Source organism: Sinorhizobium fredii USDA 257, assembly GCF_000265205.3.
GTDB classification, from domain to species: Bacteria; Pseudomonadota; Alphaproteobacteria; order Rhizobiales; family Rhizobiaceae; genus Sinorhizobium; species Sinorhizobium fredii_B.
In genome coordinates, this window is sequence record NC_018000.1 from 6,413,644 (window position 1) to 6,469,793 (window position 56,150).

53 protein-coding genes and 2 pseudogenes (2 of these 55 only partly in view) are annotated in these 56,150 nt (G+C 63.7%); 17 read left to right on the top strand and 38 right to left on the bottom strand.

Going from position 1 to position 56,150, the window contains the following annotated elements:
- The 4 genes from USDA257_RS30055 to USDA257_RS30070 form a co-directional block, all read right to left on the bottom strand.
- Positions 1-1,004 carry the 5' portion of a succinylglutamate desuccinylase/aspartoacylase family protein gene (locus USDA257_RS30055; protein WP_041414858.1) on the bottom strand. It extends 58 nt beyond the left edge of the window, so 1,004 of the gene's 1,062 nt are visible here — the first part of the coding sequence; its start codon is at positions 1,002-1,004; the stop codon falls past the left edge of the window.
- 206 nt (positions 1,005-1,210) lie between these two features.
- A complete protein-coding gene (gene guaA, locus USDA257_RS30060; protein ID WP_014766758.1) occupies positions 1,211-2,773 on the bottom strand; it encodes a glutamine-hydrolyzing GMP synthase in 1,563 nt (520 codons plus the stop codon).
- Positions 2,774-2,879: 106 nt separating this feature from the next.
- Positions 2,880-3,518, bottom strand: a complete 639-nt coding sequence (locus USDA257_RS30065; RefSeq protein ID WP_014766759.1) for a 5'-methylthioadenosine/S-adenosylhomocysteine nucleosidase — start codon at positions 3,516-3,518, stop codon at positions 2,880-2,882.
- Positions 3,515-3,970, bottom strand: a complete 456-nt coding sequence (locus USDA257_RS30070; protein WP_014766760.1) for a PaaI family thioesterase — start codon at positions 3,968-3,970, stop codon at positions 3,515-3,517. The genes USDA257_RS30065 and USDA257_RS30070 overlap by 4 nt, the downstream gene beginning before the upstream one ends.
- Positions 3,971-4,127: 157 nt before the next feature.
- Here USDA257_RS30070 and USDA257_RS30075 point away from each other — a divergent pair, with 157 nt between their 5' ends.
- Positions 4,128-4,679, top strand: coding sequence for a GNAT family N-acetyltransferase (locus tag USDA257_RS30075; RefSeq protein ID WP_014766761.1), 552 nt, complete (start codon positions 4,128-4,130; stop codon positions 4,677-4,679).
- On the opposite strand, the gene USDA257_RS30080 is transcribed toward USDA257_RS30075, so the two are convergent.
- From USDA257_RS30080 to USDA257_RS30125, 10 genes are all read right to left on the bottom strand, one after another.
- Positions 4,676-5,764: a DUF1513 domain-containing protein gene (locus tag USDA257_RS30080; RefSeq protein ID WP_041414860.1), complete on the bottom strand. Its 1,089-nt coding sequence runs from the start codon at positions 5,762-5,764 to the stop codon at positions 4,676-4,678. The two genes, USDA257_RS30075 and USDA257_RS30080, sit on opposite strands and share 4 nt — an antisense overlap.
- A gap of 216 nt (positions 5,765-5,980) precedes the next feature.
- A complete protein-coding gene (locus tag USDA257_RS30085; RefSeq protein WP_014766763.1) occupies positions 5,981-6,970 on the bottom strand; it encodes a magnesium transporter CorA family protein in 990 nt (329 codons plus the stop codon).
- Between the two features lie 214 nt (positions 6,971-7,184).
- The gene (locus USDA257_RS30090) at positions 7,185-8,309 is read right to left on the bottom strand and encodes an imelysin family protein (protein WP_014766764.1); all 1,125 of its coding nucleotides are present in this window, start codon (positions 8,307-8,309) and stop codon (positions 7,185-7,187) included.
- Positions 8,309-9,820: a di-heme oxidoreductase family protein gene (locus USDA257_RS30095; protein WP_014766765.1), complete on the bottom strand. Its 1,512-nt coding sequence runs from the start codon at positions 9,818-9,820 to the stop codon at positions 8,309-8,311. The genes USDA257_RS30090 and USDA257_RS30095 overlap by 1 nt, the downstream gene beginning before the upstream one ends.
- Positions 9,821-10,098: 278 nt before the next feature.
- Positions 10,099-11,379, bottom strand: a complete 1,281-nt coding sequence (locus tag USDA257_RS30100) for an imelysin family protein (protein ID WP_014766766.1) — start codon at positions 11,377-11,379, stop codon at positions 10,099-10,101.
- A gap of 253 nt (positions 11,380-11,632) precedes the next feature.
- Positions 11,633-12,922, bottom strand: coding sequence for an RsmB/NOP family class I SAM-dependent RNA methyltransferase (locus tag USDA257_RS30105; protein ID WP_014766767.1), 1,290 nt, complete (start codon positions 12,920-12,922; stop codon positions 11,633-11,635).
- 133 nt (positions 12,923-13,055) lie between these two features.
- On the bottom strand, positions 13,056-13,430 hold the full coding sequence (locus USDA257_RS30110; RefSeq protein WP_014766768.1) for a septal ring lytic transglycosylase RlpA family protein: 375 nt from the start codon (positions 13,428-13,430) through the stop codon (positions 13,056-13,058).
- 460 nt (positions 13,431-13,890) lie between these two features.
- A complete protein-coding gene (locus USDA257_RS30115) occupies positions 13,891-14,766 on the bottom strand; it encodes an SDR family oxidoreductase (RefSeq protein ID WP_014766769.1) in 876 nt (291 codons plus the stop codon).
- On the bottom strand, positions 14,754-15,926 hold the full coding sequence (gene queG, locus USDA257_RS30120) for a tRNA epoxyqueuosine(34) reductase QueG (protein ID WP_014766770.1): 1,173 nt from the start codon (positions 15,924-15,926) through the stop codon (positions 14,754-14,756). Before queG ends, USDA257_RS30115 begins: the two co-directional genes overlap by 13 nt.
- 10 nt (positions 15,927-15,936) lie before the next feature.
- Positions 15,937-16,629 carry a glutathione S-transferase family protein gene (locus tag USDA257_RS30125; RefSeq protein WP_014766771.1) on the bottom strand — a complete coding sequence of 231 codons (693 nt, stop codon included), beginning with the start codon at positions 16,627-16,629 and terminating at the stop codon, positions 15,937-15,939.
- A gap of 156 nt (positions 16,630-16,785) precedes the next feature.
- Between USDA257_RS30125 and USDA257_RS30130 the strand changes: the two genes are divergently transcribed.
- The gene (locus USDA257_RS30130) at positions 16,786-17,592 is read left to right on the top strand and encodes an undecaprenyl-diphosphate phosphatase (RefSeq protein ID WP_014766772.1); all 807 of its coding nucleotides are present in this window, start codon (positions 16,786-16,788) and stop codon (positions 17,590-17,592) included.
- A 111-nt stretch (positions 17,593-17,703) separates the two neighbouring features.
- Here the strand turns inward: USDA257_RS30130 and USDA257_RS37285 are convergent, their stop codons facing one another.
- The 7 genes from USDA257_RS37285 to dnaN form a co-directional block, all read right to left on the bottom strand.
- Complete coding sequence (locus USDA257_RS37285; protein ID WP_041414863.1) at positions 17,704-17,865, bottom strand: hypothetical protein; 162 nt, start codon at positions 17,863-17,865, stop codon at positions 17,704-17,706.
- 238 nt (positions 17,866-18,103) lie between these two features.
- Positions 18,104-19,084, bottom strand: coding sequence for a complex I NDUFA9 subunit family protein (locus USDA257_RS30140; protein ID WP_014766773.1), 981 nt, complete (start codon positions 19,082-19,084; stop codon positions 18,104-18,106).
- A gap of 303 nt (positions 19,085-19,387) precedes the next feature.
- Complete coding sequence (locus USDA257_RS30145; protein WP_014766775.1) at positions 19,388-19,675, bottom strand: DUF1330 domain-containing protein; 288 nt, start codon at positions 19,673-19,675, stop codon at positions 19,388-19,390.
- Positions 19,676-19,804: 129 nt separating this feature from the next.
- Positions 19,805-20,509: an orotidine-5'-phosphate decarboxylase gene (gene pyrF, locus USDA257_RS30150; protein ID WP_014766776.1), complete on the bottom strand. Its 705-nt coding sequence runs from the start codon at positions 20,507-20,509 to the stop codon at positions 19,805-19,807.
- Positions 20,510-20,516: 7 nt separating this feature from the next.
- Positions 20,517-21,098 carry a histidine phosphatase family protein gene (locus USDA257_RS30155; protein WP_014766777.1) on the bottom strand — a complete coding sequence of 194 codons (582 nt, stop codon included), beginning with the start codon at positions 21,096-21,098 and terminating at the stop codon, positions 20,517-20,519.
- 14 nt (positions 21,099-21,112) lie between these two features.
- Positions 21,113-21,715 (bottom strand): phospholipid N-methyltransferase PmtA, encoded by a 603-nt coding sequence (gene pmtA, locus USDA257_RS30160; protein WP_014766778.1) that lies wholly within the window; start codon positions 21,713-21,715, stop codon positions 21,113-21,115.
- A gap of 308 nt (positions 21,716-22,023) precedes the next feature.
- The gene (gene dnaN / locus USDA257_RS30165; RefSeq protein WP_014766779.1) at positions 22,024-23,142 is read right to left on the bottom strand and encodes a DNA polymerase III subunit beta; all 1,119 of its coding nucleotides are present in this window, start codon (positions 23,140-23,142) and stop codon (positions 22,024-22,026) included.
- Positions 23,143-23,394: 252 nt separating this feature from the next.
- Here dnaN and rsmI point away from each other — a divergent pair, with 252 nt between their 5' ends.
- From rsmI to USDA257_RS30210, 9 genes are all read left to right on the top strand, one after another.
- On the top strand, positions 23,395-24,324 hold the full coding sequence (gene rsmI / locus USDA257_RS30170) for a 16S rRNA (cytidine(1402)-2'-O)-methyltransferase (protein ID WP_014766781.1): 930 nt from the start codon (positions 23,395-23,397) through the stop codon (positions 24,322-24,324).
- Positions 24,314-24,682 (top strand): YraN family protein, encoded by a 369-nt coding sequence (locus USDA257_RS30175; protein WP_014766782.1) that lies wholly within the window; start codon positions 24,314-24,316, stop codon positions 24,680-24,682. The genes rsmI and USDA257_RS30175 overlap by 11 nt, the downstream gene beginning before the upstream one ends.
- 165 nt (positions 24,683-24,847) lie before the next feature.
- Positions 24,848-26,146: an extracellular solute-binding protein gene (locus USDA257_RS30180; RefSeq protein ID WP_014766784.1), complete on the top strand. Its 1,299-nt coding sequence runs from the start codon at positions 24,848-24,850 to the stop codon at positions 26,144-26,146.
- 119 nt (positions 26,147-26,265) lie between these two features.
- Positions 26,266-27,153 (top strand): ABC transporter permease subunit, encoded by an 888-nt coding sequence (locus tag USDA257_RS30185; RefSeq protein ID WP_041414866.1) that lies wholly within the window; start codon positions 26,266-26,268, stop codon positions 27,151-27,153.
- Positions 27,154-27,163: 10 nt separating this feature from the next.
- Positions 27,164-28,006, top strand: a complete 843-nt coding sequence (ugpE, locus tag USDA257_RS30190; RefSeq protein WP_014766786.1) for a sn-glycerol-3-phosphate ABC transporter permease UgpE — start codon at positions 27,164-27,166, stop codon at positions 28,004-28,006.
- Positions 28,007-28,195: 189 nt separating this feature from the next.
- A complete protein-coding gene (locus USDA257_RS30195) occupies positions 28,196-29,305 on the top strand; it encodes a sn-glycerol-3-phosphate import ATP-binding protein UgpC (RefSeq protein ID WP_014766787.1) in 1,110 nt (369 codons plus the stop codon).
- Positions 29,302-30,294 carry an endonuclease gene (locus tag USDA257_RS30200; RefSeq protein WP_014766788.1) on the top strand — a complete coding sequence of 331 codons (993 nt, stop codon included), beginning with the start codon at positions 29,302-29,304 and terminating at the stop codon, positions 30,292-30,294. Before USDA257_RS30195 ends, USDA257_RS30200 begins: the two co-directional genes overlap by 4 nt.
- A gap of 179 nt (positions 30,295-30,473) precedes the next feature.
- Complete coding sequence (gene gshB, locus USDA257_RS30205; RefSeq protein ID WP_014766789.1) at positions 30,474-31,421, top strand: glutathione synthase; 948 nt, start codon at positions 30,474-30,476, stop codon at positions 31,419-31,421.
- A gap of 129 nt (positions 31,422-31,550) precedes the next feature.
- On the top strand, positions 31,551-33,083 hold the full coding sequence (locus tag USDA257_RS30210) for a YifB family Mg chelatase-like AAA ATPase (protein ID WP_014766790.1): 1,533 nt from the start codon (positions 31,551-31,553) through the stop codon (positions 33,081-33,083).
- Positions 33,084-33,106: 23 nt separating this feature from the next.
- On the opposite strand, the gene cysK is transcribed toward USDA257_RS30210, so the two are convergent.
- Entirely contained in the window at positions 33,107-34,075 is a 969-nt protein-coding gene (gene cysK / locus USDA257_RS30215; RefSeq protein ID WP_014766791.1) for a cysteine synthase A, read from the bottom strand.
- Positions 34,076-34,297: 222 nt separating this feature from the next.
- On the opposite strand from cysK, the gene USDA257_RS30220 reads away from it, so the two are divergent.
- Positions 34,298-34,930, top strand: a complete 633-nt coding sequence (locus USDA257_RS30220; protein ID WP_014766792.1) for a LysE family translocator — start codon at positions 34,298-34,300, stop codon at positions 34,928-34,930.
- A 6-nt stretch (positions 34,931-34,936) separates the two neighbouring features.
- Here the strand turns inward: USDA257_RS30220 and USDA257_RS30225 are convergent, their stop codons facing one another.
- Positions 34,937-35,242, bottom strand: a complete 306-nt coding sequence (locus tag USDA257_RS30225) for an NIPSNAP family protein (RefSeq protein WP_014766793.1) — start codon at positions 35,240-35,242, stop codon at positions 34,937-34,939.
- Positions 35,242-36,153, bottom strand: coding sequence for a DMT family transporter (locus USDA257_RS30230; RefSeq protein ID WP_014766794.1), 912 nt, complete (start codon positions 36,151-36,153; stop codon positions 35,242-35,244). The genes USDA257_RS30225 and USDA257_RS30230 overlap by 1 nt, the downstream gene beginning before the upstream one ends.
- A 133-nt stretch (positions 36,154-36,286) precedes the next feature.
- Here USDA257_RS30230 and USDA257_RS30235 point away from each other — a divergent pair, with 133 nt between their 5' ends.
- A complete protein-coding gene (locus USDA257_RS30235; protein ID WP_041415713.1) occupies positions 36,287-36,724 on the top strand; it encodes an Lrp/AsnC family transcriptional regulator in 438 nt (145 codons plus the stop codon).
- Here USDA257_RS30235 and dut read toward each other — a convergent pair.
- A complete protein-coding gene (gene dut, locus USDA257_RS30240) occupies positions 36,717-37,193 on the bottom strand; it encodes a dUTP diphosphatase (protein WP_014766796.1) in 477 nt (158 codons plus the stop codon). The two genes, USDA257_RS30235 and dut, sit on opposite strands and share 8 nt — an antisense overlap.
- Positions 37,194-37,285: 92 nt before the next feature.
- Here dut and USDA257_RS30245 point away from each other — a divergent pair, with 92 nt between their 5' ends.
- Entirely contained in the window at positions 37,286-38,869 is a 1,584-nt protein-coding gene (locus USDA257_RS30245; RefSeq protein WP_014766797.1) for a peptide chain release factor 3, read from the top strand.
- Between the two features lie 196 nt (positions 38,870-39,065).
- On the opposite strand, the pseudogene USDA257_RS30250 reads toward USDA257_RS30245, so the two are convergent.
- The 3 genes and pseudogenes from USDA257_RS30250 to USDA257_RS30260 all read right to left on the bottom strand — a co-directional run bounded on the left by USDA257_RS30250 (position 39,066) and on the right by USDA257_RS30260 (position 41,578).
- A pseudogene (locus USDA257_RS30250) lies at positions 39,066-39,759 on the bottom strand (B3/B4 domain-containing protein).
- 13 nt (positions 39,760-39,772) lie between these two features.
- Complete coding sequence (locus tag USDA257_RS30255; RefSeq protein WP_014766800.1) at positions 39,773-40,684, bottom strand: DMT family transporter; 912 nt, start codon at positions 40,682-40,684, stop codon at positions 39,773-39,775.
- Between the two features lie 81 nt (positions 40,685-40,765).
- Entirely contained in the window at positions 40,766-41,578 is an 813-nt protein-coding gene (locus tag USDA257_RS30260; protein WP_041415715.1) for an AraC family transcriptional regulator, read from the bottom strand.
- Between the two features lie 105 nt (positions 41,579-41,683).
- Between USDA257_RS30260 and USDA257_RS30265 the strand changes: the two genes are divergently transcribed.
- Positions 41,684-42,208: a helix-turn-helix domain-containing protein gene (locus tag USDA257_RS30265; RefSeq protein WP_041414868.1), complete on the top strand. Its 525-nt coding sequence runs from the start codon at positions 41,684-41,686 to the stop codon at positions 42,206-42,208.
- 73 nt (positions 42,209-42,281) lie between these two features.
- Entirely contained in the window at positions 42,282-43,265 is a 984-nt protein-coding gene (locus tag USDA257_RS30270; protein ID WP_041414869.1) for an NAD-dependent epimerase/dehydratase family protein, read from the top strand.
- A 375-nt stretch (positions 43,266-43,640) separates the two neighbouring features.
- Here the strand turns inward: USDA257_RS30270 and USDA257_RS30275 are convergent, their stop codons facing one another.
- From USDA257_RS30275 to USDA257_RS30305, 7 genes are all read right to left on the bottom strand, one after another.
- Positions 43,641-44,045 (bottom strand): GFA family protein, encoded by a 405-nt coding sequence (locus tag USDA257_RS30275; protein ID WP_014766804.1) that lies wholly within the window; start codon positions 44,043-44,045, stop codon positions 43,641-43,643.
- Positions 44,046-44,125: 80 nt separating this feature from the next.
- Positions 44,126-44,926: a 5-deoxy-glucuronate isomerase gene (gene iolB / locus USDA257_RS30280; RefSeq protein WP_014766805.1), complete on the bottom strand. Its 801-nt coding sequence runs from the start codon at positions 44,924-44,926 to the stop codon at positions 44,126-44,128.
- A gap of 142 nt (positions 44,927-45,068) precedes the next feature.
- Positions 45,069-45,971 (bottom strand): myo-inosose-2 dehydratase, encoded by a 903-nt coding sequence (gene iolE / locus USDA257_RS30285; protein ID WP_041414870.1) that lies wholly within the window; start codon positions 45,969-45,971, stop codon positions 45,069-45,071.
- A gap of 232 nt (positions 45,972-46,203) precedes the next feature.
- Positions 46,204-48,057 carry a 3D-(3,5/4)-trihydroxycyclohexane-1,2-dione acylhydrolase (decyclizing) gene (gene iolD, locus USDA257_RS30290; protein ID WP_014766807.1) on the bottom strand — a complete coding sequence of 618 codons (1,854 nt, stop codon included), beginning with the start codon at positions 48,055-48,057 and terminating at the stop codon, positions 46,204-46,206.
- Positions 48,058-48,177: 120 nt separating this feature from the next.
- Positions 48,178-50,130 (bottom strand): bifunctional 5-dehydro-2-deoxygluconokinase/5-dehydro-2-deoxyphosphogluconate aldolase, encoded by a 1,953-nt coding sequence (locus tag USDA257_RS30295; RefSeq protein ID WP_014766808.1) that lies wholly within the window; start codon positions 50,128-50,130, stop codon positions 48,178-48,180.
- Between the two features lie 109 nt (positions 50,131-50,239).
- Positions 50,240-51,100, bottom strand: coding sequence for a MurR/RpiR family transcriptional regulator (locus USDA257_RS30300; RefSeq protein ID WP_014766809.1), 861 nt, complete (start codon positions 51,098-51,100; stop codon positions 50,240-50,242).
- A 116-nt stretch (positions 51,101-51,216) separates the two neighbouring features.
- The gene (locus USDA257_RS30305) at positions 51,217-52,347 is read right to left on the bottom strand and encodes a Gfo/Idh/MocA family protein (protein WP_014766810.1); all 1,131 of its coding nucleotides are present in this window, start codon (positions 52,345-52,347) and stop codon (positions 51,217-51,219) included.
- Between the two features lie 257 nt (positions 52,348-52,604).
- On the opposite strand from USDA257_RS30305, the gene USDA257_RS30310 reads away from it, so the two are divergent.
- Positions 52,605-53,453, top strand: a complete 849-nt coding sequence (locus USDA257_RS30310; RefSeq protein WP_014766811.1) for a class II glutamine amidotransferase — start codon at positions 52,605-52,607, stop codon at positions 53,451-53,453.
- Between the two features lie 14 nt (positions 53,454-53,467).
- On the opposite strand, the gene coaBC is transcribed toward USDA257_RS30310, so the two are convergent.
- From coaBC to USDA257_RS30325, 3 genes and pseudogenes are all read right to left on the bottom strand, one after another.
- A complete protein-coding gene (gene coaBC, locus USDA257_RS30315; protein WP_014766812.1) occupies positions 53,468-54,673 on the bottom strand; it encodes a bifunctional phosphopantothenoylcysteine decarboxylase/phosphopantothenate--cysteine ligase CoaBC in 1,206 nt (401 codons plus the stop codon).
- A gap of 164 nt (positions 54,674-54,837) precedes the next feature.
- The gene (locus USDA257_RS30320; protein ID WP_014766813.1) at positions 54,838-55,380 is read right to left on the bottom strand and encodes a YbhB/YbcL family Raf kinase inhibitor-like protein; all 543 of its coding nucleotides are present in this window, start codon (positions 55,378-55,380) and stop codon (positions 54,838-54,840) included.
- A 140-nt stretch (positions 55,381-55,520) separates the two neighbouring features.
- Positions 55,521-56,150, bottom strand: a pseudogene (locus tag USDA257_RS30325) (helix-turn-helix transcriptional regulator) (it continues 215 nt past the right edge of the window).

A 56,150-nucleotide genomic window follows, 5' to 3' on the forward strand; every position in this document is an offset into this window, starting at 1 on the left:
TTCATGAGATCGGCGCGCCGGCGCCCGAAGCGGGTCGAGACGCGGGTGACGATCAGACCGTCCTGCGGCGCCCGGACCTCCATCGCGCCATCCGTCATGCCGGGCTTCACGAGGATCGTCGCCAGCAGGTCGCCTGCCTTGACGCGCTCGCCGACGTCGCCGTGGAACAGGATCGCGCCTGCTTCCGGCGTGCGGATCATCTCGATATTGTCGAGCGGCGCGACGATGCCGCCGAAGGCCGGAAAGAATTGGCTTTCCGCCACGACGACGCCGCGCCCGGCGAGGAAACGGTAGAGTCCCTCGGCATCCTTGCGCGCCAGTTCCGGAGAGACGTCGCGGGTGCCGCGAAGCTCGACCGTGACCGAGAGCCGCCCCGGCAGGGAAGTATTCCTCTCCCCGGCGCTCGCGTGCTTCCAGGCATGGGCAACGGCCTCTTCGAAGGCGGAGCTTTCGCCGTCGGAGAGGAACACCGCTTGCATGTCGAGTGCGGCGGCGAGATCCGAAGCCTCCGGCCAGAAGGCCTCGTCGATATAGGCATACTGCAGCCCCTCGTCGTCGCAATGGAGATCGAGCACCAGTTCGGCGCCGAGGGCCATGGAGAGGAGATGCCGCTTCAGTCGGTCGACCGCCGAATGCCGGTCGAGATCATCGATGAGACCGCCACGCTCGCCAAGCACAATCAAGGGAAAATCGCGGTTGAAATTGGTGCGGGTGCCGAGATCGAACCGACCCTGCAACTCGCCGAATTGCGACTGCGCCGCGCCGATCGGGTTCGCCTGTGGAACGACGGTAATGTCGCCGAGGATGCCGCCTTCGCTCTCGGCCTGCCGCAGCTTCTCCATAAGGAAATGCAGCAGCGCCGTGCCCGGCAGTTCGTTGGCGTGCAGCGCCGCCTGAAGATAAGTCGCCGGCGCCTCCGGCTTCGTTCCCTTGAATCGGAACACCGGCAACCGCCATTCCAGACCCGGTGTGTCGCCGGCGATGATGATGTCGGAAATTTCCACGTCTATCGTCCTGATGGATGCGGTGGGTTTTTCTTGCGGACGGATAGTACGGCGACAGCCAAACGGCAAGCGCCACGCCTGGGTCACGCCCCTTGGGCGCTCGACAGGTTCAATCGCGGAGCGAAGCATTCCGGCGCCCCGCTCATAATCTGTCGCCGTCGCCCGCGAACACCTTCGCAATGGCGATTGTTAAGAAGCCGCCGCCCTCACTCCCACTCGATCGTGCCCGGCGGCTTCGAGGTGACGTCGTAGACGACGCGGTTGATGCCGCGCACCTCGTTGATGATGCGGGTTGCCGCGCGGCCCAGGAATTCCATGTCGTAGTGGTAGAAGTCGGCGGTCATGCCGTCGACCGAGGTGACGGCGCGGAGTGCGCAGACGAACTCATAGGTGCGCCCGTCGCCCATGACGCCGACCGTCTGCACCGGCAGAAGCACGGCGAAGGCCTGCCAGATGGCGTCGTAGAGGCCCGCCTTGCGGATCTCGTCGAGATAGATCGCATCCGCCTCGCGCAGGATCTCGAGCTTCTCGCGGCTGATGCCGCCAGGGCAGCGGATCGCCAGGCCGGGGCCGGGGAAGGGGTGGCGGCCGATGAAGCTGTCGGGCAGGCCGAGCTCGCGGCCGAGCACGCGCACCTCGTCCTTGAAGAGTTCGCGCAGCGGCTCGACGAGCTGCATGTTCATGCGCTCCGGCAGGCCGCCGACATTGTGGTGCGACTTGATCGTCACCGACGGGCCGCCGGTGAACGAAACGCTTTCGATCACGTCCGGATAGAGCGTGCCCTGGGCGAGGAAATCGGCGCCGCCGAGCTTCTTCGCCTCTTCCTCAAAGACCTCGATGAAGAGGCGGCCGATGATCTTGCGCTTGGTCTCCGGGTCGCTGACGCCCTCGAGCTCGCCGATGAAGCGGTCGGACGCATCGATGTGGAGGAGGTGGAGGTTGTAGTGCTCTTGGAACATGGCGACGACGCTTGCCGCCTCGTCTTTGCGCATCAGGCCATGGTCGACGAGGATGCAGGTGAGCTGATCGCCGACAGCCTCATGGATGAGGAGCGCGGCAACGGAAGAATCGACGCCGCCCGAAAGCGCGCAGATCACCTTCTTGTCGCCGACCTGCTCGCGGATCGCTTCGACCGCCTTGGCACGGTAGGCCGACATCGTCCAATCGCCGCTGATGCCGGCGATATTGTGAACGAAGTTGGAGATGAGCTTGGCGCCGTCCGGCGTATGCACCACTTCCGGATGGAACTGCACGGCGTAATACTTGCGCTTCTCGTCGGCGATGAAGGCAAAGGGGGCGTTGGAAGAGGTCGCGACCACCTCGAAGCCCTCCGGCAGCGCGGTCACCCGATCGCCGTGAGACATCCAGACCTGATGGCGGGAGCCGAGCGACCAGACCCCGTCGAAGAGGGCGCAGTCCTTCTCGACCTCCAGGAAGGCGCGGCCGAATTCGCGGTGATGGCCGCTTTCGACCGTGCCGCCGAGCTGCGCGCACATGGTCTGCTGGCCGTAGCAGATGCCGAAGACCGGCAGGCCGCTTTCGAAGATCACCGACGGTGCGCGCGGCGAGCCGATGTCGAGGGTCGAGGCCGGGCTGCCGGACAGGATCACCGCCTTCGGGTTCAGGCGCTTGAACCCCTCGTCGGCCGACTGGAACGGCACGATCTCGCAGTAGACGCCGGCCTCGCGCACGCGCCGGGCGATGAGCTGCGTTACCTGGCTACCGAAATCGACGATGAGGACGGTGTCGGGATGGGCTGTCTGGGTCATGACGGGCCTTCAAACAAGCTTGATCATGGCGAGCCTTTAATCAAAGCCCGCCGCCGGCGCAACGATAACATTGCACCCCGACAATTTAGGATCTGCTGCCGGACCGTCAGACCCGGATTTCGTCGCTCAAGAGTGCTTCCTCGAGCCGATCCACGGCGTCTGCCAGCTTCTCGTCGATGACGTGCAGATATTCCGTCCAGTCGTCGACATGCTTCAGGTCCGCCTTGCCATCCGATATGCCGCGAAGCCCGATGAGCGGCACGCCGAAGGCCTGGCAGGCGCGCAGGATGGCATAGGTCTCCATCTCGACCATATCGGCGTCGATCCTGTCATAAGCCTGACCGGAGACGATATTGGCGCCGGTCGAAAGCCGCGCCTCCTTCACGCCCGGAATGCGCAGCGGCAGGTCGACGATGGCGGGCAGGTCGAGGAAGGGTGTTGCGCCCTTCTCGAAGCCGAGCGGCGAGGCATCCATGTCGCGATAGCCGATCGAGATCGCCTGGTAGATTTCCGTCTGTTCGAGGCTGGCTGAGCCCGCCGAGCCGAGCGAGACGACGAGATCCGGCAGCCCACCTGAGGCCTTGAGCTCGCAAAGCGCCTTGGTCAGGCCGACGGCCGCCTCGACCGGGCCGACGCCGGTCATCAGCGGCGCGATCCGCTTACGCAGGCAGGGGCCGTATTCCGGATCGACGGCCATCACGTAGAGGACCTTCCTGCCGGCGACCGGCTTCAACTCGTAACTCATCCCTCGATCCCTTCGCGGCCGCGCACCACCATCATCGTTCCGGTCATCGAGGCGATCAGCTTCGCCGGCCCGTCGGACCTCACCGCATAGGCTTTGCCGTCCGAAACGATGATCGTCGTGCCGGGCTTCGTCACCTCGCCGCGGAAAAGGAACCGCTCGCCGCGACCAGGCGACAGAAGGTTCACCTTGAACTCGATCGTCAGCAGCGATGCGTCGGGGTCGATGAGCGAATAGGCGGCATAAGTCCCCGCGGCATCGAGCGCCGCCGAAATCACGCCGGCATGCAGAAGGCCATGCTGCTGCGTCAGCTTGGGATCGAACGGCAGTTCGATCTCCACCGTGCCTTGCTCGACACGGGTGAGTTCCGCGCCGATCGTGCGCATGGCGGCCTGGCGGCCGAAGCTCTCCCGGATGCGGGCACGAAAATCGTGCGGCTCGCTGTCGTCTCTCAATGTAAAAGCCCCTTGCCAAAACAGACCTGAATGCCCCGCCGCGCCGACAGTTGCATGCGTCGCGAGAGAGGACAAGCGCAATCATCGGCGCGCCACAGGCCGCGAATCCAGTCAGTAGGACTTTCGGCAGCCGGGCCGCATCCATATATCATTCTCGATGAGAAACTTCAGACGCATCGAGATCCGCCAGGCCGTACCGGATGACCTGATGATGATCGCCTCGGTCCTGGTCACGACCTGGCGCGCCACCTTTCGCGGCATCATTTCCGATGCCTATCTCGATGCGATGAAGGTCGAAGACCAGGCGATCGGGCATGCGCGGCGGATGCGCATTCCAGGCGCCTTCCTTCTGGTCGCCGTCGACCTGTCGGAAGAGCGGGTGATCGGCTTCGCCAATTACGGCCGGGCGAGGGCGATGCCGCCGGCCTTCGATCGGGAACTCTACGAGCTCTATCTTCTGCCGGAGTTTCACGGCGCCGGCGTCGGTTCGGCACTGGTGCGCACGGTCGCTCACCATTGCCGGGAAATGCAGGCCTCGTCGCTTTTCGCCTGGGTGCTGGCGGGCAATCCAAACCGGGCGTTCTATGAGCGGCTCGGGGCGCGGGCGGTGGGACAGGGGCGCGTCAGCGTCGGCCGCGAGAGCCTGGAGCAGATCGCCTATCGCTGGGATGATCTCGCAACGCTTTCCGGCGCGGGAAATATCACCTAATCCTTGTCGAGCCGGACGATGTGCTGGTCCCAGGCGACCGGGCTTTGGCGTTTCATGAACAGCCCGTCATAGGAAGAGACGGCGAGACCGGGCTTCGCGGCGGCAACGCCCGCCGCTTCCGCTACCCGTTCCTCCTTGACGACCGCGCCCGTCTTCGCATCGAGCGTGACGGCGACATTGCCTTTCGGAGAAGTCAGGCCGACGAGCCCCTCGCGGCGGTTGACGGCGATGGCGCCGACGTAGTTGGCGAGTGCGGCCGTTATGCGTTCGGGCAGAGGCACAAATGTCAGCGTCTCCCCCTTGGCGAAATGCCCGACAAGCGGCGGCCGGTCGTCGCGCGCGCCCTCGTACTGGCAGGCGAACCAAATCCTCCCATCGGCGCCGATGTCGACGTGCCGGGTGGAAAGCTGCTTGAGGTCCGGCTGCAGGCTATGTTTCTCGATGAGCGCTCCGGTCGCCGTGTCGACGAGGGCGAGGCTCGGTTCCATGTGATCGAGATTGAGTTTGGTGCGGCCGAAATCCGGATGGGTCTCGATGCCGCCATTGGCGATCGCCAGCGTCCGGCCGTCGGCGCTAAGCGTCATGTCGTGCGGGCCGATGCCATAGGTCGGGAATTCGCCGATGTGGGCAAAGCCGCGTGTCCCGTCATAGATGCCGATAATGCCGCGATTGGCGGAAAAGTCATTCTCCGTGGCGTAGAGCAGCCTGCCGTCGGCCGAGAAGCAGCCGTGGCCGAAGAAGTGGCGACCTTCGGCGGCGGTGATCACGATAGGCTCGGCAGTACCGTCCGTCGAAAGGACCATCGCATAGGTCCCCGGCCGGCGCGCAAAGGCGACGGCTCGGCGGGTCGCAGGCGAGTAGGCCATGCCGTGCGCCCGCGCCGGCAGCGGCGTGCGCTCAATGATCCTTCCCTCTTCCGTCAGCGTCGCGACGCCATGGCTGCCGTCCGGCGCCATGAAGGCCGAGGCGAAGACGGCGTCGGTCCGTTCGAGTGCGAAGGCGCGGCCGGGGGCGAGCGTCGCCATCCAGGCGGCACCCGCCATCTTGACGAAGCTGCGTCGATCGATGAGGTTCCTGGCGCTCATGCGATTTTCCGCGATGGGCATGGGCGCAGACCGTCCTTTGGGCAAGACCCCTCCCCACAAGGGGGAGGGACTTGCAATGCCGCGACGCGTCCGTTCAGCCTCACCGGTTCCGCAGGCGCGGATGTCGGAGATGGCGTCGAGCGTGCCGCGGAGGGCAAGCCCATCCCCCTTGTGGGGAGGGGTTGGGGAGGGGAAATTTCTCACGGTTCTACGTCCCTACAGCCAGCCCCGGCGTTTGAAATAGAGATACGGCAGCAGCGCGGAAATCGCCATCGCAACCAGCGCATAGGGATAGCCGAGCCGCCAGTGGAGCTCCGGTATGACATCGAAGTTCATGCCGTAGATCGAAGCGACGAGCGTCGGCGGCAGGAACACGACGGCTGCGACCGAGAAGATCTTGATGATCTGGTTCTGCTCGAGATTGATCAGGCCGAGCGTCGCGTCGAGCAGGAAGTTGATCGTGTTCGACAGGAACAGCGCGTGGTCGCCGAGCGAGACGGCGTCGCGCTGAATCAGCTTGATCCGCTGCCGGCTCTCCTTGGCGGCCTTGCGCGCCGTGCTCCTTTCAAGGGCGACGTGGTAGGCGACGAGCCTGCCGATGCTGACCAGGCTTTCCCGGATAGTCGTCAGAAGGTCGCCCTTCTGGCCGATCTGTTCGATCAGCGACTGCAGGTCGCGGGTCTTCTTGGTGGCGCTCGCATGCGACTTGCGGAACACCTCGCGCGAGATCCCGTCGACCTCGTTGCCGGAACGCTCCAGGGCGTCGGCAATCCGGTCGATCATCGCCTCGAGCAGACCCAGCATGACCAGCTCGCCCGTTTCGCAGACGGCGCCGTTCGGCTTCTGGATGCGGGTTGCGTAGATCTGGAACGGCTTCGGGTCGGCGTGGCGCACCGTGACCAGCGTCGCGCCCTTCAGGACGAAGGTCACCGGCACCTTCACCGGATAGTCACTGTCGAGCTTCGCGGTCGCGGTCATGGTCATGAACTCCGCGCCGTCCTCCTGGTAGAGGCGGTCTGAAAGCTCGATCTCCTGCATCTCGTCGCGGGTCGGGATGGCGATGCCGAGATGGTCCTCGACAAACCGCGTCTCATCGGCGGAGGGGTTGAAAAGGTCGAACCAGGTCACCGGCTCCTGGATGGCGAGACCGGCGGCACGATCGACGAGCACGAGATGGCCGTCCTGGCTTTTGTAGATACGCAGCATTTTGGGCTCCATAGGCGAGGTCATCCGACCGCTTGGAGCCCTGATCGATCAGGTCCGCATGGCCGCAATGAAGGCTCGACTTCGACTGTCGGGGTTCATCTTGGGTTGATCCTTCGTGGGTGAAGCATGCCCGCGGAGCGGACATGAATGCGCTTTGCTCCGAAATCCGCCGCTTGTCAACGATAGGCCGCTGCAGGCTTTTCACGTTCGCGTGTCAATCGCCGTCCGCGAAGGAAAACCCGGCCCCGAGCCCGATCGCGCCGCCGAAGTCGCGGTTCAGCCGGTCGAGGAGGTCGGCGGTGTTGAGGGCGATGAAGTCGAGCCTGGAGCGCTGTTTCTCATCGGCAAGCACCGCATCGATCGGGCCCTCGACGCGCTCGGTCATGCTGATCAAGGCCTTGAGAAGGAAATTCACCGAACCGGCGATCGAGCGGCTGTCGCCCGGAAGCAGGCTCTCCATGCCCGCGCTGTTGAAGAGCGTCTGCAGCCCGCGGAGGTTCGCGGCAATCGCCGCCATCGTATTGCCCGATCGCCAGTAGATGGCGAGCTTCGGGCGACCCTTGTCAAGCTTGCCGTTGACCGCCCCGCTGTAGAAGGGGCGCAGCCGCTGGTCTTTGATCATCTCGACGCTGTGCACGAGAACCCCGAGCAGTTCTGTCGCCGCTTCCTTGTTGTCGCGGAAGAGCGGATTGTCAGGGCCCGGCGTCTTCCAGGCAGACTGGATGCCGTCGGGCTTCTCCCAGGCGGCAAGAAGCTCGCCGGCAATCGCCGTCAGGTTCTGCGCGATCGCCATTCCGTAGCGGCAGCGAAAGCGGCTATCGTCCCCGCTGAGCGTCTCTGCTCCGGTGCCGTAAAGAACATATTCAAGCGCGCCGAGGCCCTGCACGGCGACGCTCTTCGTCTTCAGGCTCTCCGCCTGCGTCGCGCTCTCGTCGCGCTTTGTGAGGATGGCTTGCACCTGCTTCAGGCCGGTGCCCCTGCGGTCGGGATAGAAGAGGAAGCGCTCGAAGCGGTTCTGTTCGAGGGCCGGTCCAAGGCGGACGATCTCGATCGTCGACCAGTTGCGCACGACCTCCGAGAAGGACGATCGCGTCTCTTCGAGGGCCGCGGCGGACGGTTTATCGCAGAGGACGACGCTATCTTCGGCAAGGTCGGCCGTTGCCTGCGACAGGTCGCGATAGCCGGGAACGATGAAATCATCCACCGCCTTCGCCATCACGCCCGGCAGGGCAGCCTCGTCGAGGACGCGCGGCGAGAGGATAGCGCCCTCCTGCGCCGCCGCAGGCGCGACGACTGCAAGAAGCAGCAAGCCGAGGGTCAGGGGAAGGCTCAGGCGCATCAGAGCGACTCCAGAAAGGAAAGCAGGGCGTTTCGATCGTCCCTCGACATCGCGGCGAAGGCATTGCGGGCTTTTTCCGCTTCGCCGCCGTGCCAGAGGATGGCCTCGGTGAAATTGCGGGCACGTCCATCGTGAAGCAGGAACGTGTGACCGCTGACGGTCTTCGTTAAGCCCAACCCCCAGAGCGGCGGCGTGCGCCATTCGCGTCCGCTGGCGACACCGACGTCTTGGCGGTCGGCCAGTCCCTCCCCCATGTCGTGCAGCAGGAAGTCGGAGTAGGGCCAGATCAACTGGAACGCCAGCTCCTTGTGCGGCGCATCGCGCCGGGTCACGTATTTCGGCACGTGGCAGGCCGGACAGCCCGCTTCGTAGAACAGCTGCTTGCCGTTCAACGTTTCCGGAAAGCTTGCCTTGCGGCGCGCCGGAACGGCGAGATTGGCGGAATAAAAGGTGACGAGGCCGAGCACCGGGTCGGGCGCCTCGACCGGCCCGAGCCGCGCCTGCACCCCGGTCGGGAGCCTGCGACAAGCGCCCTGTGCCTCGGTACAATCGCCATGACCGTTGTCGAAGGCAGGGGTGGAAATGCCGATATCGGCGGCGAAGGCGTCTGCGGCCTGTTGGCGAATCGTCGGGTTCTGGGCCTTCCAGCCGAAGCGGCCGAGGGCGAGCGCGCCACGATCTCGATCCCGCACGAGCGCTGCCCGTCCGCTGATGCCGTCTCCGTCCCGGTCGTTCGGGTCGGCCTTCGCGAGGATGTCGGACTCGTGGATCATCTCGATGAGGCCGAGTCCGATCATCGGCGGGGCGACCCGCGGCGACAGAATGGTCGTCGGGTCCATCGGGCCATAGCCAAGGTCGGTGACGCCATAGTGCGGCTTGCGAAGATAGACCGTTTCGCCTCCGTAAAGCGGCACCGACTCATCCTGATAAGTGACCTCGAGGCGGCCCTCGGCGGCAAGTCCGGGCACGGCGCTATCCTGCAGCTGCGCGCCATAGACGGGATCCGGCAAATTCGCCACCTGGTGGGCGGCGATCATGCGGCGTTCGGCTTCGACGCGCGCCGGACGGGCGAGACGGAAGATCGTCGATGTCGCGTCCGCTCCCGCCGGCGGACGGCCGCGGCCGTCGCGCGGATGGCAGCTCTCGCAGGCGCGGGCATTGTAGAGCGGACCGAGCCCATCTGAAGCCTGCGTCGAGGAGGGGGCGGAGACCCAAAGCTTTTCGAACAGTGCCTTGCCGAGCTTGAAATTCTGCTCGTCCTCAAAAGGCAGGTTGGCCGAGAATTGCGCGAAGACCCTCTCGTTGATGGGCGCGATCGTCGTCGTCGCGCCGCCGGGCATCGCCTCGAACTGTTCGGCCTTGGAGAAGTCGGTCGCCGCCCGGGTGACGGTCTCGACGCGCTGTAGGTCCAGTTCGGAGAGATCGTCGCGTGCAGCCAGGCACCCCCCTCTGCCCTGCCGGGCACCTCTCCCACAAGGAGAGAGATCGGCAAGCGGCGAGGTCCCGCTCAACGAACTGGGCCGCGCGCGTATCTTTGAATTCGGCGTTTGCGAGCTGATTGTCGGGCAGGGCTTTGCTTGTATCGAATCTCCCCCCTTGTGGGGGAGATGCCCGGCAGGGCAGAGGGGGTGCTGGAACCACCACCGACTCCGATGTCGCCCGACATCGCCAACGCCGTGGCGGCAAGGCCGATGAGCGCGGCAATCGGCAGCGCAAGGAAGCGGGCGGTCAGGACTTTCATCGTGCGAGGGCCGGGCCGTGCTTGTCGGAGCGGCCCGCCTTTCTCGGCTTATTGGAAAACTGCGTTAGGATTATCCAGGCTGTCCGAACCTTCAAGCTCGATCGTGCCGAGGTCGAGCGCCGCGATGACGCGTTCGACGGTCTTGGCCTGGGCGATCAGCCCGTCGATGGCGGCCTGAACGGTTGCGTTGCCTTCCGCATTGCCTTCCGCGATCATCTGGTCGTAGGCTTCGCCGGTTTCGGCGCGCTTGGCCATCGCCTGCATCTTCTCGACCGTTGTCGCGAGATTGGCCGTCAACTCCTTGTCGAGGGCGGCGTCCTTGGCGGCAACGAGTTCGGAAAGCGAAGGGCCGGTGAGCTTCGTGCCGTCGACCCGGGTGTATTCCCCGGTATAGGCCGACTGGACGCCGATCGCGTCATGCAGATGCGAGTTGTGTGTGTTGTCCGAGAAGCAATCGTGCTCCTCTTCCGGATCGTGCAGCAACAGGCCGAGCTTCATGCGCTCGCCGGCAAGTTCACCATAGGAGAGCGAGCCCATGCCTGTGAGGATCGCCGCGAGGCCGGCCTTGGGGTCTCCCTCCACCGCCTTGGCCGCGGCACCTTCCGGTGCCCAGTTGCCGACCATTTCCTTGAGGTCGGAGACGAGCAGGCTCGTCGCCGCCTTGAGATAGGCGGCGCGGCGGTCGCAATTGCCGTTCGTGCAGGCCTTCGTGTCGAAATCGGTATAGGCACGCTTGCCGGCGCCCGGGCCGGTGCCGTTCAGATCCTGGCCCCAAAGGAGGAATTCGATGGCATGGTAGCCTGTCGCGACATTCGCCTCGATGCCGCCGGCTTCCTGGAGCGTGCCGCCCAGGAATTCCGGCGTGATATTCGTCGCGTCGACGTCCTTGCCGTCGATCTTGATCGTCTTGTTGGCGATGACGTTGGCGGTGAAGAGAGCGTTCTCGTCGCTCTCCGTGCCGTAGCTCGCATCGACATAGTCGATCAGGCCTTCGTCCAGCGGCCAAGCGTTCACCTTGCCTTCCCAGTCGTCGACGATCGAATTGCCGAAGCGGTAGACCTCCGTCTCCTGATAGGGGTTGCGGGCCCTGAGCCAAGCCTCGCGCGCCGCCTTCAACGTCGCCTCGCTGGGGCTTGCGATCAGCGCATCGACCGCCTTGTCGAGCGCCTCGGCCGTTGTCAGCGCGTCCTCATATTTGGCGTGCGCCACGGCGGCATAATGCTTGACGACGGCGGCAGCGTCAGTCGCCGCATTCGCCGGCTGCAACGCCAATGCCGACGTTGCCGTCATGAGCGCCAGTGCGGCCGCGCGGATGAAATTCTTGGTCATGACCCTCTCCTTTGGCGTCTCGCAGGCCGGCCGAGCGAAGCGGCTCGAGGCCGGTAAAGCGCCATTTCTCATGAACCAAAAGCAAACTGGTGTCAAAGCGTATAGTTTAGAACACTTTCAAATTTGCGACTTCCCCTTGCAGGAGCTAAAGCGTGGCATTCATGGTATCCATACAATGCGCATTAGGTATTTGTTTGTGCATGCCGTTGTCGCAAAACCGCTGCACACCTTTGGGCGACATGCACCCGGCCTGCTACCCTTTCCTGCCCATCAGGCAGAAGAAGAACCCGTCGGTTCCGGTCGAGCCAGGCGTCAGGGTGACGGTCTTCATATCGGCGGACCAGGGCTGCGGCTTGTCGGTGCCGAACAGTGTCGCCCATGTGTCGGCTGCCGAGAGGATCTCGAACTCCGGATTGTCCTCGCAGAAACCGTAGACCTGCGCTTCGTTCTCCTCCGGCAGCACGGAACAGGTCACGTAGATCAAGTAGCCGCCGGGGCGGACGAATTGGGCGGCACCGGCAAGCGCCTCCTCCTGCTGCGCCAGCCGCTCCTCGAGGTTCTTCTGGGTCAGGCGCCACTTCGTGTCGGGCCGGCGCCGCCACGTTCCCGTACCGGTGCAGGGGGCATCGACAAGCACTCGATCGCAGCGGCCGACCAGCGGTGCGAGCGAATCCGCCGACTCGTGCACCTGCACATTGCGGGTGCCGGCGCGCTTCAGTCGCTCGATGATCGGTGCCAGCCGCTTGCGGTCGGTGTCGTAGGCATGCACCTGGCCCTTGTTGTTCATGGCGGCGGAGATGGCGAGCGTCTTGCCGCCGCCGCCGGCGCAATAGTCGAGCACCTGCTCGCCCTCTCGCGGGAAGACCAAGTCGGCGACGATCTGCGAACCTTCGTCCTGAACCTCGAACCAGCCCTTCTGGAACGAGACCTCGGCGGTCACGTTCGGCAGGCGCGAGGCGCCTTCGCCGGCGGGAATGCGCACGCCATAGCGGGCGATCGCCGCAGGCTCGGCACCGCTGCGATCCAAGGATTTCAGCACCTTGTCGCGGCTTGCCTTCAGCGTGTTGACGCGCAGGTCGAGGGTCGGGCGGCCAGCCAGTGCCCTGGCTTCATCGAGCCAGTCGTCGGAGAAGTTTTCCTGGAAGGACGCCTGCGTCCATTCGGGGATGTCGCCCTGCACATGCAGCGGCGCGTCGTCGATGCGGCGCTCGCCGAACGCCTTCATCATTTCCGTCGAAGGCGCTTCCGGGGCAAACTTGTCGTCGGCGAGTTCCGCCGTGAGCCAATCGACCCCGAAGCCCCATTGGCGGTACATGACCGCATGGGCAAGGGCGGTGGCGCTGTCGCTGTCCATCAGATAGGCGTGGGAAAGCTTCATCCGGAGCGCATCGTAGACGATGTTGCCGATGGCGGCGCGATCGCCCGATCCGGCGAAACGATGCGAGAGGCCCCAGTCCTTGAGCGCGTCGGCGACGGGGCGCTTCCGCTTTTCGATATCGTCAAGAACGTCAATGGCTCCCGAGAGCCGTCCGCCCAATCGCATCTTCGATCAACTCCTTTTTCGCCGTGGTAGCGGCGATGGCATCGAAGAGCAAGTGAGCGGTCGCATTATATGCGGGGGGCGAAGTCTGACGGAGCAGATCCGTCCAGCCCGGAGTCGGGGGACGGATGGCCGATCAGGAATTGACGACTTGATAGCAGATGCTGGCGGTGCCGGAGCGGATCATGCCGATCTGCGAGGCAGCCGCTTTGGAGAGATCGATGACCCGACCGCGAATGAAAGGACCGCGGTCGTTGATCCGGACGACGACGGTCTTGCCGTTTCGCTTGTTGGTGACCTGGACCTTGGTGCCGAATTTCAGGCTCCGGTGCGCGGCCGTCAGGCGCGCGGCATTCATGCGCTCGCCGGAGGCGGTTTTCGAGGTGAGGGCATACCAGGAGGCGCCACCGCAACCCGTCCCTTTTGCCTGAGTGTCGGATGCTGAGACCAAACCCATCCCGACGGTGAATAGCGCTGCGGCGGCAGCAGTCTTGATTTTCGCGGGTTTCAAGCGAGGATCCCTTCGGATTGAATGTTCGACTAGTTCCCTTTGCAGTTCGAGCTAATTAGGGCGAAAAGTGGCAAAAGCGTGCTTCAACCTTTAACCTTTGATTAGGATTTATTAAAAAGCGCCCCTAATTTAAAATTGAATGCCGGTTTAATTGTTTTAAAATGCTCAAAGAAATTCTTTAAAAACAGCGCCTAAACGCGTTTTGCGAGCTTTGGTTCCACGCAGCTGCCAAGCCGACGTAAAAAAACATTTAAATTTTCGATTCGCGTGAATTTCCACGAACTTTCATCATTAGAATTCCGAACTATCGCTAAGGTTGTGCGGAACGGCGAAGTATAGGTTGAAATGTGGCGGTATGAGGTAGTCAAGATGAGTGGCCCGAATCTATTACTTTCGGATGATCTCACCACATGCTTTCGGTGGTGAGCAGATATTCTGATCAAAGTATTGCCGAAGTAAACTATTCGCCGCGCCAGATGCCGCTCGTCCATAGCTGTGCAAGCGAAGCGCGATAATTCGGAAAGGCGAAATCGAAGCCGGCCTGGCGCAGCCGCTGATTGGAGACGCGCTTGTTCTCGCCGTAGAAGGAGCGCGCCATCGGCGACATGTCGGCGGCTTCGAACGGAATCTCCGGCGGCGTCTCGACGCCCATCAGCCGGGCGGCCTCGGCCACCACGTCCTGCGGCGGTCCTGGCTCGTCGTCGGTAACGTTGAAAACCCCGCCCATGCCGCGGCTGGCGAGGAAAGCGGCGGCCGAGCCGATATCCTCGACGCGGATGCGATTGAAGACCTGGTTCGTCTTCACGACGCGCCGCGCCGTGCCTTCGGCGAGATTGCGGAAGGCATTGCGGCCCGGCCCGTAGATGCCGGCAAGGCGAAGCACTGCAACCGGAATTCCCTGCCTGGCGCCATGGTCCAGCCAGGCGTTTTCCGCCTCGACCCGTTCCTTCGAGCGTTGCGACACCGGCTTGATCGGCGTCTCTTCAGTAACCCAGCCGCCGCCATGATCGCCATAGACGCCGACCGTCGAAAGATAGCCCACCCATTCAAGCTTCGGCAGCAGGTCTGTAAGCGGCGGCGTGCCGGCGCGAAACATCGGGTCGCCTTCGTGGCCGGGCGCAATGGATTGGATGAGGTGGGTCGCCTTGCCCATCGCGGCGGCGAGTTCCGCGGAAATCGTCGTTCCGTCGAACAGCAGAGGCTCGATTCCGGCCGCCTCGAGCGCCGGCAGCTTGTCCGGCGAACGGGTGGTTCCCGTCACCGATTGCGCGGCGGGCGCAAGCGCCTTGGCGATGGCCGTGCCGGAATAGCCGGCGCCAAGTATCAGGACATGCATCGGCTCACTCCTGCCATTTCCCATTCCGAAAGCACCTCATCGTCGGTTTCCCGCCCGCACTCCCGTGCAAAGGCGGCGAGGTCGTCCGCTGCCAGCAGCCGCGAAAGTGCCCAGACGGCCATCGCCCTGACGGTCGGCGAGGCGTCACGCGCCAGCGCCTTGCAGGCGTGTACGAACCTCTCTTCGCCGGAATTGCCGGCGGCGATCAAGACATTTCTGACAAAGCGGTCGCGTCCGATGCGTTTCACCGGAGAGCCGGAAAACAAGCTGCGGAAGGCGATGTCGTCGAGCGTCAGCAGGTCGGCGAGTTCCGGTTCCTGGAGGTCTTCCCGCGCTTTAAGCTTCATCTCTGAGGCCGAGCGCGCAAACTTGTTCCAAGGGCAGACGGCAAGGCAATCGTCGCAGCCATAGATGCGGTTGCCGATCAGCGGGCGCAATTCAGGGTCGATCGGCCCCTTGTGCTCGATCGTCAGATAGGAGATGCAGCGTCGCGCATCGATGCGATAGGGCGCCGGAAAGGCGCCGGTCGGACAGACGTCGAGGCAGGCCCGGCAGGAGCCGCAATGGTCGCGTTCCGGCGCGTCAGGGTCGAGATCGGCGGTGGTGAACAGGCTGCCGAGAAAGAGCCACGAGCCGAAGTCGCGGCTGACGAGATTGGTGTGCTTGCCCTGCCAGCCGATGCCGGCTTTTTCCGCGAGCGGCTTCTCCATGACGGGTGCGGTGTCGACGAAGACCTTCACATCCTCGCCGGCTCGAGCAGCAAAGCGCGTGGCGATCTCCTTCAGCCGCCCCTTGACGACGTCGTGATAGTCGCGGTTCTGAGCGTAGACCGAAATTGCGCCCCGGTCCTGCTTGGCGAGGATCGCGAGCGGATCGGTGTCGGGGCCGTAATTCATCCCGAACAGGACGATCGAGCGGACTTCGCTCCACAGCACGCGAGGATCGGAGCGCCGTTCCGCCGTCTCCGACATCCATTCCATCGTCCCGTGACAGCCCTCGTCAAGGAACTGCCGGAGCCGGTCCGGCGCATCGGGAATCGCGTCCGGCCGCGTGATGCGACAGAGATCGAAGCCCTTGGCCGCGGCTTCCTCCTTCAGGAAAGCGGTGAGCGTCCGTCGTTTCCTGTCCTGGTTCTCCGCCTTTGCAGCGTCGCCAGGCATCGTCGCGTCCTTAGAAATCGAGATCCGCATAATGGGAGACGGGGGTTACGCCGCGCACCCGCTCGGCAAGCAGCGGACGGAAGGACGGCCGGGATTTCAGCCGCTGGTACCATTCCTTGGCGGATGGCGCGTCGGACCAGTCTATTTCGCCGAGATAGTCGAGCACCGAGGTCGCCGCGGCCGCCGCGAGATCGGCATAGGAGATTCGGTCGCCGGCAAGCCAGGGGCGCGAGCCGGCGAGCCAGGAGAGATACTTCATGTGCTGACGGATATTGTTGCGCGAGGTTCGGAGAACCTTCGAATCCGGCGCGCCGCCGCCTTGGTCGGGTGTCATCTGCAGCTTGAAGATGCGCTCGCGCACCAGCGGCCGCGTCACGTCGGCTTCCATCTTCTGCAGGAACCATTCGGTGAGCCGGCGGATCTCGGCCCTCTGGAACGGATCCTCCGCCAGCAGCCGGCGATCGCGCTTCATGATGCCGCTGGTCTCGTCGAGATATTCCGAGATGATCGTCGCGCCGCAAAGCGCCCGCATGCTGTCATCCACATAGACCGGCAGGGTGCCGGCCGGGTTGAGCGCCAGGAAGTCGCGCCGGTTCTCCCAGGGCTGTTCCTCGCTCAATTCCGTCTGATAGCCATATTCTGAGAGAATAAGGCGTACGAACCGCGAGGCAGAGGACATGGGGTGATGATACAGTGTCGGCATCGATGATCAGATTGCAGCTGTTTTCGAGGATCTCGGCGTCGCGGCGTATGCAACTGGCCACGGCTTGCGACAACGAGCTATAGGTAGTTGTGGTGGCAAACACAAGAGAATCGACTTTCTCCTCCCAAATCCCAGAATATCAGGAAACGTTCATATATGGCCGATCAATCGATCATCAGCGCGCTCGTGCTTGGGCTCATCGAAGGGCTGACGGAGTTCATTCCCGTCTCGTCGACGGCGCATGTACTCCTCGCCGGGCACTTCCTCGGCTTCAAGTCGCCGGGAAACACTTTTGCCGTGCTCATCCAGCTCGGTGCCATCCTTGCCATCCTGCTCGTCTATTTCCAGAAGCTCCTATCGATCGCCTTGGCCCTGCCGACGAGCGTTAAGGCACGGCGCTTCGTCTTGTCGGTGTTGCTCGCCTTCCTGCCGGCTGCGCTGATCGGGGCCGCGGCACATGGCTTCATCAAGGCGGTCCTGTTCGAGACACCGATGCTGATCTGCGTCGTACTGATCGTCGGCGGTGTCATTCTCTACATGATCGACCGCCTGCCCTTGAAGCCGCGCTATACCGACGTGTTCGACTACCCGCCGTCGCTCGCCCTGAAGATCGGGCTCTTCCAGTGCCTCGCGATGATTCCGGGGACGTCACGCTCCGGCGCGACAATCGCCGGCGCTCTGCTGATGGGAACCGACAAGCGTTCGGCCGCCGAGTTCTCCTTCTTCCTCGCCATGCCGACCATGGTCGGCGCCTTCACCCTCGACCTCTACAAGAACCGTGACGCGCTCTCCTTCGACGACATCAGCGTCATCGCCGTCGGTTTCATCGCCGCCTTCGTCGCGGGGATCTTCGTCGTGCGCTCGCTGCTCGATTTCGTCTCGCACCGCGGCTTCACGCCCTTCGCGATCTGGCGCATCGTGGTCGGCACTGCGGGTCTGATCGGTCTGTGGCTGCTCGGCTAAGCTTAGCCCGCAAAACATAAAGCCGCATGCGTCTCTTGCGAAACGCATGCGGCCCCTGGCCCCCGCCAATAACTCAAGATGCCTGCCTCAAAGCCGAGGCAGTAGACCGGCTTACCAGCCGGATGCCCCGATCGACGCCGTCGTGCACGGATCGACGCCATAGCCAGGCGTGCAGCCCTTGCTGCTGCTCGCCACAGTGCCCGGTGCGATGAATGAGCCAGCCAGAATGATCAGTGCCGCAGACGCAAAAAAGATTGCGATCGACTTGCCCATGGGAAGTTATGCCTTTCAGCTATGATGTTGTCACCGCCTGCGCTCGCCGCGCCGTGGGTGCGAGCGGTGTTTATTCGCCGGGCGTGTCATGATCAATATCAGGACATGCTGAATCTGCGGTAAACACCATTCCCGTTTTCGACTGCGGCAGAACTGCAACGCTGTTGCAACATGGCCACAAGCAAAAGCCGCCGGCGGGACCGGCGGCTGAAATCAAACCACATCGCTGGTAGCGCAATCAGGCCGCGCGGCCGCCGCGCGTATACTGCCCCTGCGGGCGGAAACGCACCAGATAGGTTGGCAGAATCGATTCGAGCAAGGTCGGCTCGATGCCGATTCCGGGGAGCGTCCGGCCTTCCGCCTCGGCCGCCGCGGACACCACATTGTCGGATTTGAGCAACACCACCTGGTCGGCGGTAATCGGCGGCGCGATGAACGGCACGAGTGATGCGACGCTGCCGAGAAGCGATGCGATGCCGAAGGGGATCGAAACGAAGGAACGCTTGCGATCGATCGTGTTCAGCGTGATCTCGAGACATTCGCGGAACGACAGGACCTGCGCGCCGCCGAGTTCATAGATCGTCCCGCCCGTGAGTTTCCCGTCGACGGCGCGGGCGACCGCTTCGGCGACATCCGTCACATAGACCGGCTGGAACTTCGTCCGGCCGCCGCCGATCAGCGGCAGCGCGGGTGCGAAGCGCGCCATGCTGGCGAACTTGTTGAAGAAGTCGTCCTCGGGCCCGAAGATGATCGACGGGCGCAGGATGACCGCCTCGGGGACCGTTTCGAGGACGGCGATCTCGGCCCGGCCCTTGGTGCGGGCGTAGCTCGACTCGGATTGCGTGTTGGCGCCGATTGCCGAAATATGCGTCAGCGTCGCACCGGCCGCGCGGGCGGCTTCCGCGACGGCCCGGGCGCCGAAGTCCTGTACCGCGTCAAACGTGTTGCGGCCGCTCTCGAAGAGCACGCCGACGCAGTTGATCACGTGGTCGGCACCCTCGACGGCGCGATCGACCGACTTGCGATAGCGCAGATTGGCCTGGACGAAGGAAATCTGGCCCATGCTGCCGAGCGGCTGGAGATGACCTGCAAGATCCGGCCGGCGCACCGCGACGCGAATGCGATAGCCTCGCTTTGCAAGCGCGCGCACCACATGACGGCCGACAAATCCGGATCCGCCGAAAATCGTCACCAGCGGCGGAAGGTTGGACAAGGTCATGGGAAGCGCACTCCTGAAGTCGTTTGGAAGAATTGCTTGCTACATAGCCGAAGCGGCGGGCAAGGTGAAGGCCATTCCGCGCATGCTCGCGGCAGGTTCACCCCTCCCCAACCCCTCGCCACGAGGGGGAGGGGCCACGATGCCGCGCCTTGGGCACGTCACCTAAACCGCTTCCGCGTGTGGAAGCGTTGGAGGGGGCGGAGGCGGTGCCACGGCTAGTCCCTCCCCCTTGTGGGGAGGCGTTGGGGAGGGGGTCTTGCCCGGAGGACGGCGCCGTGTCTCCGCTCGAAGCAGACGGGGAGGTCAGACGCCCTCCACTACGACCATCTCGGCATCGGCAACCTCCTGGCGGATTGCAGCGGCGATCTGATATTCCGGGGAATTGTAGCAGTCGATCGCCGCCTGCAGGGAGGGGAATTCGATCACCACATTGCGGGCGCGGACGGCGCCTTCCAACCGGTGGAATTCTCCGCCGCGCGCCAGGAAAGTCGCGCCATATTTCTCGAAGGCCGGCTTTGCGGCCGCCACGTAGTGTTTGTAGCGTTCCGGGTCTCTGATATCGACCCGAGCAATCCAATATCCCTTTGCCATAACGAACTCCTCGTCGTTCTCGAAAAGCACAGACGGGATCGTTACTTCCGGCAATTCTGGGTCGAGGTCAAGCGCACCGGTTGACAGGAAGTGACAAAGCCAAGGCTGGTCGCGCCGCCTCAGGGCGGATCAACCGGAGAGGGTGCTCTCCATCTCGGCGAGGATTGCGCGGCTGGCGGCCAGCGGATCGACCGCCTTGATGATCGGTCGGGCGACGACGAGGTGGCTCGATCCCGCACTGAGCGCCTCGGCCGGCGTCATCACCCGCTTCTGGTCGCCTTTCTCCGCACCGGCGGGGCGGATGCCGGGCGTCACCACCGCCATCTCCGCGCCGATGATGTTGCGGACGGCGGCGGCTTCCTCCGCCGAGCAGACGATGCCGCCCATGCCGGCGGTGCGCGCCTGTTCGGCACGGCGCAGCACCAGTGTGTGTGGATCGGTTCCGTAACCCGCATCGATGACGTCCCGCGCGTCCATCGAGGTCAGCACCGTCACTCCGAGCAGGCAGAGGTCCGATCCCTTCGCCGCTTCGACGGCCGCCTTCATCGCCTTCGGATAGGCATGCAGCGTCAGCATCGACATGCCCATCCTGACGATGTTCTCGACGCCCTTCGCCACCGTGTTGTCGATGTCGAGCAGTTTCATGTCGAGAAAGACCTTCTTGCCGCTCATGGCGAGATCGCGGGCGAATTCGAGGCCGCCGGCGAAGGCGAGCTGGTAGCCGATCTTGTAGAAGACGACCTCCTCGCCCAGCGTCGAGACGATCTTTTCGGCCTCGGCGATCGTAGGAATGTCGAGGCCGACGATCAGCCGGTCGCGCGCGCTTGTGCTCATGTCGAGATCACCCCTGCCAAATCTCCATCGGCGTCCAGTCGCATGTGACGGCCCGATCCGCAAGACGAAAGGCAAAGAGATTGCCGCCGCCCGGCAACTGGTCGGCGCTGCGGGAGATCGCCGCGCCCGTCATCCGGCATTTCAGCAGCGTGCCGACGCCGCCATGCCCCACAAAAGCGATCGGGATCGCCGGATCATGACGGTCGAGGATGGAGAACACCGCCTTCGAGATGCGCGCCTGCGCATCGATGGCGCGCTCCCAGCCCAAATGGCTCTCCTCGGGGTGGGCGAAGAACCGGTCCGCTGCTTTCTCGAAGTCGTCGGGCGGCAGGAAGCCCGTCGAGGAGCGGTCGTTCTCGCCCATCTCCTCGTCGGTCTCGACCGGAACGCCTGCGGCCTCCGCGAGAATTGCCGCCGTTTCGATCGCCTTCTTTTCCGCGCTGGAGATGACGCGGCCGAGCAATCGGACCCACGGCTGTTCGGAGGTCATGCGTACCCGTTCCCGCCCGAGATCGGACAGGCCCCATTCCGGCACGGGGACGGCGGGATCGATCTTGACTTGCGGGTGGGTGATATAGACGCCGAACACGGCAGGTCCGGGGTCTAATGGGCCTTGCTATAGACCCAGAGCTGAGCCGGCGGGATGTTGCGCACGACGAAATCGTAATGCTGGATGCGATAGCGATCCGGCATGGCAACCACTGGCGACATCGGCCCGTAGGAGATCTGAACGACGGGACGGCCGAAGGGGACGCGCGAGAGCAGGTCGTCGATCAGTTCGACGCGGCGGTGCATCGGGAAGTTCAGGAGCGGTACGGCGGAGACGACGCTGTCGAACTGTTGACCGTTCAGCGCGCCGAGCGTGCGCGAAAGGTCGAAGGCATCGCCGTTGATGAAGTGCACGCCAGCGAAATCCTCCTTCAGCTGATTGAAGAATTCGGTCGAGTATTCGACCGATATCAGCCTTTCAGGCGAAATGCCGCGCTCCAGGATCGCCTTGGTGATCACGCCTGTGCCCGGGCCGAGCTCGAGGACCGGCAGACCGGAACGCGGGTTGACGACGCTCGCCATGCGTCGCGCCGTCACTGCGGATGTCGGCAGGATCGCGCCGACGGCCCGGGTGTTGCTCATCCAGCCCTTGAAGAAGCGAATCTCTTCGTCGAACTTCTGACCGAACTTTTCCTTCACCTTCAGGCGCAGACTCATCGAATCCCCTCGACTTCATTGTTCCATGGCAACACGCGCGTCGCCGCAAATCGGCGGCCCGCGTGAGCGTCTGTGCATAATGTGCTCGCATCTGCGGCGAAAACAAGTCGGCCTGCGTCTGAAAGCGACACTTTATCAACAGAGGGCGACGTCGGATCTATGAAAAAACCACCACGCGGGCGTGGCGGGTTTCAGTCCGATATCGCTCCGCTGCATGCTTCCCGAGATCGCAGCCGATCTAAGGATAGAACGGCACCAATTCAAAGTGCGACAGCGACCTTTGTGCGTCTGATCAAGACGCTGACGTCTTACACGCGCATCGGCATCAGCACGTAGAGCGCGTCGTCCGCCGCGAGGTCCCGCACCAGCGTCGGCGAACCCGGGTCCGCCAGCATGAAGACCGCTTCATTGCCGGTAAGTTGGGCGGTGATGTCGAGCAGGTACTTGGCGTTGAAACCGATCTCGAGCGGGTCGCTCTCATAACCGACCGGCAATTCTTCCGTTGCGCTGCCGGAATCCGGGTTGTTGACGGTCAGCGTCATCTGGCCTTCGTTCAAGGCGAGCTTGACGGCTCGGCCGCGTTCGGAGGAGATCGTCGAGACGCGGTCGACGGCTTGCGCGAAGGACTGGCAGTCGACGCGCAGCTCCTTGTCGTTGCCGGCAGGAATCACCCGCTGATAGTCCGGGAAGGTGCCGTCGATCAGCTTCGAGGTCATGACGATCGAGCCGATCGTCAGGCGGATTTTCGCGTCCGAGACCTCGACCGTCACGACCACGTCCGGATTGTCGAGCAGCTTCTGCAATTCGCTGACGGTCTTGCGCGGAACGATGATGCCGGGCATGCCCTCCGAACCGGACGGCGCCTCGATGTCGGCACGGGCGAGGCGATGGCCGTCGGTCGCAACGGCGCGCAGCTTCAACTGCCCCTTGTCCTCCACCGTGTGAACGAAGATGCCATTGAGGTAGTAGCGCGTTTCCTCCGTCGAAATCGCGAACTGCGTCCTGTCGATCAGCATCTTCAAGTCCGGCGCCTTGACGCGGAAGGAATGCGAGAAGCTGCCGGCCGTGAGGTCCGGAAAGTCCGATTGCGGCAGGCATTGCAGCGAGAACTTGGAGCGGCCCGAGGCAACCGTCATTGCCGTACCCTCGGCATTGGTGGCGAGCCGCACCTCGGAACCGTCCGGCAGCTTGCGGACGATGTCATAGAGCAGGTGGGCCGGAACGGTCGTGGCGCCGGCCTGTTCCACCTGGGCCGGCGTTGCCTCGGTGATCTCCAGGTCGAGGTCGGTCGCCTTCATTTCGAGGCTGGCGCCATCGGAGCGCAGGAGCACGTTCGAGAGGATGGGGATGGTGTTGCGCCGTTCGACCACGCGATGGACATGGTTCAGCGATTTCAAAAGATTGGACCGCTCAAGAGTAATGCGCATGGGATGCTACCGCTTTCAACCATTGCCGGACGGGCGGTGCGCCCGCCGCAGCGTCAAACTGCGTGTGTCCCGGCCGGCCGGCCGGAGTGATGTGGACGGGCAAAATGGCAGAAAAATCGCCGCGAACGCAAGCGGTTTTGCGGGCTTTTCCCAAATGCAGGCGCCCGCCGGGGCCGGCGGCCTTGCCCTGCGCGTGCGGCTCACTCATAAAGGGCGCGAACCGGCAAGCCGGGCATAAGCGGGAACAGGGCGTTGGACAAGCAGCAATCGACCGAAGCGGCGGGGAAGGAAAGGCACCGCAGCTTTCGCCTGCACAATGCAAGCATTCCGGCGCGCCCGCTGGAGCCGGCTCTCTATCTGGTGGCGACGCCGATCGGCAATCTCGCCGACATCACCTTGAGGGCGCTGGAGACGATCGCCGGCGCCGACCTGCTTGCCTGCGAGGACACGCGGGTGACGCGGGTGCTGCTCGACCGCTACGGCATCGTCAATCGGCCGGTTGCCTATCATGAACACAACGCGGCCGAGGCCGGGCCGCGGCTGCTTTCGGCGCTTGCCGCGGGGAAATCCGTGGCGCTCGTCTCCGATGCCGGCACGCCGCTCGTCTCAGACCCGGGCTATCGCCTGGCGCAGCTCGCGATCGACGCCGGTCATCGGGTCGTGCCCATTCCCGGTGCGTCGGCGCCGCTCGCGGCTCTCGTCGGATCCGGTCTCCCGAGCGATGCCTTCCTCTTTGCCGGTTTTCTGCCCACCAAGGACAAGGCGAAGCGCGATCGGTTGGCGGAATTCGCCCACGTGCCAGCGACGCTTCTCTTCTTCGAGTCGCCGCACCGCATCGCCGCGACCGTCGCTGCGGCCGCCGAGATTTTCGGCGAAGGGAGGAAGGCGGCGGTCTGCCGCGAACTAACCAAAACCTTTGAGGAATTTCGCCGCGGCACGCTCGGCGAACTGAAGGCGTTTTACGACGAAGGCGCAAGTGTGAAGGGCGAGATCGTTCTGGTGATCGGACCGCCCGATGCAAAGCCAGCCCCCGGGGCCGCGGATGTGGACGCGCTCCTGAAAACACTTTCCCGCGACATGCCGACGGGCAAGGCCGCGACGGAAGCCGCCCGGCAAACCGGATTGCCACGCAAGGAGCTCTACGACAGGCTGCTGGGTCTCAAGGACAGCAATGAAGGTTGAGCGTCCGGATGCCCGCAAGCTGAAGGCGCTGAAGCGCGGCCATCTTGCCGAATACCGCGCCGCGCTCTGCCTGATCGTCAAGGGCTACCGCATCGTCGCCATGCGCTACCGCACCAAGCTGGGCGAGATCGACATCATCGCTCGGCGCGGCGACCTCATCGCCTGCGTCGAAGTGAAGGCCCGCGGCACTTTCGACGGGGCGGTCTTCGCCGTCTCCGATACGGCGCAACGGCGGATCAGGGCCGCCAGCGACGTCTGGCTCTCGCGTCAGGCGGATTTCCACCGCCTCTCTGTCCGCTACGACATCGTCGCCGTTATGCCCTGGCGCTGGCCGCGGCACCTGCCGAATGCTTTTTGATCGACGAGCGGAACGAGGCAAAGTGCGCGCGGTTTTCGGCCCGCATCCCGCGACCAAGCGATCGCGGCAAATTTGTAATCGTTCCGACACAAAAGCATTACCGGCCTGTCATTGAAGATCACTAGTCCACTGCCAACCGGAACCACGGTGGAGAGGGACCCAGACATGCTCAAAACAATTTCGCTCGCAGCCCTTGCTCTTGCATTTTCGACGACCGCGTCGTTCGCCGCGACCAACATCACCTGGTGGCACGGCATGGCCGGCCGCAACGGCGAGGTGATCAACGAAGTCGCCCAGAAATTCAACGCATCCCAGAGCGCTTGCGCGCTGACGCCCGTCAGCAAAGGCACCTATGAGGAAGCGCTCGCTTCCGGCATCGCCGCCTTCCGCTCCGGCGAACAGCCGAACATCCTGCAGGTCTTCGACGCCGGCGCCGCAACCATCATCAACGCCAAGGGCGCTGTCATTCCGGCCGAAGACCTGATCAACAAGGCGGGCTACAACTTCGATCGCAACGCCTTCATCGACGGCGTGCGCTACTTCTACGCCGACGCCGAAGGCAAGTTCGTCGGCATGCCGTTCAATTCCTCGGCGCCGATCATGTACATCAATGACGAGGCCCTGAAGAAGGCCGGCGTCGAGGCGCCGAAGACCTGGGAAGAGTTCGAGGCGATCGCGCCGAAGCTGAAAGGGGCCGGCTTCATCCCGCTCGTCCAGTCGCAGCTCACCTGGCAGTTCACCGAGAATTTCTTCTCGCGCAACAACGTCCAGTTCGCCACCAACAACAATGGCTACGACAGCGTCGTCGATACGAAGCTCAACGTCACCGACCCGAATCTCGAAATGATGTTCGAGAAGCTGAAGGCCTGGAAGGACCAGGGCCATTTCGCCTTCTACGGTGCCGGCTGGAACGACAACCAGAAGGTCTTCGAAGAAGGCAAGGCAGCGCTTTGGATCGGCTCCTCCGGTTCCTTCGGCGGCCTGCAGAAGACCGCGCAGATGCCGTTCTCCGCGACGTTCCTCCCCTATTGGGGCTCGATCAAGGGCGCCGGTACCAACTCCTTCATCGGCGGCGCCGCACTCTTTGCCATGTCCGGCAAGTCGGACGAGGAAAACAAGTGTGTGGCCCGCTTCTTCCAGTTCCTGACCTCGCCGGAAATCCAGTACTTCTACCACAAGTCCACCGGCTACGTCGCCATCACCAAGGCAGCCTACGAGCTCGCCGAGAAGGACGGCTACTACAAGGAAAAGCCGGTCGCCGAAGTCGGCATCAAGCAGCTCCTGCTGCCGGCCGGCGAATGGTCCAAGGGTTACCGTCTCGGCTTTTACCCGCAAATCCGCGAGATCATGGAGCGTGAATACGGTCGCATCTTCTCCGGCGAAACGACCGTGAAGGATGCCCTCGAAACGATCGAGAACGAAGGCAACGAACTGCTGGCCCGTTTCGCCAAGACGGCCGGCTGATCTCGATGGTGATTGGAACAGATCTCCTCCCCGCGACGCGGGGAGGAACAGGAACGAAGGCTGGAGGACGTCGTCTCGGCGCTTTCCGGCTCTTTGGCGGCAAGTCGGACAGGGGCGAAATGGCTGCCAAGCGCGTGCAGTTCTCGTCGCCTTTCCTGCCCTATCTCTTTCTCGCGCCGCAGCTGGCGATCATCTTCGTCTTCTTCTACTGGCCGTCGATCCAGGCGATCCAGTCGTCCTTCTACTTGGAGGATCCGTTCGGCTTCGGCGCGACCTTCGTCGGCATGAGCAATTACACCGACGTCCTGAAGTCCTCGGAATATCTCGGCATCGCGCGTTTCACCGCGATCTTCACCGCCCTAGTCACCTTCTTCGCACTGTCGATCGGCCTTTTGCTTGCCGTCAAGGCGGACGGCGTCATTCGCGGCAATTCGGCCTATAAGACGCTGCTCATCTGGGTCTATGCGATCGCCCCGCCCGTTGCCGGCCTGATCGGCATGATGTTCTTCGACCAGCACATCGGCCCGATCGTCGAACTCGCCCGGTGGTTCGGCTGGGACATCAAGGTCGGGCTCGATTATTTCGATACAGCCTTCGCCATGATCGTCGTCTCGGTCTGGAAGCAGATCCCCTACAACTTCATCTTCTTCCTCTCAGGACTTCAGGGCATCCCGGTGTCGGTCCGCGAGGCGGCGGCGATCGACTGCCGCTCGGGTCTGCGCCGCTTCTGGACGGTCATCCTGCCGCTGCTGGCCCCGACTGCCTTCTTCCTGCTGATCATCAACGTCACCTACGCGCTTTTCGACACCTTCGGCATCATCGATGTGATGGTGAAGGACAAGGCCGCCAACAATCCGATCACGCTTGTCTACAAGGTCTACATGGACGGCTTCCGCGGCAACGATCTCGGCGGCTCCTCGGCGCAGTCGGTCATCCTGATGATCATCGTGTTCGTGCTCACCGTCTTCCAGTTCCGCCTCATCGAGCGGCGCGTGCACTATAATTGAGGTGACGCCGATGCATCGCACCCGGTTCTTCGACCACGTCATCCTGCTTTTCGGCGTCTTCATCATGTTGGCGCCGGTCGTGGTCGCCTTCATGACCTCGACGCACGAGGCGGCCGACATCCACCGCAACGGCCTCAGCCTGACCTGGGGCGGCCATTTTGCCGAGACCTATGAGACCGTACTGACCCGCGAGGGTGGGTTCACCGGCAAGGTCACCGGGTTCAACATGATGATGAATTCGATGGTTCTCGGCCTCGGTTTCGCTGTCGGCAAGATCGTCCTTTCCATGCTGGCGGCCTACGCGATCGTCTATTTCCGCTTTCCGCTGGCGGCCTTCTTCTTCTGGATCATCTTCACGACCCTGCTCCTGCCGCTCGAAGTGCGCATCCTGCCCTCCTATGAGGTGATGAACACGCTGCGGCTGACGAATACCTATACCGGACTCATCGTGCCGCTGCTCGCCTCCGCGACCGGTACCTTCTATTTCCGCCAGTTCTTCAAGTCGGTGCCGGACGAATTGCTCGAGGCGGCGCGCATCGACGGCGCCGGACCCTTCAAGTTCTTCATCGACGTGCTGGTGCCGCTGTCGCGCACCATGATGGCGGCGATCTTCATCATCATGTTCGTCTATGGCTGGAACCAGTATCTCTGGCCGACGCTGATGACGACCGACGAAGGCTTCTTCACGCTGGTGCGCGGCATCAAGCAGATCCTGCTCGTCTGGGTCGGCTCTAACATTCCCGACTACAACGAAGCCCTTGCCTTGGCGATCCTCGCCATGCTGCCGCCGGTGATGATCGTCGTCATCTTCCAGCGCTGGTTCATCAAGGGGCTCACCGAAAGCGACAAATAAAGCATTCCAGGCGAAGTGTGCAGCGGTTCGCCGTCCGGAAATACTCAGAGCAAAAAAGCATTCCAGGCGAAGTGTGCAGCGGTTCGCCGTCTGGGAATGTGCAGAACGAAGATTGCGAACGGAACGAAGAGAGGGCGGCGCGGTTTAGAGGCCGCGCCTGACTCCCAATCCCGCAAACGGAGGCAGCCAATGGCCGCGATCGATATCGTCGAGGTTTCGAAATTCTACTCGGGCAATGTCGAGGCCGTGAAATCGGTCTCGATCGATATCGAGGACGGCGAATTCATCGTGCTCGTCGGACCATCCGGCTGCGGCAAGTCGACCTTGCTGCGCATGGTCGCCGGGCTGGAGACGATATCGAAAGGCAACGTGACGATCGGAACGCGGCTGATCAACGATGTCGATCCGGCCGAGCGCGACATCGCGATGGTGTTCCAGAATTATGCGCTCTACCCGCATATGACCGTCTACGACAACCTCGCCTACAGCCTGAAGAACCGCAAGACGGCGAAGGCCGAAATCGAAGCGCGCGTCGCCGAGGCGGCGCGCATGCTTGAAATCGAGCCCTATCTGGACCGCAAGCCGAGGGCGCTTTCGGGCGGCCAGCGGCAGCGCGTCGCCATGGGCCGGGCGATCGTCCGCAAGCCGGCCGCCTTCCTCTTCGACGAGCCGCTCTCGAACCTCGATGCGAAACTGCGTGTCTCGATGCGCGGCGAGATCAAGCGGCTGCAGAGGCGGCTCGGCACCACGTCGCTCTATGTCACCCACGACCAGCTCGAGGCGATGACGCTTGCCGATCGGCTGGTGGTGCTAAATGGCGGCAAAATCGAGCAGATCGGCCGACCGCTCGAGGTCTATCACGCGCCCGCCTCGACCTTCGTCGCCAGCTTCATCGGCTCGCCGGCGATGAACCTCGTCAACGGCACGCTCGAGGGTGGCCGGCTGCATATCGGCACGCATGTGATCGAGCTCGGCTATCCGGCGCCGTCCGAAGGCCCAGTGACGGTTGGGGTCCGGGCGGAAGATCTGCGTCCGGCAGCCTTCGGCGAACAGGCACTGGCCTTCCGGGTCGACTATGTCGAGGAACTCGGGGCGCAGCGCCTGGTGCACGGCACGGTCGAGGACCAGGCGCTGACAGCCGCGTTGCCGCCGGAAACGCCGCTCGCCGATCAGCTTGCCATCGCCATACCGACGGAGCGGCTGCATTTCTTCTCCGCGGAGAATGGCACTCGGCTCCATCGCCCCACAGCTGCCGCGCCGGCCCGCCAGCAAACCGTGAATCTGGAGCCTGTATCGTGATTGAAGGGACCGTATCGACGCTCGCTATACCCTCGCAGGAGGATCGCGACGGCTTTGCCCGGATGGAACGCAGCATCGCCGGCCATGACGCCGTCATGGCGGGGCTCGAGGCGATGAACACGATCGAGATCGGTGGCGGCGCCTACACCAGCGGACCGCTTGCCTTTCCCTTCACCGTTGCGGCCTGGAACCTCGAGCGCTGCCTCTTTCCCGCAGAAAGCGCCGAGCATCTCCGCACGACCGGGGCGGCGCTGGTGCTGCTTTCCGAAATGGACAACGGCATGGCCCGTACCGGTCAGCGTCACACGACGACCGAGGTCGCGGCGGCGCTCTCGATGCAATACGCCTATGGCGTCGAGTACATTGAAGTGGGCCTCGGATCGGATACTGAACGCGAATTCTGCAAGGACGACTTCAACGAGAAGGGCTTCCACGGAAACGCGCTGATGGCGTCCGTTCAAATTCAGCGCCCCTTCCTGCTGAGGCTCTGGGGCGAGCGCCTTTGGTTCATGGATGGCAGCGATCAGCCGCGCCTCGGCGAGCGCATCGCTCTCGGCGCGATGATCGACACGGAGGCGGGCCCTTTTGTCGCCGTTTCGACCCATCTCGAAAGTCAGACGACCGCCGCCCATCGCGAGCGGCAGGTCAAGGAACTGATTGATAGGCTCGACGCTGCCTTTCCGGGCCTTCCCATCCTTATCGGCGGCGATCTCAATACGGGCAACCATGCGGGCGGCGATTTCGAGGCCGAAGGGCTTTTTACGGTCAGCGCCGCGCGCGGTTTCACCCGACATGGCGGCCCGAACGACCAGATGACGACACGCCCGAGCCTCATCACCCGTTGGCCGAAGCGGGCGATGAAGCTCGACTGGTTCCTGACGCGAGGCCTGACGATCGGCGAAAGCCGCATCATTCCTTCGCTCGATGCGTCAGGCCGCCCGCTCTCCGACCACGATCTCATCACCAGTGTCGTCCAGGGTTTTGAATAGGCTTCGGTCTCCTTGCCTAAGCGCGTCACGCATTCTACATGTTGCGGGCGCCGTGGCGGACTCGCTCGTCGCTTCGGAGCCGATCAAGGCCGCCGCAGCGCTTTGAATCGCTGTATAATTCGCCGCGAAGCGATGTTCACACGGGTTTATGCGGCAAAGGTTCAACCAGGAACGGTAGAATGGCAAGAATCGTCAATGTCGGGGTCCAGATGGACCATGTGTCGGGCATCACCATTGCAGGCGATTCGACCTTTGCCATGAGTCTCGAGGCGCAGGCGCGCGGCTACCGCCTGTTCCATTATACCCCCGACAGACTTTCGCTGCGCGACGGCAAAGTCTTTGCGACCGCACAGCAGATGACGCTGCGCGACGTCAAGGGCGACCACTTCACCCTCGGCGAGCCGGAACGGATCGATCTTTCCACCATGGACGTTATCCTGCTCCGCCAGGATCCGCCCTTCGACATGGCCTATATCACCTCGACGCATCTGCTCGAGCGGCTGCATCCGAAGACGCTCGTCGTCAACGACCCGGCCTGGGTCAGGAATTCGCCGGAGAAAATCTTCGTCACCGAATTTCCCGACCTGATGCCGCGGACGCTGATCACCCGCGATGCGAGCGAGATCGCCCGCTTCCGCGAGGAGATGGGCGACATCATCCTGAAACCGCTCTACGGCAATGGCGGCGCCGGCGTCTTCCATTCGGCGCGCGACGACCGCAATCTCTCTTCGCTGCTCGAAATGTTCGGCCAGATGTTCCGCGAGCCCTTCATCGCTCAGGAATATCTGCCGGCGGTGAGAAAAGGCGACAAGCGTATCCTGCTCGTCGACGGCGAGCCGGTCGGTGCGATCAACCGGGTTCCCGCAGAGCACGACGCGCGATCAAACATGCATGTCGGCGGACGGGCCGAGGCGACCGAGCTCACCGCCCGCGAACGGGAAATCTGCGCCCGCATCGGGCCGGCGCTCAAAGCCCGCGGCTTCCTCTTCGTCGGCATCGACGTGATCGGCGATTATATGACCGAGATCAACGTGACCTCGCCGACCGGGATTCGCGAGGTCAGGAAGTTTGGCGGCGCCGACGTTGCGAGCCTGCTCTGGGACGCGATCGAGAAAAAGCGCGGCTGATCAAGCCGGTTCAACACCGGCCAGCGGCATTTGTTCTATTATTGTTCTTGTTTTTAAGCGTGTACCGTGCAAGATTTGACGTGCTACCGGCGGCGGTTGTGCGGTGCGCGCTGGAGCAATGGGGGCATCATGGTCGCGCGCGTCAGTACGGTTGCGTTTCAAGGTATCGAGGGCGTTCCGGTCGACGTCCAGGTGATGGTGGCGCCTGGAAAAGTCGGCATGCAGATCGTCGGTCTTCCGGACAAGGCGGTTGCCGAAAGCCGCGAGCGCGTCCAGGCGGCGCTCCACGCCTCAGGCTTGGCGCTGCCGGCGAAACGGGTGACCGTCAATCTCGCACCCGCGGATCTGCCGAAGGAAGGCAGCCACTTCGATCTTGCCATCGCACTTGGCCTGATGGCGTCGCTGGGCGCAATCCCCGCGGACGCCCTTTCCGGCTATGTCGTCATCGGCGAGCTCAATCTCGACGGCACGATTGCGCCGGTCGCCGGCGCTCTGCCGGCGGCAATCGGCGCCAATGCGCTCGGCAAGGGGCTGATCTGCCCGGCCGAAAGCGGAGCGGAAGCCGCCTGGGCCGGGTCGGACATCAACATCCTCGCGCCGCGCAGCCTGATCGCCATCGCCAATCATTTCCGCGGCACGCAAGTGCTCTCGCGACCCGAACCGGCGATCCGGGCCGCGGCCGCCAACCTTCCGGATCTCGCCGACATCAAAGGCCAGGAGAGCGCCAAGCGGGCGCTCGAAGTGGCGGCCGCCGGCAACCACAATCTCTTGATGGTGGGCCCGCCAGGGTCCGGCAAGTCGATGCTCGCGGCGCGGCTGCCTTCCATCCTGCCGCCGCTCTCTCCGTCCGAATTGCTCGAGGTCTCGATGATCCATTCGATCGCCGGGCAATTGCCGGGCGGCAAGCTTTCCGACCGCCGGCCGTTCCGCGCGCCCCACCATTCCGCCACCATGGCGGCGCTGATCGGCGGCGGCCTCAGGGCAAAGCCGGGCGAGGCGTCGCTTGCCCATCACGGCGTGCTGTTTCTCGACGAGTTTCCGGAGTTTCCGCCGCAGGTGCTCGATGCGCTGCGCCAACCGCTCGAAACTGCAGAGTGTGTCATCGCCCGTGCCAACCACCGCGTCAGCTATCCGGCGGCGATCCAGCTCGTCGCCGCCATGAACCCGTGCCGCTGCGGCATGGCCGGCGAGCCGGGCCGCAGCTGCGCCCGTGGTCCACGCTGCATGGCCGATTACCAGGCGCGGATTTCGGGCCCCTTGATGGACCGGTTGGATATCCGCATCGACGTGCCGGCCGTCAGCGCCGCCGATCTGATCCGGCCCGGCGCGGCCGAGCCGAGCGCCGCAGTCGCCAGTCGCGTCGCCTGCGCTCGGGCTCTTCAGGTGGACCGCTTCGCCGCCCTCGGCCACCCAGGGCTGACCAGCAATGCCCGCTGCGCGACCGCGATGATCGAGAAGATTGCCGAGCCGGACGCCGCGGGGCTACAGTTGTTGAGGGACGCCGCGGAAAAGATGAAGTTCTCCGCACGCGGCTACCACCGCGTCTTGAAGGTGGCCCGCACGCTTGCCGATCTCGACGAGGCGCCGACGGTCGGCCGCATCCATCTTGCCGAAGCGATCTCCTACCGCGTCGCCGGCGAGCGGCTGCCGGCGGCGGCATAGCGATGCAGGCGGCCGCCGCGCCTCTACGCGCCAAGCCCCTCGAACAGCACCGTCGAAAGATAGCGCTCGGCAAAGGACGGTATGATCACGACAATGGTCTTGCCGGCGTTTTCCTCGCGCTGGCCGACTTCGATCGCCGCCTGGAGCGCCGCACCGGAGGAAATGCCGACCGGCACGCCTTCGAGCCTGGCAACGAGGCGCGCCGCCTCGACCGCTTCGCTCGCGTTGACGGTAATCACCTCGTCATAGACGCTCGTGTCGAGGATCGCCGGCGCGAAACCGGCACCGATGCCCTGTATCTTGTGCGGACCGGGCGCCCCACCTGAGAGAATCGGAGACTCCTCGGGCTCGACGGCGATTACCTTGACCGAAGGCTTGCGGGCCTTCAGCACCTGGCCAGCGCCGGTGATCGTGCCGCCCGTACCGATGCCGGAGACGAGGATGTCGACTTTACCTTCGGTGTCGTTCCAGATCTCTTCGGCCGTCGTCCTGCGGTGGATCTCCGGATTGGCAGGATTTTCGAACTGCTGCGGAGTGATCGCGTCGGGCAGCGTCTCGACCAGTTCCTGCGCCTTGGCGATGGCGCCCTTCATGCCCTTCGCCCCTTCCGTCAGCACCAGTTCGGCGCCAAGCAGCGCCAGCATCTTGCGCCGCTCGACCGACATCGTCTCGGGCATTGTGAGGATCAGCTTGTAGCCCTTGGCGGCGGCGACGAAGGCAAGCGCAATGCCGGTATTGCCCGACGTCGGCTCGATCAGCGTGGTGCGGCCGGGCGCGATCTTCCCCTGCGCTTCGAGCGCTTCGACCATGGCGACGCCGATGCGGTCCTTGACCGAGGCGATCGGATTGAAGAATTCCAGCTTGGCGAGCAGGTTCGCCTTGACGCCCTTTTCCCCGGCGAGCTTGTCGAGCCGCACGATCGGAGTGTCGCCGATCGTTTCGGTGATCGATGAAAAGACGCGGCCGCGGCCGGGCTTGCGCGCTTCAGGCATGGATTTCTCCCTTCATTAAGTGCTGTGGCGAGAATAGGGACAAAGGGACGGCCGTGCCAGAGCGTGACAGCCGCGGAACGACGCGACGGAGAGAAAAAGCAGCTGCAAAACCGCCGGTTGGGAAATCATTATTTCGCAAGAAAATTGACCGGGTGACAAGAACGCCGTTGTCGGCACCAAGGAGAAAGGACACCTTCCGGAAAATTGCGGAAGGGGCGCATCATGCCGGCCATTCAGAACCTCATAGGCTTTGCCCTAATCGCGCTCGGCATGGTGCTGACGCCGGGGCCGAACATGATCTACCTGATCTCGCGTTCGATCTGCCAGGGCCCGGCCGCCGGCCTCGTCTCGCTCGGCGGCGTGGCGCTCGGCTTCGTCTTCTATATGGTCTTTGCCGCGCTCGGCATCACTGCGTTGCTGCTGGCGGTCCCGTTCGCCCACAACGCGCTGTGCTTCGCGGGTGCCCTCTATCTCCTTTACCTTGCCTGGCAGGCCGTGAAGCCCGGGGGCCGCTCGCTGTTCCAGGTCCGAGACCTGCCGAAGGATGGACCGCGCAAGCTCTTCGTGATGGGGCTTGTCACCAGCCTGCTCAATCCGAAAGTGGCGGCGCTCTACCTTTCGCTGCTGCCGCAGTTCATCCGACCGGAGACCGGAAGCGTGCTCCTGCAGTCGCTCGTCTTCGGCAGCCTGCAGATCATGATTAGCGTCACCGTCAATGCGCTGATCGCGGTGACCGCCGGATCGATCGCCGCCTTCCTGGCTGGGCGTCCGCTTTTCATGCTGGTGCAGCGCTGGATGATGAGCACGGTGCTTGCAAGCCTCGCCGTCAGCCTGGCTGTCGAGGCTCGCAAGTAACAGGCGTTACTCGAAGACCGGGCGCATGAAGCTGCGCTCGTAACTCAGAATGCAGCGCGTCTCTTCGGCAAAGGCGAAGGCCGCTTGGCATTCGGGATCCGCAGCCATCTTCTCGCGATAGGTTTCGTAAGTCGCGAGCGAGGGAAAGCTGAAGAGCGCGAGCGCGATGTTGCTGGCGCCCTCATGTGGCATGAAATAGCCGTGATGCGTGCCGCCGAGCCTGTTCACCAGCGGAATCCACAGGTTCGCGTAGTGCTCGAATTCCGCAAGCTTGTAGGGGTCGATGACATATTTCAGATAGCAGGTAATCATCAAGCGCTCCGTTCGACTTTCCTCTTGATAAGCGGGACCGAACGAAGCGTCCAGCCGAGATTGGTGCCGGCCGCTGCGAGCAAAATCGCGGCTGATCCGGCAATCTGCACCGGCTGCAATTCATGCCCGAAGGCAATCCGGTCGACCAGGATCGCCCCGATCGGGTAGATAAAGGAAAGCGCGCCCGTCACATGGGTCGGCAGCCGCTGGATCGCGCCGTAGAGCAGAATGTACATGATGCCGGTGTGGACGACGCCGATGGTGACCATCAATGCCCACTGGAACGCCGATTGCGGCAGTGGCGCAGTGATGGCGAAGGGGGCGAGCATTGCCGCGCCGGTGACCACCTGGATCAGCGCGATGAGCTGCGGCGGCGTGCCTTTCAGAAGCTTGGTGACGATCGCCGCAATGGCGTAGAAGAAGGCGGCGCCGAGTGAGAGGGCGATGCCCGCGAGATAGTGGCCGGTTCCGGCGCCGCCCGCCGGCTTGGCGGCGACGATCGCCATCATGCCGACAAAGGAGACCGAGAGCCAGATGAGCTTGGTAGGGGTGATCTTCTCGCCGAGGAAAAGTGCCCCGAGACCGAGCAGCATGAAGGGCTGTGTATTGTAGACCATCGTTGCGATCGAGATCGAGGCGTGCGAATAGGCTTTGAAGAGCAGCAGCCAGTTGACGACGATCGCCACACCGCCAAGCACGGCGAGGGCGACGATCCTGGGCCGCAAATGCCTGAGATCGATGAGGCGGAGCGCCGCGGCGAGGATGGCGAGCGTGACGGCCCCGAAGACGCAGCGCCAGAAAACGACGCCGGCCACCGGCTGGCCCGACATCAGCACGAACCAGCCGATCGTTCCTGAAATCAGCATTGCCGCCGTCATCTCCGCGCTTCCGCGCCGTAAATCGCCGTTCATCGCATGGCTCCTTGTGACAGCGAAGAGGATAATGAGTCATGCGGCGATTTTATATGGAAAACAAAAGGGCGTTGTGCCAGTATGCCTAATAGTGAAAGGCAAATTTGCCGATCTGGCTTTAAGAAGGCTGCCGATGTTGGACGAGCTTGACCGTCGCATTCTTGAAATTCTCGCGGCGAATGCCCGCGTTTCGCTGAAGGAGCTCGCGCTGGAAGCGGGGCTTTCCTCGCCGAGCGTGGCCGAAAGGCTGCGCAAGCTCGAGGAGCGCGGAGTGATCAACGGCTTCACCGTCTCGGTCAACCCGGCGCGGCTCGGCTATCCGCTGCAGGCGGTGGTCCGCGTCAGGCCGATGCCGGGCATGCTGCACATCGTCGAAAGGCTGATCCAGGAGACACCGGAGATCGTCGAATGCGACAAGATTACCGGCGATGACTGCTTTATCGCCAAGATGCTCGTGCGTGACATGGGAGAGCTCGACACGATCCTCGACCGCATCGCCGAAAAGGCCCAGACCAACACCTCGATCGTCAAGTCGACCCCGGTCAAACGACGCCTGCCGCCGCTTATTTAGCGCCCGTCGAGCCGAAGCCGCCGGCGCCGCGAGCGGTCGTCGTCGCGCCGTCTGCCTCGCGGATCGCTACCTGGGTCACCGGCGCGATCACCATCTGGGCGATGCGCATGCCGCGCTCGACGATGAAATCCTCGTCGCCGAGATTTGCGAGCAGCACCTTCACCTCGCCGCGATAGTCGCTGTCGATCGTGCCCGGCGAGTTGAGGCAGGTGATGCCATGCTTGAAGGCAAGCCCGGAGCGCGGCCGCACCTGGCCTTCGTAGCCACCCGGGATTTCGAAGATGAAGCCCGTCGGCACCAGCTCCCGTGCGCCAGGTCGTATCGTTATCGGCTGGTCGGCGGGAAGGGCGGCGCGCAAGTCCATGCCCGCAGCCCCCGCCGTCTCATAGGCCGGCAGGTCGAGATCCTGCGCGTGCGGCAGGCGGATCAGGGTGAGAGCGGGGCGGTCTTCGGAATTGTGCATGGCCATTCCGCCATAAGCAGGGTCTGCCTCCCAGCAGTCAATTGCATATTGCCTCCCGAGCCTGTAAAGGACGCCGCAACTCACAGGATACTCAGATCATGGCCGAAAGCATTGCCGAGGCGGTCTCCCGCCGCCGCACATTTGCGATCATTTCGCACCCGGACGCTGGTAAGACGACGCTCACCGAAAAGCTGCTGCTCTTCGGCGGCGCGATCCAGCTCGCCGGCGAGGTCAAGGCCAAGAAGGATCGTATCCAGACCCGCTCCGACTGGATGAAGATCGAGCGCGAGCGCGGCATCTCGGTCGTCACCTCAGTGATGACCTTCGAATACAACGACACCGTCTTCAACCTGCTCGACACGCCCGGCCACGAGGACTTCGCCGACGACACCTATCGCACGCTGACGGCGGTGGACGCCGCCGTCATGGTGATCGACGCCGCCAAGGGTATCGAGCCGCGAACCTTGAAGCTCTTCGAGGTCTGCCGCCTGCGCGACATTCCGATCATCACCTTCGTCAACAAGATGGACCGCGAGAGCCGCGATCCCTTCGAGATATTGGACGAGGTCGAGCAAAAGCTGGCGCTCGACTGCGCGCCGGTCACCTGGCCGATCGGCCGCGCGAAAACCTTCTGCGGCACCTATCATCTCGCCACCAACGAGGTGCGCGGCGCCGACACGCAGGAGCGGCTGACCAAGGTCAACGATCCGGAAACGGCCTCGCATCGCCTGCCAGAAAACGAGCGCGACGCCTTCATCGAGGAGACGATGCTGGCAATCGAGGCCTGCAAGCCCTTCGACCGGAAGGCTTTCCTCGAAGGCCATCTGACGCCGGTCTTCTTCGGCTCGGCACTCCGCAATTTCGGCGTCCGCGACCTGATCAATGCCCTCGGCGACTTCGCGCCGCCGCCGCGCGCCCAGGTCGCCGACATCCGCACCGTCGAGGCGACCGACGACCGGATGACAGCCTTCGTCTTCAAGATCCAGGCCAACATGGACCCGAACCACCGCGACCGCATCGCCTTCGTCCGGGTCTGCTCGGGCAAGCTCGAGCGTGGCATGAAGGCGCGGTTGTCGCGCACCGGCAAACAGATGGGGTTGACCGCACCGCAATTCTTCTTCGCCTCGCAGCGCCAGCTTGCCGACACCGCCTTTGCCGGCGACGTGGTCGGCATTCCGAACCACGGAACGCTGCGGATCGGCGATACGCTGACCGAGGGCGAGCCGCTTGTCTTCCAAGGCGTCCCGAACTTCGCGCCGGAAATTCTCCGCCGTGTCCGGCTCGAGGACGCGATGAAGGCAAAGAAGCTGAAAGAGGCGCTGCAGCAGATGGCGGAAGAGGGCGTCGTGCAGCTCTTTTCGCCGGAGGATGGCGCGCCTGCAATCGTCGGCGTCGTCGGCGCTCTGCAGCTCGACGTCTTGAAAGAGCGCCTGCAGGCGGAATACGGCCTGCCCGTCTCCTTCGAAATGTCGCGCTTCTCCGTCTGCCGCTGGGTCTCCGCCGACAATCCGTTCGAACTCGACAAGTTCCTCACGGCGCGCCGCGGCGACATCGCCCGCGACCTCGACGGCGATCCGGTCTTCTTGGCACAGGACGGCTTCTCGCTGCGCTACGAGGCGGAACGCTATCCGGCGATCAAGATGGTGGCGATCAAGGAATATCACGTCGCCAAGGCGGCCTGACGAGATCCGTCGAATTCCATCTCAACGGCCGCGGGAGTTCGGGCGGAATTGCCCCTCACCCCAGCCCTCTCCCCGCATGCGGGGAGAGGGGATTCGGAGGCCGCGGCATATCCCTTCGCCCCGCTTGCGGGGAGGAGGTGCCGGCAGGCGGATGAGGCGCCACTGCGCGACAGCCGATAGGCGTCGTGCGCGGCGGTCAAAAATCGAAACGCGGTGCCGAGCGTTCTAACATCGCGGTTCCCGGATCAACGGACCAAATAGCGCGGATGGCCATCTGCAGGTCGTCCACGAGCCGCCTGACATCGGCTTCGTCGCCGGCGTGCAGCGCCTCGGCAACGATCAACACGCTCGCAGTGTCGTCCCGGACGGCCGAATAGCCGCTCTGACGATTGGTCCAGCGGCGCGCATGGGCGCGGCCTTCCACGTCGGCATAGATGACCTCCTGCGGCTCGTGGGTGCTCGATCTCGCCGGCGAACGTCACGTAGATCTCGTCTCCGGTAGCGTGCCGTACCTCGAGATGGCCCGCCACTTTGGCGAGATCGAAGACGGCGACGGGAACGGCAAAGGCGAGCGAAGCCGCATTGCAAAGATCGATCAGCGGATGGATTTTTGGCAGCGTTCCCTCCTTCCTGAACCGCCGGAGCAGCGCCTCGGAGGCCGAGCGATATTGCGTCGGCTTCAGCCCCATGCGCGAGAAGGCGCGGCGCCAAGCCTGGATTTCGGGTAGCTCACCCTCCGCAGCATCTGCAAGTCGGGCTTTCGCCACGGCCTCGAACTGCGCGGCACAGGCTGCGACGGATGCGTCACGATGGATGCCCTTTACATGAAGGACACCCGCCGCAAGCTCGAGAAACTCGCTCCAGATATCGCTCGAGTGACGGAAATACATAGGGTCCTCTTTCTCACTGTGCCTTGGATTGCGGGCTAAGAGCGCTCGGAGTCCTCGATGCAGGCAGGCCAATGCCGACGACTGCGGCGAGAACGCAGCCGATGCCGAGCAACTGGTTGAGCGCCAAGGGCTCGCCGAGCACCGCGAAGGCAAGAAGCACGGCGGAAACCGGCGCCAGCGCGGTGAAGACCGAAGCCTCCGAACCGCTCACTTTCGCCAGCCCCGCATACCAGAGCACGAAGCCGCCGACGGTCGGCACGAGCGCATAATAGACCACTGCCGCGATGGCCGACACGGTCATCTGGCCGGTCCAGGGAAGCTCCGTAAGCGCAATCGGTGCGGCGATCGCGCCACCGAGACCCGCCATCAGGCTCGACAGGGCGAGCGGCGGGATTTCCGTTTTCAGACGCTTGTTGAGGAGGATGAAAAGGCCCTCGCAGACGACCGCGCCGAAAATCAGAGCGCTGCCCGCGAGTGAATGCGGATGGTCGGCATCGGGTCGGAAAACGATCGCCAAGACCCCCGCGGCGGCAAGGGCGACCGCCAGGAGAACCGAGCGCTGCGGCCGTTCACCGAGGACGACGATGGCGATCGCGGCCGAGACGACGGGAAGCGTACCGATGATCACGCCGGCGTCCGTTGCGGGTGTGAACTTCAGACCGGAAATCAGCAAGGTCGTATAGCCGACGCTGCCGGCGCCGGCCTGCAGGAGCAGGATGACCCAGTCGCGTCTTGTGGCGCGCGGCGACGGCGTTGCGGTCAGCCGAATGAGGACGAGGAAAAGCGGCAAGGCAATGGCGAAACGCAGCGCCGTCGCCGTGAAAGGCGGCAAGCCGGAGGCGATGATCTTGCTCGCGACGACCGTGCTGCCCACCAGCAGCATCGCGAGCGACAGATAGAGATATCCTTGAAATTGCTTCGACATGCTGCCGCCACTCTCATGATTGTGGCGGCAGAAAACCGGATCAGGGACTGGCGGTCTTGAACGGAATTGCAGGGTCCGAATTCAATTCACAGCCCGCGCATAGGCGCCGGGCGAAAATCCGTATTTGCGGACGAAGACTCGCGTCATGTGGCTCTGGTCGGCAAAGCCGCCGGCAATCGCCGCCTCCGCAAGCGGTGTGCCCTCGCCAAGCAGCCGGCGGACGATGTCGATCCGCCGCTGCATGAGATAGGCATGCGGCGTCAGGCCGGTTGCCCTGTCAATGCCGCGCACGACCTGAAACCGGCTCAATCCGCTGGCGGCGGCGAGGTCGGTGAGGGTGAGGGGCGCCAGCGGATCGTCGTCGATCAGGGCGACAGCCGCCGCGATTGAAGCGGGCACTTTATGCCTGTCGGGGGACCGGGGCACGAGATGCATCGCATCGGCGAGCAGCGTCACGGCCAGTTCCTCCCACTGAAGCGTCGCCTCGGCGGAGCCTCCGGTCGCCGCGACCGCGAAGATCGAGCGAAAACGGGCGGCAAGAGCGGCGCTGCGGATGACAGGATCCGCGAACTCTCGGGTTTTTGTTCGGCCTTCGCTGATGTCGCTTACAGCGGCCTCGACCAGCGACGGTTCGAGATAGAGCATCCGCCAGGAACGGCCGGCGTCGCCGATAGGCGCTCCGTCATGGACCTCACCCGGATTGACGGTGATCATGTCGCCGGCTTCCGCTTCGACGGTGCCGCGCCCGCTCAGCGACGTCTGCGCGCCTTGATGAATGAGCCCGATGCCGAACTGCTCGTGGGTGTGGCGCGCAAAGGAATGGCGCGTCGCGGCTTCGACCACGTCGACGCCGGCAATGCGGCGCGGCATCACCCTGAATTGGCCTTTCGTCACGCTTCGATCGCCATTGCTTTTCTTCGTTGAGCTGGAATGCTTGTATAGCCTTTCCATTGTCCGGCGGCAAAGCGGGCGCGCGGTTCGGCTTCGAAGGAGGTGGCAATGCTTTACACAGGGCGAGCGTTGAAGCGCCTGCGGCTCTTGCGCGGCTTCAAGCAGAGTCATGTGGCGGAACTCCTGGACGTCACGCAGGCAACCGTATCGCGCTGGGAGACCGGCGTTCTCATACCTGCCGAGGATCAGCAGGCCACCCTTGAACGCCTCTTCGCACGTCCGGCATCGACCGCCGATGCCGCCGTCAAGCGACTGGTCGAAACCTCGACGGCTCGCACCCACCTCATCTGCGACCACTCGCATCGGCTGCTGGCGGCATCACCTGTCCGACGGAGCGAATGGCGGCGAGACCTGCTCGGGACGCCGATGTTCCGTTACGCATCTGACGCTATCCAGCAGGCCGAGGGCACGCTTCCGGACCTTGGCTGGTACGACGGTCGAACGACGTCGCTTGTCGTCGAAACCGGACCGAACGGTTGCGACGACGTGCCGATCGTCGCGGGCCGGGTGCTCTGGGAACGCATTCCGCTCGCCGATGGGGCGACGGGGCGCCTGGTGACGACGTTGATGTGATCGCAACGCATAATTTATGCGTTGTTGCTCTCGTCCGACCGCGGTTAGCCTCAAGAAAAACGAGGAGAGACGCATGACTATACTGGTGACGGGAAGCGCCGGCCATCTGGGCGAGGCGCTGATGCGGGTGCTGCGCGGGGCAGGGCGTCCGGTGCGCGGCATCGACATCAAGGCTTCGGATTTCACCGACCAAGTCGGCTCGGTCGCCGATCCCGCCTTCGTCCGCCAAGCCACCAAGGGCGTGCGTGCCGTCATCCATGCGGCGACGCTGCACAAGCCGCATGTGGCGACGCACGGCTATTCCGAATTCGTTGAAACTAATATCGCCGGCACGCTCAATCTGCTCGAAGCGGCATCGGACGCGAATATCGGCGCCTTCGTCTTCACCAGCACGACCAGCGCCTTCGGTTCGGCGCTGACCCCGCGGCCCGATGCCCCGGCAGCCTGGATCACCGAGGACGTGACGCCGATCCCGCGCAATATTTACGGCGTCAGCAAGGTTGCGGCGGAAGGGCTTTGCGAACTCTTCGCGCGGCGCCACGGTCTGCCCGTCCTCATCCTGCGCACCTCGCGCTTCTTTCCCGAGGCGGACGACGACGCGGAAGTCCGTGGTCGCTATGAAACGGAGAACGCCCAGGCGAACGAGTTGCTCTACCGGCGGGCGGACATAGAGGACGTCGTAAGCGCGCATCTCTCGGCGCTGGACAGGGCGAAGGAGATCGGCTTCGGCCGCTATATCGTCTCGGCGCCGACGCCTTTTACGCCGGACGATCTGGCCGCGTTGCGCGTGGATGCGCCATCCGTCGTCCTGCGTCACTTTCCCGAATGCGAGGCGCTCTACGCCGAGCGCGGGTGGCGGCTCTTCCCGACGATCGACCGGGTTTATGTCAGCGCCCGGGCGACGGCCTGGCTCGGCTGGCGGCCGAAATACGATTTTACCCACTTGCTGAGAAGCCTGCGGCGCAGCGAGGACTTCCGCAGCCCGCTCGCCCAGGAAATCGGCTCGAAGGGCTATCACGACACGGTCTTTGCCGAAGGGCCCTATCCGGTCGCGTAACCATGCTGTGGCGGGCATAGCACGGAGCCGCATCTGCAAGAGCTACCCAGGTTGATACCCCCTCTGCCCTGCCGGGCAGAGGGGGTATCAACACTTTCCGCCCCGCTTTAGAGCCTCTCCTGCTTAAATGGAAACATTCTGCCGGAGCAGGTTTTCGACAGGGCAGAGGCGATTGCCGAGTGTCGTACCCCGGACGTACGTCCGAGGCGATCGCCTCTGATCCTGGCGGAAAGATGCCCGACCCTTCGGGTTGGCTGAAGCGGGCCTGTTTGCTCGGCTGGCTTCGCCGTAGCGTTGGCTACGCCGCGCGCCAGCCGAGCAAACATTCCGCTCCGCTTGAGCCAACAGAATGGTTCAATTTAACCAGGAAAGGCTCTAGCCCCGAGGCTGCCCCGGCAGTTCGCCGATGTCGCCGACCCAGGGCAGGGCGGGGGAACACCAGATTTGCGCCCGCGGCGTGAGCTCGCCCCGCTGGTTGATCGTGCCGACGCGGATGCCGATCTCCTCCGCATCCTCGTCGGTGCCGGTCGTAGAGATGGGCGAGCCGCACTGCGGGCAGAAGAATTGCAGGCGTTTGCGGCCGTTCTCGCCGATCTTGACGTAGAGCTTCGGCTCGCCGCCCGTCAGGCGGAACGATGTGGACGGCGTGCTCGCCGTCACGCGATAGGCGGAGCCGGTCAGTCGCTGGCAGTCGGTGCAGTGGCAGATCGTGACGTCCTCGGGGTCTATCTCCGCCTCATAGGTCACGAAGCCGCAATGGCATTGGCCGTCAATGTGCATGGGAGAGCTCCTCGTCGCTTTGCCTCAGCAGGATACGATAGGGCGCCCACTCCTGTCGCCGAGTGAATGGCCGTAGCGGCTCAGATGCCGGTGAACAGCCACTCATGCTCCTTGGCATTGTGGAACTTCCAGATCCGCTTCGGCCCGGCCATGACGTTGAGATAGTAGGAATCATAGCCGTGGATCGCGGCGACCGGATGGTAGCCCTTCGGAACGAGCGTCACGTCGCCGTCTTCCACCGCCATGGTCTCGTCGAGCGAACGATCGTCCGTATAGACGCGCTGCATGGCGAAGCCCTGCGGCGGGTTGAGGCGGTGGTAATAGGTTTCTTCCAGATAACTTTCGGCCGGCAGGTTGTCCTGGTCGTGCTTGTGCGGCGGGTAGGAAGAAGTATGGCCGCCCGGCGTGATCACCTCGACGACCAGCAGCGACTGCGCCGAGCCGTCGTCCTCCGGCATGATGTTGGTGACATAGCGGGTATTGGTACCCTTGCCACGCGTCATCTGCGGATGCGCGCCGGGGCGGATCACCTTGGCCTTGAAGCCCTCGCCGCCGGGTGCGGAGCAGATGGCGAGGTCCAGGTCCGTCGCCGCCTCCGCCTGCCACTTGCTGCCCTTCGGCACATAGACCGCATAGGGCTGTCCCTCGAAGGGCGTCATGCGCTCGCCGAGTTCGCCGAAGTCCTCGCCGTCGACGGAGATCTTCGCCTTGCCGTTGACGAGCACCAGGCAGAGTTCCTTGTCTCCCGCCTCGCCACCGGCCCTCTCGCCGGGCTTCAGGCGGTTGAGCGCGAAACCGACATAGGTCCAGCCGGCGCTCTCGGGCGTGACGTCCTGCATCATGCCGGATTGTGCTTTCGGTTTAACGAGCAGTTTGGACATATGACGGTCTCCTGATCTTGGTGTCTGTGGTCCGCCCTTACCCTAGCCCTCTCCGCGCGTGGGGAGAGGGGACTTGGACGGTGCGGCATACCCCTTCTCCCCGCCAGCGGGGAGAAGGTGGCGGCAGCCGGATGAGGGGCAGCTATGCCCGGTCGAGCCCCGCTTCTTTCGCAAAGGCCTTCAGCGATTTCAGTCCGAGCGACTGGTATTCGAAGGGGTTGCGCACGGCCGAATCCTGCTCGGCCTCGATCACCAGCCAGCCATCATAGCCGTGTTCGGCGGCGATTTTCAGCACAGGCAGAAAATCGACGCCGCCCTCCGAGTCGCCAGGGACCGTGAAGACGCCGCGGCGCACGCCTTCGAGGAAGGAGAGGCCTTCGCCCTCGACCAGCTTGCGGACCGCGGGACGAACGTTCTTGCAATGGATGTGGCGGACGCGGTGCATGTATTTCTCCGCGACTTCGGCCGGATCAGAGCCGCCGAACCAGGCGTGACCAGTATCGAGCAGCAGCTTTGTCGCCGGGCCGGTGTTCTGCATCAAGAGGTCGATTTCCTCGCCGGTCTGGACGATCGTCCCCATGTGGTGGTGATAGACGAGGTCGATGCCTTGGTCGGCGCAATACGCAGCTATTGCCTCGAGATCGGCGCCGAATTTCTTCCACTGATCCGCCGGCAGGACCGGCTTGTCCTTGACGAGCGACTTGGAATCGTCGCCGTGGATGGCGTTCGAGGTCTCGCAGACGATCGCCACCTTGCAGCCATTGTGCTTCAGCAGATCGAGATGCGGCTGGATCGCCTTCTTCTCGGCTTCGACATCGTGAGTCAGCAGGTTGGTCGAGTGCCAGCCGGAGACGAAGACGAGATCATAGGAGCCAAGCTTCTGCTTCAGCGCCTCCGGATCGGACGGCATCTTGTGGCCCTTCTCGATGCCGTCGAAGCCGATCTTCTGGCAATCGGACAGGCAGTCTTCGAGGGTCAGATGCGCGCCGATCGAGTGGTCGTCGTCATTGCTCCAGGCGATCGGGTTGGTTCCGTAGCGGATCATGTCTTTTGCTTTCCATTGCATTATCCGCGGAGGCGGACGGTTCGTTGTCTTGTGTACGGGGGGCGACAAGGCCCCTCATCCGGCTGCCGCCACCTTCTCCCCGCAGACGGGGAGAAGGGATGTGCCGCGCCCTCCATATCCCCTCTCCCGCTTTACGGGGAGAGGGTTAGGGTGAGGGGCAATTACATGCAGAACGGCGCCCGCGCGAGAACACGCGGGCGCCGAGTTCTGATCAGCCGAAGCGCTGCGATTGGAGCGCTTTCTCATAACCCTCGCGCGCCGTCTTCACTTGCTCGCGGTCCGAAATCTCCGGAACCGCGACGTCCCACCAATGGCCGCCGGCCTCTGTGGTGATCAGCGGATGGGTGTCGATGACGATCACGGTCGTGCGCTGCTCGCTTGCGGTTTCCGCAAGCGCGGCTTCGAGTTCCGTGATCGAGCGGACCTTGCGGGTGACCGCGCCCATCGCGGCGGCGTGCGCGGCAAAGTCGATCTCAGGAAGCTCGACGTGGTGGGTGTCCTGCAAGAGATTGTTGAAGTTGGCGCCGCCGGTTTCCATCTGCAGCCGGTTGATGCAGCCATAGCCGGCATTGTCCAGAAGCACGATCGTGACCTTGGCGCCGAGCATGATCGAGGAGGCGATTTCCGAGTTCAGCATCATGTAGCTGCCGTCGCCGACCATGACGATCACGTCACGTTCGGGTCTGGCGAGCTTCACGCCGAGGCCGCCGGCCACCTCATAGCCCATCGTCGAGAAGCCGTATTCCATATGATAGCCGCCGGGCTTTTCGGCCTGCCAGAGCTTGTGCAACTCGCCGGGCAGACCGCCGGCCGCGCAGACGAGCGTCGTCTTCTGGCCGCCGCGGGCGCGCTGGACGGCACCGATCACCTGGGCGTCGGAGGGAAGCGCCGCATTGGTCGTGGCCGTCGCCTTGTCGGCCTCGGCAAGCCACTCGGCCTTGCCGGCCCTTGCCTTCTCGGTCCAGCTTGGGTCAGCCCTGTAGCCGCCGAGCCCGCCGGAGATCCGGTTTAGGCCGGCCCGTGCGTCGGAAATCAGCGGCAGGCCGTTATGCTTGCCGGCATCGAAGGGCTGCACATTCAGGCCAATGATCTTCAGTTCGTCGTTCTTGAAGAGCGCCCAGGAGCCGGTGGTGAAATCCTGCAGCCGCGAGCCGACGGCGAGCACCACGTCGGTCTCCTCGGCGAGTGCATTGGAAGCGGAGGTCCCGGTGACGCCGACGGAGCCCATATTGAGCGGATGCGAGTGCGGCAGTGCTGACTTGCCAGCCTGCGTCTCCATGACGGGAATGCCGTGCTTCTCGGCGAAATCCTTAAGCTCGACGGTTGCTTCCGAGTAGAGCACGCCGCCGCCGGCGATGATGATCGGCTTCTTGGCTTCCTTCAGCGTTGCGATCGCCAAGGCCAGCTCGTCGAGATCAGGCTCGATGCGGCGCGGCATCCAGACCTTCTCGTCGAAGAAGGATTCCGGATAGTCGTAGGCTTCCGCCTGGACGTCCTGGCAGAGCGACAGTGTCACCGGGCCGCAATCGGCCGGGTCGGTCAGGACCTGCATGGCGCGGCGAAGCGCCGGAATGATCTGCTCGGGCCGGGTGATGCGGTCGAAATAGCGCGACACAGGGCGGAAGCAGTCATTTGCCGAGATCGTGGCGTCCCCAAAACTTTCCACCTGCTGCAGTACCGGGTCGGGGCGGCGATTGGCGAAAACGTCGCCGGGTAGGAAGAGGACCGGCAGGCGGTTGACATGGGCGAGTGCCGCCGACGTCACCATGTTGAGGGCGCCGGGACCGATCGAACTCGTGCAGGCCATGAAGCGGCGACGGAAGCTCGCCTTGGCGAAGGCGATCGCCGCGTTCGCCATGCCCTGTTCGTTCTGGGCGCGATAGGTCGGTAGGGTTTCCCGGATCTGATAGAGCGCCTCGCCGACGCCGGCGACATTGCCATGGCCGAAGATCGCGAAGACGCCGCCGAAGATCGGCACGCGCCTGCCGTCGATGACGGTCATCTGCCGGGTCATGAACCGCGCCACGGCCTGTGCCATGGTCAGCCGCACGGTTTTCTGGCTCATTTTGAATTTCCTCCAGGTGGCGAAGTCCGCTCCGCCCATTGTCGTTTGATGCCGCCGGCGGCTATCGATTCCGTAAGGTAGAGCAGGAGGCGGGCGCTTCCCACTTTATCCTCGTCATGATCAGGCAGCCTTGGTTTCACCCAATTGCAGCCACAGATCCACCAAGGCCTTGAATTTCGCCGCCATGTCGGCGACGGCCTCTTCGTCGGTCATCGAGCCAGTGAGCCAAGCCTTGGCAGCGTCGGCAAAGATCGTCCGGCCGACGGCAAATCCTTTCACGGTCTTCGATGTCCTTGCCGCCGCAAAGCCGTCCTTGAGGACATCGTAGGGGGCCTCGAGCCCGAGGAGGACGACGCCCCTGCAGAGCGGATCGCGTGTCTCGATCACGGTGTCGATGGCGGCCCAGGCGCTGCGGCTCGCCTGCGGCTCGAGCTTCCACCAATCGGGTTTCAGGCCGGCATCATAGAGCTCGGTGAGCGCCCGCGGGATTGTGTCGTCGTCGAGCGGGCCGTGCTTGCCGGCAATGATCTCGATCAGGATTTCGCGGCCGACCTTGCGTGCCGCCTCGAACGCCGAACGCAGCTTGGCGACCTGGGTGGCTTTGAGTTCCGCCGGATCGTCCGGGTGGTAGAAGGACAGCACCTTGATGCAGTGATCGACGGGCCAGTCGATGAGGCGGCTGCCGAGATCCTGGCTGAATTCGAACTGCAGCGGCCGCGAGCCCGGAAGCTCGATCGGCTTGCCGATCCAGAAGTCGCGGTAGGCACCGGCGGCATAGAGCGCGTCGCGGCCATATTTGTCGTCGATCAGCATGCCGAAGCCGGCCCGGCCGCCGGCGACGTCGGCGGCGGCCTTGACGGCGAGTGCCTTGAAAGCCGGGATGCGCGCCAATAGTTCCGGATTGCCCTCGGCGAGATCCTCCAACTGGCTGCGGTGGTCGATGGCGAGCGCCATCAGCAGCGGGATCTCGCGGCGGCGCGTCGTCGCCCAATGCACGTGGTTGATCGCCTCGTCCTTCCGCAGCGCCTTCTCCTTGCTGCCGTTTTCCAGGAAGAACTGCAGTTCGACCCAGGTCGGAATTTCCGGCGCGCAGAGCAGCCGCGACACGGCAAAGGCGCCGCAGGCATTGGCCCAGGTGGCGGAGGTTGCATGCGGCTCTCCCTTGAGCCAGCCGCGCAGAAAGCCGGACATGAAGGCGTCGCCGGCGCCGAGGACGTTATAGACCTCGATCGGGAAGCCCTTGCCGACGATGCCGTCTTCGAGATCGTCCGAGATCGGCCCGTCATAGACGATGCAGCCCATCGGCCCGCGCTTCAGAACGATCGTCGCCTGGGACAGGGAACGGATCGTCTTGAGGGCCTGGAGCAGGTCGCTCTCGCCAGAGGCGATCAGGACCTCTTCCTCGGTGCCGACGATCAAGTCGCAGTCGCCGAGCACGGTCTTCAAGTGCGCCGAGACGCGGTCGGAAGCGATATAGCGGCTTTCGCCGGCATCGTGGCCGGCAAGACCCCAGAGATTCGGGCGATAATCGATATCGAAGACGATCCTCGCGCCGCTCTCCTTGGCAATCCGGATCGCCTTGCGCTGCGCGGCATCCGTGTTGGGCTTCGAGAAATGCGTACCCGTGACGAGTATGGCGCGGGCGGAACGGATGAAGTCTTCCGCAATATCGTCCTCATTGAGGGCGTTGTCGGCACAATTGTCGCGGTAGAAGAGCAGCGGGAAGGATTTCTCGTTTTCTACGGAAAGAATCGCGAGTGCGGTCAGGCGTTCCGGATCGGTGACGATGCCGCGGGTCTCCACGCCCTCGCGTTGCAACTGCTCGCGGATGAAGCGGCCCATCTGCTCGTTACCGACGCGCGTCAACAGCGCCGATTTGAGACCGAGGCGCGCGGTGCCGACCGAAATATTGCAGGGGCAGCCGCCGACCGACTTGGCAAAGCTCGCCACGTCTTCAAGTCGCGTGCCGATCTGCTGACCGTAAAGGTCGACCGAGGCTCTGCCGATCGTGATGATGTCGAGGGGCTTGGCGCCCTGTACCGATGGAATTTGGGCCGACGGACTCTGGCTCACTGCTTCCTCCCCGCGAACGCCGCGCTAGCGCCGACAGTTATCTTTATGTCATGGGCGATGCGCATATGAAACATAAATTCCGTCATTTCGTCAATATGGAATTTCCGTTCTATATTGACGCGGCGTCCTCCGCACGCCGGCGCTTTTCGGCGATGGCCACGGTCAGCGCCATGGCGAAGGCCATGCTGGCCGAAAGCGAGCGGAAGCCGGCGTGATCGGCCTCGACGAGTTCGAACCAGACCTTCGACGACTCGGCAAGCGGCGAGAAGGCGGAATCGGTCAGCGACACGACGGGCACCCTGCGGCCGGCGAGCAGGCGTGCCTGGGCCGCACTTTCCGATGCATAGGGCGAGAAACTGACGGCGAAGGCGGCATCCTGTTTCGTCGCCATCGCCAGCATGTCGTCGTCGATGCCGGCGGCCGTGCCGACATGTTGGTACTTCACCTTCAGCTTGCCGAAGGCATAGGCCATGTAGCTGGAAATCGGGTAGGAGCGGCGCTTGGCGATCAGGTAGATCGTATCCGCCTTGGCGAGAATGTCGACAGCCTGCTCGAAGGCTTTCGGGTCGACCGATGTCGCAATGTTTTCGAGCGAGCGATGCGCCGCCGCGACGAAGCCGTTGAAGATCGAGCCGCTTTCGAGCTTGCTGTGCTCGTTGCCTCTGAGCGCCTTCAACCGGTCCTCGTAGCCCGGCGTCCGCTCGCGCAGGCGAGCCCGAAAGATCTGCTGAAGGCTTGAAAAACCTTCGAAGCCGAAATGCTGGGCGAAGCGCACGAGCGTCGAGGGCTGGACGTCGGCGGAGGTGGCGATGCTTGCCGCCGTGCCGAAGGCGATCTCGTCCGGATTGTCGAGCGAATAGGCGGCCACCTGCTTCAGCCGCTTCGGCAACTGCGCCTTGCGCTCCAGGATGACGGCCTTCAGTGCCTCGAAATCCTGCGGGACATCCGTGGTCGTCTCCGGCATTGACATCGTTCAGCGTCTCCAGGCCAGCTCGCGTTCCGTTTGCCTCACTCTAATCGGTTAGCCGTCGCCGGCATAGAACAAACATTCTATTTCGCAGATGTTTTTCCGCCTGCAATCGAGGATTAGCCGATGTCGACCCACTCGTTGGTCCTGGCCGACCGGTAGGTGGCCGAAAGCACCTTCTGGACCTCATAACCTTCGCGGAAATCGGTCGAAGGCTTTCCGCCCTTGGCAATCGCCTCAAGGAATTCGTGCACCTCGATGGCCTTAAGGTCGTTGAAGCCGATCTGGTGTCCGGGCGCCACGCAGAAGGCGCCATAGGGTGGATGTTCCGGCCCCGCCCAGATGGTGCGGAAGCCGCGGCTGCGAATGTCGTCGCCGGCATAATAGACCTTGATTTCGTTCAGTCGCTCCTGGGTAAAGGCGATGCTTCCCTTGGAACCGTAAATTTCGAAGTCATGCTGCATCTTGCGGCCGGTGGCGATCCAGTTCGCCTCGAAACTGCCGCTCGCGCCGTTCTCGAAGCGAACGAAGGCACGGGCGATGTCGTCGACTTCGACCGCACGGGTCTCTGTCGCGTCGCGCGAGACCGGACGTGCCGGTATATGGATCACGATTTCGGCGAGAACGGATTTGATCGGCCCGACGAGGTGGCGCATGCAGGCGATGATGTGGCTGCCGATGTCGGCAAGCGCGCCGCCGCCGCTCCTCGGATCGAGACGCCAGGCCCACGGAATGTTGGCGTCGGCCATGAAATCTTCGGCATGGATGCCGCGGAACGATCGGATCTCACCGATCTCGCCGCTGTCGATGATGTCCTTGGCGAGGAAGATCAGCGGATTTTTCAGATAATTGAAGCCGACCTGGGTGACGAGGCCCGCCTTCTCGGCCGCCGCGACCATTTTGGCGCAGTCGGCAACGGTCGGCGCCAGCGGCTTCTCGCAATAGACGTGCTTGCCATGGGCGATCGCCGCCAGCGCCATCTCCTTGTGCAAGAGGTTCGGCGTGGTGATGTCGATGATGTCGATTTGCGGATCGGTCAGGAGATCGCGCCAGTCGGCGGTCGCATTCCTGAAGCCGAGACGCGCGCGGGCGACCTCGGCGCTTTCGGCGGTCGCGTCGGCAACGGTCACCAGATCCAGTTCGAAGGGCAGGTCGAAGACCCGTGCTGCGATCGCGAAGCCAAGCGCATGGGCCTTGCCCATGAAGCCCGTACCGATCAAGCCGACGCCCAGTTTGCGCTTGCCGCTCATGTCGTTCCTCCCGGGCCGAGCCCCTCGCATGACGGGTGGAAATGAAATGAAATGTGCGAAGCTTGTCAATGTGGAATGTTTGTTCGAAATTGCCTTTGCGTGTGCTGAGCGTTACAGCTCCGAGGTTTCGCTACTTTGAAAAGCACGCCATGCAAAAAGCGTTAACGCATTTTTACCATGTTCCGTTGGAACATCGCCGTGACGCTGGTCGGCGAATCGCGTTTTATCAGAAGACCCTGAACCGGAGTGATCGACGCATGTGCCGCTGGGCAGCCTATCGTGGAGAGCCGCTTTATCTTGAGGAACTGGTCACCTCACCGGCCCATTCGCTGATCGAACAGTCCCATTGCGCGACGCGAGCGAAGACGGCCACCAATGGCGACGGCTTCGGCATCGCCTGGTATGGCGATCGCGACGAGCCGGGCCGCTATCGCGACATCCTGCCCGCCTGGTCCGACTGCAACCTGAGGAGCATTGCCCGGCAGATCCGCTCCCGTCTCTTCCTCGCCCATGTTCGCGCGGCGACCGGCGGCGGCACGCGACGCGACAATTGCCACCCTTTCGTGCATGGCCGCTGGGCTTTCATGCACAATGGCCAGGTCGGCCATTTCGAGCATCTGCGCCGGCCGATGGAAAATGTGCTCGCTGACGATCTCTATGCGGCCCGCACCGGCACGACGGATTCGGAGCTGCTGTTCCTCCTGGCCCTGCAGTTCGGCCTCGACCGCAATCCCCTCGGCGCGGTTGCCGAAGCACTCGGCTTCGTGGAACGCCTGGCAGAGCAAATGAGCCTGAGGGTGCTCGTCCGCTTCACCGCGGCGTTTTCCAACGGCAATGATCTCTATGCGGTCCGCTATGCCTCCGACCGCAAGGCCCCGACCCTCTACGCCGCCCCGATGGGACCGCAGGGCGGCTATTGCCTGGTCTCGGAGCCACTCAATGACGACGACAACGCCTGGGCCGAGATTCCGGACGGCTCGGCCGTCATCGTCGGCGAAAGCGGCGTCGACGTCCGGCTTTTCAGCGCGACCGACGTTCCGGTTCGGGAGCCCGTTGCCGCGGCCTCCACGTCCTTGAAGCGCGCAAGCAGCGCCCCTGTCGCCTGATCGAGGACGGGCCGTTACGGCAAGAGCTTCGTGGTGATCAGCGCTGCGAGCTTGTCGGCCACGTCGTCCTTCGCCATCTCCGGCCACTCTTCGGTGCCGTCGCGGCCGATCAGTTTGATCCGGTTGCTGTCGCCCCCCATGATGCCGGTCGCCGGCGAAACGTCGTTCGCCAGAATGTAGTCGGCGCCTTTCCTTTCGAGTTTGGCGCGGCCGTTCTCGGCGACGTTTTCCGTCTCTGCCGCAAAGCCGATCACCAGTTTTGGTCGTGATGCATGATGCCCGATGGTCTTCAGGATGTCGGGGTTCTCGGCAAGCTGCAGCGGCGGCGGGGCATCGCCCGGCCGCTTCTTGATCTTGTTGCCGGCGGCTGAGGCGACGCGCCAGTCGGCAACCGCCGCGACCATCACGGCGACATCGGCCGGCAAGGCGGTAACGACCGCGTCGCGCATCTCCTCGGCGCGCTCGACGCGGATGACGCGCACGCCGGCGGGATCGGGGATTGTCACTGGCCCGGAGACGAGGGTGACGTCCGCCCCGAGCCGCGCCAGCGCTGCGGCGATCGCATGGCCCTGTTTCCCGGATGAGCGGTTGGCGATATAGCGAACCGGGTCGATCGGCTCGTGCGTCGGCCCGGAGGTGACGATCGCCTTCCGCCCGGCAAGCGGCTTCGCGCCGGCGAGCAGATCCTCGATCGCCGCGACGATCTCCAAGGGCTCGGCCATCCGGCCCTCGCCGGCCTCGCCGCTCTCGGCCATCTCGCCCCAGGCCGGGCCGACGAAGCGGATGCCGTCGGCGGCGAGCGTCGCGCTGTTCCGACGCGTCGCCGGATGCGTCCACATCTTCGGGTTCATCGCCGGGGCGACGAGCACAGGACGATCGGTCGCGAGCAGGACGGTCGAGGCGAGATCGTCCGCGTGGCCGTTTGCCATCTTGGCCATCAGGTCGGCCGTCGCCGGCGCCACGACGACGAGGTCGCATTCGCGCGCCAGCCGGATATGGCCGACATCCTGCTCGTCCTCGCGCGAAAAGAGGTCCGTATAGACATAGGAGGCGGAAAGCGCCCCGACTGCAAGCGGCGTCACGAACTGCTGCGCCCCCGCCGTCATCACAGGCCGCACCGCGGCGCCGCGCTCGCGCAGCCGGCGGATGAGGTCGAGGCCCTTATAGGCCGCGATGCCGCCGGAAATGATGAGGAGAATACGCTTGCCCGACAGTGTCATTCCGCTTCGACCCTTGGCCGCTCCTTGTCCCTTTGTCCGGACCCTAGCCGACGGGATCGCCGCGCGCAATTGGAGCGCCGCCGGCGAGGACGTGGCCGGCAACGCTTGTACCTGCGGCGGGAAATCCGCAGCAGGTACAAGAGCGTTTCTGCCTCTGGCGCCGGTCAGCGCTCGTACGTGACCTCGATCGTTGCCTGGTCCAGCGCATTGGCCCGGACGAAGAACGCAACCATGGCGGCCGGGGCGTCTTTGTCGAGTGGGAGTTTGTCGAGGGACAGAGCGTAGACCGTGAACTGGTACCGGTGCGGCCCATGGCCTTCCGGCGGGCATGCACCACCGTAGCCGGACGAACCGAAGTCGGTGCGGCCCTCTATCGCGCCCGAGGGGAGCTTTCCCTCTCCGCTTGCGCCGGTCGCAATCTCAGTGGCATCGGCGGGAAGGTTGAACACCGTCCAGTGCCACCAGCCGGAGCCGGTGGGGGCGTCGGGATCGTAGGCCATGATGGCGAAGCTCTTGGTGCCCGAGGGCGTACCCGACCATTTCAATTCTGGCGAGATATTCTTGCCGCTGCAGCCGAAGCCGTTGTAGACCTGCATATCGGCCATGGATTTTCCGGCCGCCAGGTCGCTCGAGGTCAATTTCATTTCTGCGTGCGCAGCAGTGGCGCCGATGAAACTCAGGGCGAGAAGTGTCGTGATGAAACGCATGGGTCTTTCCTGCAGTTGCTAGAGCAATTCCAGAGAAAGTGTGTAACGGTTTTCCGTCCGGAATTGCATAGTTTCAAAGGGTTAGGTCATTTCAGCGTTTCCATGAAACAGCGAAACGATCTAATTCAGCAACCGTATTCTCAGGCGGACACGCTGTCTCTCCTGATATGCTCAACTTCTGCCCCGATCCGCTCAAATAGTCCGAAATCTCCTCGTATCTCGCGCGGATTGATGCCGAACCGCTCCTTGAATCGGGCCGAGAACTGAGATGGCGAGCCGTAGCCCACCTCCTCGGCGACATGGGCGATCGGCAGGGTGGTCGTTTGCAGCAGCGCCAGCGCCCGCGTCATGCGCGTATCGCTCAACGTTTCGCTGAAGCTGGTGTTTTCCGCTGCCAGCTTACGTCGAAGCGTGGCCTTGCTCATGTGGAAGCTGCGGGCGGCCTGGCCCAAGGTCCAGTTGTGGGCGGGGTCCAACTCGATCATCTGGCGCAGGCGATGCTGCAAGAGAGGGCTTCCTTGGTCTCCCAACACGGCGCCGCTGAGCGCGAACCAGGTGATGAGTTCGATCAAGCGGACCGTGGCGATGGGGGTGGGGAGTTTCGCGAAGCTTTCCGAAGAGCAGCAGAGATCAAACAGCTCCACTGCCTCGGCGGGCAACTCCAAAGCCTTCACCGGTAGCACTGTTCGGGGAGGCGTGATGAAAGCCAAACGGGCGTAGGTTTCTTCGAACAAGGCACGTGGTACAGGCAGGATGCGCGCTTCGTAGTT

Coding starts and splice junctions, on each gene's coding strand:
- USDA257_RS30235 (WP_041415713.1), top strand. CDS start 36,287: ATGTTGGACGAGCTTGACCGTCGCATTCTTGAAATTCTCGCGGCGAAT.
- USDA257_RS30115 (WP_014766769.1), bottom strand. CDS start 14,766: ATGCATGTCCTGATACTTGGCGCCGGCTATTCCGGCACGGCCATCGCC.
- USDA257_RS30230 (WP_014766794.1), bottom strand. CDS start 36,153: ATGAACGGCGATTTACGGCGCGGAAGCGCGGAGATGACGGCGGCAATG.
- pyrF (WP_014766776.1), bottom strand. CDS start 20,509: ATGAGCACAAGCGCGCGCGACCGGCTGATCGTCGGCCTCGACATTCCT.
- USDA257_RS30300 (WP_014766809.1), bottom strand. CDS start 51,100: ATGTCAATGCCGGAGACGACCACGGATGTCCCGCAGGATTTCGAGGCA.
- USDA257_RS30075 (WP_014766761.1), top strand. CDS start 4,128: ATGAGAAACTTCAGACGCATCGAGATCCGCCAGGCCGTACCGGATGAC.
- USDA257_RS30140 (WP_014766773.1), bottom strand. CDS start 19,084: ATGACCTTGTCCAACCTTCCGCCGCTGGTGACGATTTTCGGCGGATCC.
- USDA257_RS30210 (WP_014766790.1), top strand. CDS start 31,551: ATGGTCGCGCGCGTCAGTACGGTTGCGTTTCAAGGTATCGAGGGCGTT.
- queG (WP_014766770.1), bottom strand. CDS start 15,926: ATGCCTGGCGACGCTGCAAAGGCGGAGAACCAGGACAGGAAACGACGG.
- dut (WP_014766796.1), bottom strand. CDS start 37,193: ATGGCCATGCACAATTCCGAAGACCGCCCCGCTCTCACCCTGATCCGC.
- USDA257_RS30265 (WP_041414868.1), top strand. CDS start 41,684: ATGCTTTACACAGGGCGAGCGTTGAAGCGCCTGCGGCTCTTGCGCGGC.
- iolE (WP_041414870.1), bottom strand. CDS start 45,971: ATGATCCGCTACGGAACCAACCCGATCGCCTGGAGCAATGACGACGAC.
- ugpE (WP_014766786.1), top strand. CDS start 27,164: ATGCATCGCACCCGGTTCTTCGACCACGTCATCCTGCTTTTCGGCGTC.
- USDA257_RS30105 (WP_014766767.1), bottom strand. CDS start 12,922: ATGCGATTGGGCGGACGGCTCTCGGGAGCCATTGACGTTCTTGACGAT.
- pmtA (WP_014766778.1), bottom strand. CDS start 21,715: ATGAGTCTGCGCCTGAAGGTGAAGGAAAAGTTCGGTCAGAAGTTCGAC.
- coaBC (WP_014766812.1), bottom strand. CDS start 54,673: ATGACACTGTCGGGCAAGCGTATTCTCCTCATCATTTCCGGCGGCATC.
- USDA257_RS30220 (WP_014766792.1), top strand. CDS start 34,298: ATGCCGGCCATTCAGAACCTCATAGGCTTTGCCCTAATCGCGCTCGGC.
- USDA257_RS37285 (WP_041414863.1), bottom strand. CDS start 17,865: ATGGGCAAGTCGATCGCAATCTTTTTTGCGTCTGCGGCACTGATCATT.
- USDA257_RS30185 (WP_041414866.1), top strand. CDS start 26,266: ATGGCTGCCAAGCGCGTGCAGTTCTCGTCGCCTTTCCTGCCCTATCTC.
- USDA257_RS30080 (WP_041414860.1), bottom strand. CDS start 5,764: ATGAGCGCCAGGAACCTCATCGATCGACGCAGCTTCGTCAAGATGGCG.
- USDA257_RS30320 (WP_014766813.1), bottom strand. CDS start 55,380: ATGCGTTTCATCACGACACTTCTCGCCCTGAGTTTCATCGGCGCCACT.
- USDA257_RS30180 (WP_014766784.1), top strand. CDS start 24,848: ATGCTCAAAACAATTTCGCTCGCAGCCCTTGCTCTTGCATTTTCGACG.
- USDA257_RS30195 (WP_014766787.1), top strand. CDS start 28,196: ATGGCCGCGATCGATATCGTCGAGGTTTCGAAATTCTACTCGGGCAAT.
- USDA257_RS30270 (WP_041414869.1), top strand. CDS start 42,282: ATGACTATACTGGTGACGGGAAGCGCCGGCCATCTGGGCGAGGCGCTG.
- iolD (WP_014766807.1), bottom strand. CDS start 48,057: ATGAGCCAGAAAACCGTGCGGCTGACCATGGCACAGGCCGTGGCGCGG.
- guaA (WP_014766758.1), bottom strand. CDS start 2,773: ATGACCCAGACAGCCCATCCCGACACCGTCCTCATCGTCGATTTCGGT.
- USDA257_RS30310 (WP_014766811.1), top strand. CDS start 52,605: ATGTGCCGCTGGGCAGCCTATCGTGGAGAGCCGCTTTATCTTGAGGAA.
- USDA257_RS30090 (WP_014766764.1), bottom strand. CDS start 8,309: ATGCGCCTGAGCCTTCCCCTGACCCTCGGCTTGCTGCTTCTTGCAGTC.
- USDA257_RS30245 (WP_014766797.1), top strand. CDS start 37,286: ATGGCCGAAAGCATTGCCGAGGCGGTCTCCCGCCGCCGCACATTTGCG.
- USDA257_RS30125 (WP_014766771.1), bottom strand. CDS start 16,629: ATGCCGACACTGTATCATCACCCCATGTCCTCTGCCTCGCGGTTCGTA.
- USDA257_RS30275 (WP_014766804.1), bottom strand. CDS start 44,045: ATGCACATTGACGGCCAATGCCATTGCGGCTTCGTGACCTATGAGGCG.
- iolB (WP_014766805.1), bottom strand. CDS start 44,926: ATGTCCAAACTGCTCGTTAAACCGAAAGCACAATCCGGCATGATGCAG.
- USDA257_RS30130 (WP_014766772.1), top strand. CDS start 16,786: ATGGCCGATCAATCGATCATCAGCGCGCTCGTGCTTGGGCTCATCGAA.
- USDA257_RS30305 (WP_014766810.1), bottom strand. CDS start 52,347: ATGAGCGGCAAGCGCAAACTGGGCGTCGGCTTGATCGGTACGGGCTTC.
- USDA257_RS30145 (WP_014766775.1), bottom strand. CDS start 19,675: ATGGCAAAGGGATATTGGATTGCTCGGGTCGATATCAGAGACCCGGAA.
- USDA257_RS30225 (WP_014766793.1), bottom strand. CDS start 35,242: ATGATTACCTGCTATCTGAAATATGTCATCGACCCCTACAAGCTTGCG.
- dnaN (WP_014766779.1), bottom strand. CDS start 23,142: ATGCGCATTACTCTTGAGCGGTCCAATCTTTTGAAATCGCTGAACCAT.
- USDA257_RS30065 (WP_014766759.1), bottom strand. CDS start 3,518: ATGAGTTACGAGTTGAAGCCGGTCGCCGGCAGGAAGGTCCTCTACGTG.
- USDA257_RS30175 (WP_014766782.1), top strand. CDS start 24,314: ATGAAGGTTGAGCGTCCGGATGCCCGCAAGCTGAAGGCGCTGAAGCGC.
- USDA257_RS30100 (WP_014766766.1), bottom strand. CDS start 11,379: ATGACCAAGAATTTCATCCGCGCGGCCGCACTGGCGCTCATGACGGCA.
- cysK (WP_014766791.1), bottom strand. CDS start 34,075: ATGCCTGAAGCGCGCAAGCCCGGCCGCGGCCGCGTCTTTTCATCGATC.
- USDA257_RS30085 (WP_014766763.1), bottom strand. CDS start 6,970: ATGCTGCGTATCTACAAAAGCCAGGACGGCCATCTCGTGCTCGTCGAT.
- USDA257_RS30255 (WP_014766800.1), bottom strand. CDS start 40,684: ATGTCGAAGCAATTTCAAGGATATCTCTATCTGTCGCTCGCGATGCTG.
- gshB (WP_014766789.1), top strand. CDS start 30,474: ATGGCAAGAATCGTCAATGTCGGGGTCCAGATGGACCATGTGTCGGGC.